51 protein-coding genes, 3 tRNA genes and 2 rRNA genes (1 of these 56 running past the window's edge) are annotated in these 57,503 nt (G+C 61.5%); 41 read left to right on the top strand and 15 right to left on the bottom strand.

All coding sequences use genetic code 11. The features are described 5' to 3' along the window. The 5 genes from ilvN to PW947_RS20110 form a co-directional block, all read left to right on the top strand. A protein-coding gene (gene ilvN, locus PW947_RS20130) for an acetolactate synthase small subunit (RefSeq protein ID WP_299634131.1) crosses the window boundary here: on the top strand, nt 1-18 show its 3' portion. 474 nt of this gene lie to the left of the window's left edge; 18 of the gene's 492 nt are visible here — the last part of the coding sequence; the start codon falls outside the window, past its left edge; it ends in the stop codon at nt 16-18. 56 nt (nt 19-74) lie between these two features. Continuing rightward, nucleotides 75-1,091: a ketol-acid reductoisomerase gene (gene ilvC, locus PW947_RS20125; protein WP_299634130.1), complete on the top strand. Its 1,017-nt coding sequence runs from the start codon at nt 75-77 to the stop codon at nt 1,089-1,091. A gap of 129 nt (nt 1,092-1,220) precedes the next feature. Continuing rightward, nucleotides 1,221-1,859, top strand: a complete 639-nt coding sequence (locus PW947_RS20120; protein WP_299634128.1) for a phosphatidylserine decarboxylase — start codon at nt 1,221-1,223, stop codon at nt 1,857-1,859. 20 nt (nt 1,860-1,879) lie between these two features. Beyond that, on the top strand, nt 1,880-2,752 hold the full coding sequence (gene pssA, locus PW947_RS20115; RefSeq protein ID WP_299634127.1) for a CDP-diacylglycerol--serine O-phosphatidyltransferase: 873 nt from the start codon (nt 1,880-1,882) through the stop codon (nt 2,750-2,752). A 343-nt stretch (nt 2,753-3,095) separates the two neighbouring features. Further along, nucleotides 3,096-4,646 carry a 2-isopropylmalate synthase gene (locus tag PW947_RS20110; protein ID WP_299634126.1) on the top strand — a complete coding sequence of 517 codons (1,551 nt, stop codon included), beginning with the start codon at nt 3,096-3,098 and terminating at the stop codon, nt 4,644-4,646. An 87-nt stretch (nt 4,647-4,733) separates the two neighbouring features. On the opposite strand, the gene PW947_RS20105 is transcribed toward PW947_RS20110, so the two are convergent. From PW947_RS20105 to PW947_RS20095, 3 genes are all read right to left on the bottom strand, one after another. Continuing rightward, nucleotides 4,734-6,293 carry a SulP family inorganic anion transporter gene (locus tag PW947_RS20105; protein WP_299634125.1) on the bottom strand — a complete coding sequence of 520 codons (1,560 nt, stop codon included), beginning with the start codon at nt 6,291-6,293 and terminating at the stop codon, nt 4,734-4,736. Nucleotides 6,294-6,395: 102 nt separating this feature from the next. Continuing rightward, nucleotides 6,396-7,070 (bottom strand): carbonic anhydrase, encoded by a 675-nt coding sequence (locus tag PW947_RS20100; RefSeq protein ID WP_299634124.1) that lies wholly within the window; start codon nt 7,068-7,070, stop codon nt 6,396-6,398. 297 nt (nt 7,071-7,367) lie between these two features. Beyond that, on the bottom strand, nt 7,368-7,871 hold the full coding sequence (locus PW947_RS20095) for a hypothetical protein (protein ID WP_299634123.1): 504 nt from the start codon (nt 7,869-7,871) through the stop codon (nt 7,368-7,370). A gap of 312 nt (nt 7,872-8,183) precedes the next feature. On the opposite strand from PW947_RS20095, the gene PW947_RS20090 reads away from it, so the two are divergent. The 28 genes from PW947_RS20090 (at nt 8,184) to PW947_RS19955 (ending at nt 35,206) form a co-directional block, all read left to right on the top strand. Next, nucleotides 8,184-9,419: a branched-chain amino acid ABC transporter substrate-binding protein gene (locus PW947_RS20090; protein WP_299634580.1), complete on the top strand. Its 1,236-nt coding sequence runs from the start codon at nt 8,184-8,186 to the stop codon at nt 9,417-9,419. A gap of 258 nt (nt 9,420-9,677) precedes the next feature. Beyond that, the gene (rpsO, locus tag PW947_RS20085; RefSeq protein ID WP_025496081.1) at nt 9,678-9,950 is read left to right on the top strand and encodes a 30S ribosomal protein S15; all 273 of its coding nucleotides are present in this window, start codon (nt 9,678-9,680) and stop codon (nt 9,948-9,950) included. Between the two features lie 324 nt (nt 9,951-10,274). Next, nucleotides 10,275-12,419 (top strand): polyribonucleotide nucleotidyltransferase, encoded by a 2,145-nt coding sequence (gene pnp, locus PW947_RS20080; RefSeq protein ID WP_299634122.1) that lies wholly within the window; start codon nt 10,275-10,277, stop codon nt 12,417-12,419. Nucleotides 12,420-12,552: 133 nt separating this feature from the next. Further along, on the top strand, nt 12,553-13,569 hold the full coding sequence (locus PW947_RS20075) for an NAD(P)H-quinone oxidoreductase (RefSeq protein WP_299634120.1): 1,017 nt from the start codon (nt 12,553-12,555) through the stop codon (nt 13,567-13,569). Between the two features lie 123 nt (nt 13,570-13,692). Beyond that, entirely contained in the window at nt 13,693-14,472 is a 780-nt protein-coding gene (gene tpiA / locus PW947_RS20070; RefSeq protein ID WP_299634119.1) for a triose-phosphate isomerase, read from the top strand. A 95-nt stretch (nt 14,473-14,567) separates the two neighbouring features. Further along, a complete protein-coding gene (gene secG, locus PW947_RS20065; protein WP_299634118.1) occupies nt 14,568-14,945 on the top strand; it encodes a preprotein translocase subunit SecG in 378 nt (125 codons plus the stop codon). A gap of 113 nt (nt 14,946-15,058) precedes the next feature. Continuing rightward, nucleotides 15,059-15,143, top strand: a tRNA-Leu gene (locus PW947_RS20060). 159 nt (nt 15,144-15,302) lie between these two features. Further along, nucleotides 15,303-15,662: an NADH-quinone oxidoreductase subunit A gene (locus PW947_RS20055; protein WP_299634117.1), complete on the top strand. Its 360-nt coding sequence runs from the start codon at nt 15,303-15,305 to the stop codon at nt 15,660-15,662. 62 nt (nt 15,663-15,724) lie between these two features. Beyond that, on the top strand, nt 15,725-16,204 hold the full coding sequence (locus PW947_RS20050; protein WP_006052903.1) for an NADH-quinone oxidoreductase subunit B: 480 nt from the start codon (nt 15,725-15,727) through the stop codon (nt 16,202-16,204). 20 nt (nt 16,205-16,224) lie between these two features. Further along, a complete protein-coding gene (locus PW947_RS20045; RefSeq protein ID WP_299634114.1) occupies nt 16,225-16,827 on the top strand; it encodes an NADH-quinone oxidoreductase subunit C in 603 nt (200 codons plus the stop codon). A gap of 9 nt (nt 16,828-16,836) precedes the next feature. Beyond that, the gene (locus PW947_RS20040; protein ID WP_299634113.1) at nt 16,837-18,090 is read left to right on the top strand and encodes an NADH-quinone oxidoreductase subunit D; all 1,254 of its coding nucleotides are present in this window, start codon (nt 16,837-16,839) and stop codon (nt 18,088-18,090) included. Nucleotides 18,091-18,233: 143 nt separating this feature from the next. Beyond that, the gene (gene nuoE, locus PW947_RS20035) at nt 18,234-18,719 is read left to right on the top strand and encodes an NADH-quinone oxidoreductase subunit NuoE (RefSeq protein ID WP_299634112.1); all 486 of its coding nucleotides are present in this window, start codon (nt 18,234-18,236) and stop codon (nt 18,717-18,719) included. Next, the gene (gene nuoF / locus PW947_RS20030; RefSeq protein WP_299634111.1) at nt 18,716-20,044 is read left to right on the top strand and encodes an NADH-quinone oxidoreductase subunit NuoF; all 1,329 of its coding nucleotides are present in this window, start codon (nt 18,716-18,718) and stop codon (nt 20,042-20,044) included. Before nuoE ends, nuoF begins: the two co-directional genes overlap by 4 nt. Nucleotides 20,045-20,249: 205 nt before the next feature. Further along, nucleotides 20,250-22,583 carry an NADH-quinone oxidoreductase subunit NuoG gene (gene nuoG / locus PW947_RS20025; RefSeq protein WP_299634110.1) on the top strand — a complete coding sequence of 778 codons (2,334 nt, stop codon included), beginning with the start codon at nt 20,250-20,252 and terminating at the stop codon, nt 22,581-22,583. Then, nucleotides 22,584-23,648 (top strand): NADH-quinone oxidoreductase subunit NuoH, encoded by a 1,065-nt coding sequence (gene nuoH, locus PW947_RS20020; protein WP_299634109.1) that lies wholly within the window; start codon nt 22,584-22,586, stop codon nt 23,646-23,648. A 15-nt stretch (nt 23,649-23,663) separates the two neighbouring features. Further along, nucleotides 23,664-24,152 (top strand): NADH-quinone oxidoreductase subunit NuoI, encoded by a 489-nt coding sequence (gene nuoI / locus PW947_RS20015; RefSeq protein WP_299634108.1) that lies wholly within the window; start codon nt 23,664-23,666, stop codon nt 24,150-24,152. Between the two features lie 123 nt (nt 24,153-24,275). After that, the gene (locus tag PW947_RS20010; RefSeq protein ID WP_299634107.1) at nt 24,276-24,977 is read left to right on the top strand and encodes an NADH-quinone oxidoreductase subunit J; all 702 of its coding nucleotides are present in this window, start codon (nt 24,276-24,278) and stop codon (nt 24,975-24,977) included. Between the two features lie 19 nt (nt 24,978-24,996). Beyond that, nucleotides 24,997-25,302: an NADH-quinone oxidoreductase subunit NuoK gene (gene nuoK, locus PW947_RS20005; protein WP_006052894.1), complete on the top strand. Its 306-nt coding sequence runs from the start codon at nt 24,997-24,999 to the stop codon at nt 25,300-25,302. Between the two features lie 15 nt (nt 25,303-25,317). Continuing rightward, a complete protein-coding gene (gene nuoL / locus PW947_RS20000) occupies nt 25,318-27,390 on the top strand; it encodes an NADH-quinone oxidoreductase subunit L (RefSeq protein ID WP_299634106.1) in 2,073 nt (690 codons plus the stop codon). Between the two features lie 14 nt (nt 27,391-27,404). Further along, nucleotides 27,405-28,895 carry an NADH-quinone oxidoreductase subunit M gene (locus PW947_RS19995; protein ID WP_299634105.1) on the top strand — a complete coding sequence of 497 codons (1,491 nt, stop codon included), beginning with the start codon at nt 27,405-27,407 and terminating at the stop codon, nt 28,893-28,895. Nucleotides 28,896-28,920: 25 nt separating this feature from the next. Continuing rightward, complete coding sequence (nuoN, locus tag PW947_RS19990; protein ID WP_299634104.1) at nt 28,921-30,393, top strand: NADH-quinone oxidoreductase subunit NuoN; 1,473 nt, start codon at nt 28,921-28,923, stop codon at nt 30,391-30,393. Further along, nucleotides 30,393-30,689: a DUF2818 family protein gene (locus PW947_RS19985; RefSeq protein ID WP_299634103.1), complete on the top strand. Its 297-nt coding sequence runs from the start codon at nt 30,393-30,395 to the stop codon at nt 30,687-30,689. The genes nuoN and PW947_RS19985 overlap by 1 nt, the downstream gene beginning before the upstream one ends. Before the next feature lie 41 nt (nt 30,690-30,730). Then, nucleotides 30,731-31,321, top strand: coding sequence for an NUDIX hydrolase (locus PW947_RS19980; protein WP_299634102.1), 591 nt, complete (start codon nt 30,731-30,733; stop codon nt 31,319-31,321). 91 nt (nt 31,322-31,412) lie between these two features. Further along, a complete protein-coding gene (locus PW947_RS19975) occupies nt 31,413-31,856 on the top strand; it encodes a DUF1178 family protein (protein ID WP_299634101.1) in 444 nt (147 codons plus the stop codon). A gap of 46 nt (nt 31,857-31,902) precedes the next feature. Beyond that, complete coding sequence (locus PW947_RS19970; RefSeq protein ID WP_299634100.1) at nt 31,903-33,099, top strand: acyl-CoA dehydrogenase family protein; 1,197 nt, start codon at nt 31,903-31,905, stop codon at nt 33,097-33,099. A 10-nt stretch (nt 33,100-33,109) separates the two neighbouring features. Then, nucleotides 33,110-34,237, top strand: a complete 1,128-nt coding sequence (locus PW947_RS19965) for an acyl-CoA dehydrogenase family protein (RefSeq protein ID WP_299634099.1) — start codon at nt 33,110-33,112, stop codon at nt 34,235-34,237. A 31-nt stretch (nt 34,238-34,268) separates the two neighbouring features. Continuing rightward, on the top strand, nt 34,269-34,727 hold the full coding sequence (locus PW947_RS19960; protein ID WP_299634098.1) for a MaoC family dehydratase: 459 nt from the start codon (nt 34,269-34,271) through the stop codon (nt 34,725-34,727). Beyond that, the gene (locus PW947_RS19955) at nt 34,724-35,206 is read left to right on the top strand and encodes a MaoC family dehydratase (RefSeq protein WP_299634097.1); all 483 of its coding nucleotides are present in this window, start codon (nt 34,724-34,726) and stop codon (nt 35,204-35,206) included. Before PW947_RS19960 ends, PW947_RS19955 begins: the two co-directional genes overlap by 4 nt. An 18-nt stretch (nt 35,207-35,224) precedes the next feature. On the opposite strand, the gene PW947_RS19950 is transcribed toward PW947_RS19955, so the two are convergent. The 6 genes from PW947_RS19950 to PW947_RS19925 form a co-directional block, all read right to left on the bottom strand. Then, nucleotides 35,225-35,926 carry a glutathione binding-like protein gene (locus PW947_RS19950; RefSeq protein ID WP_299634096.1) on the bottom strand — a complete coding sequence of 234 codons (702 nt, stop codon included), beginning with the start codon at nt 35,924-35,926 and terminating at the stop codon, nt 35,225-35,227. A 133-nt stretch (nt 35,927-36,059) separates the two neighbouring features. Continuing rightward, complete coding sequence (locus PW947_RS19945; protein ID WP_299634095.1) at nt 36,060-37,286, bottom strand: acyl-CoA dehydrogenase family protein; 1,227 nt, start codon at nt 37,284-37,286, stop codon at nt 36,060-36,062. A 76-nt stretch (nt 37,287-37,362) separates the two neighbouring features. Next, the gene (locus PW947_RS19940) at nt 37,363-38,478 is read right to left on the bottom strand and encodes a phosphotransferase (RefSeq protein ID WP_299634094.1); all 1,116 of its coding nucleotides are present in this window, start codon (nt 38,476-38,478) and stop codon (nt 37,363-37,365) included. A gap of 38 nt (nt 38,479-38,516) precedes the next feature. Next, the gene (locus PW947_RS19935) at nt 38,517-39,236 is read right to left on the bottom strand and encodes a histidine phosphatase family protein (protein ID WP_299634093.1); all 720 of its coding nucleotides are present in this window, start codon (nt 39,234-39,236) and stop codon (nt 38,517-38,519) included. Nucleotides 39,237-39,271: 35 nt separating this feature from the next. Then, nucleotides 39,272-40,060 (bottom strand): oxepin-CoA hydrolase, alternative type, encoded by a 789-nt coding sequence (locus tag PW947_RS19930; protein WP_299634092.1) that lies wholly within the window; start codon nt 40,058-40,060, stop codon nt 39,272-39,274. Next, nucleotides 40,057-41,619: a 3-hydroxyacyl-CoA dehydrogenase gene (locus PW947_RS19925; RefSeq protein ID WP_299634091.1), complete on the bottom strand. Its 1,563-nt coding sequence runs from the start codon at nt 41,617-41,619 to the stop codon at nt 40,057-40,059. Before PW947_RS19925 ends, PW947_RS19930 begins: the two co-directional genes overlap by 4 nt. A gap of 122 nt (nt 41,620-41,741) precedes the next feature. On the opposite strand from PW947_RS19925, the gene PW947_RS19920 reads away from it, so the two are divergent. Further along, nucleotides 41,742-42,392, top strand: a complete 651-nt coding sequence (locus PW947_RS19920) for a glutathione S-transferase (protein WP_299634090.1) — start codon at nt 41,742-41,744, stop codon at nt 42,390-42,392. A 32-nt stretch (nt 42,393-42,424) separates the two neighbouring features. On the opposite strand, the gene PW947_RS19915 is transcribed toward PW947_RS19920, so the two are convergent. Beyond that, nucleotides 42,425-43,597 (bottom strand): pyridoxal phosphate-dependent aminotransferase, encoded by a 1,173-nt coding sequence (locus tag PW947_RS19915; protein WP_299634089.1) that lies wholly within the window; start codon nt 43,595-43,597, stop codon nt 42,425-42,427. Nucleotides 43,598-43,756: 159 nt separating this feature from the next. Beyond that, complete coding sequence (locus PW947_RS19910) at nt 43,757-44,215, bottom strand: putative toxin-antitoxin system toxin component, PIN family (RefSeq protein ID WP_299634579.1); 459 nt, start codon at nt 44,213-44,215, stop codon at nt 43,757-43,759. Nucleotides 44,216-44,386: 171 nt separating this feature from the next. Here PW947_RS19910 and yaaA point away from each other — a divergent pair, with 171 nt between their 5' ends. Both yaaA and PW947_RS19900 read left to right on the top strand, forming a co-directional pair. Further along, nucleotides 44,387-45,169, top strand: coding sequence for a peroxide stress protein YaaA (gene yaaA, locus PW947_RS19905; RefSeq protein ID WP_299634088.1), 783 nt, complete (start codon nt 44,387-44,389; stop codon nt 45,167-45,169). Between the two features lie 48 nt (nt 45,170-45,217). Beyond that, on the top strand, nt 45,218-46,384 hold the full coding sequence (locus tag PW947_RS19900; protein ID WP_299634087.1) for a M14-type cytosolic carboxypeptidase: 1,167 nt from the start codon (nt 45,218-45,220) through the stop codon (nt 46,382-46,384). Between the two features lie 93 nt (nt 46,385-46,477). Here the strand turns inward: PW947_RS19900 and PW947_RS19895 are convergent, their stop codons facing one another. From PW947_RS19895 to PW947_RS19880, 4 genes are all read right to left on the bottom strand, one after another. Continuing rightward, a complete protein-coding gene (locus PW947_RS19895; RefSeq protein WP_299634086.1) occupies nt 46,478-47,089 on the bottom strand; it encodes a hypothetical protein in 612 nt (203 codons plus the stop codon). A 214-nt stretch (nt 47,090-47,303) separates the two neighbouring features. Then, complete coding sequence (locus PW947_RS19890) at nt 47,304-47,978, bottom strand: energy-coupling factor ABC transporter permease (protein ID WP_299634085.1); 675 nt, start codon at nt 47,976-47,978, stop codon at nt 47,304-47,306. 58 nt (nt 47,979-48,036) lie between these two features. Next, nucleotides 48,037-49,062, bottom strand: coding sequence for a response regulator transcription factor (locus tag PW947_RS19885; RefSeq protein ID WP_299634084.1), 1,026 nt, complete (start codon nt 49,060-49,062; stop codon nt 48,037-48,039). Between the two features lie 193 nt (nt 49,063-49,255). Beyond that, entirely contained in the window at nt 49,256-50,470 is a 1,215-nt protein-coding gene (locus PW947_RS19880; protein WP_299634083.1) for a DUF2863 family protein, read from the bottom strand. Between the two features lie 277 nt (nt 50,471-50,747). On the opposite strand from PW947_RS19880, the gene PW947_RS19875 reads away from it, so the two are divergent. The 5 genes from PW947_RS19875 to PW947_RS19855 all read left to right on the top strand — a co-directional run bounded on the left by PW947_RS19875 (nt 50,748) and on the right by PW947_RS19855 (nt 57,360). Beyond that, nucleotides 50,748-51,869, top strand: a complete 1,122-nt coding sequence (locus tag PW947_RS19875; protein WP_299634082.1) for an AI-2E family transporter — start codon at nt 50,748-50,750, stop codon at nt 51,867-51,869. 463 nt (nt 51,870-52,332) lie between these two features. After that, a 16S ribosomal RNA gene (locus tag PW947_RS19870) occupies nt 52,333-53,862 on the top strand. A gap of 66 nt (nt 53,863-53,928) precedes the next feature. Continuing rightward, a tRNA-Ile gene (locus tag PW947_RS19865) sits at nt 53,929-54,005 on the top strand. 55 nt (nt 54,006-54,060) lie between these two features. Then, nucleotides 54,061-54,136, top strand: a tRNA-Ala gene (locus PW947_RS19860). 340 nt (nt 54,137-54,476) lie between these two features. After that, nucleotides 54,477-57,360, top strand: a 23S ribosomal RNA gene (locus PW947_RS19855). Together the 16S and 23S rRNA genes with 2 tRNA genes alongside form the textbook arrangement of a ribosomal RNA operon. Nucleotides 57,361-57,503: the final 143 nt, after the last annotated feature.

The following is a 57,503-nucleotide window of genomic DNA, read 5'->3' as shown; positions in this document are numbered from 1 at the left end:
CGCATCCTGAAAGTTTGACGCCACGCACTCCATCTGAAGTATCCGAATTTACTGATTTTCGCCAAGGAACAGACATGAAAGTTTTCTACGACAAGGACGCCGACCTCTCCCTCATCAAGGGCAAGCAAGTCACCATCATCGGCTACGGCTCGCAAGGCCATGCACACGCACTGAACCTGAGCGAAAGCGGCGTGAAGGTGACGGTCGGTCTGCGTAAGGGTGGCGCATCGTGGAGCAAGGCCGAGAACGCCGGCCTGCAAGTCAAGGAAGTGGCAGAAGCCGTCAAGGGCGCGGACGTCGTGATGATGCTGCTGCCGGACGAGCAGATCGCCGAAGTCTATGCGAAGGAAGTGCACGCTAACGCCAAGCAAGGCGCAGCGCTGGCATTCGCGCACGGCTTCAACGTGCACTACGGTCAGGTGATTCCGCGTGCCGACCTCGACGTGATCATGATCGCGCCGAAGGCACCGGGCCACACGGTTCGCGGTACGTACTCGCAAGGTGGCGGCGTGCCGCACCTGATCGCTGTCGCGCAAGACAAGTCGGGCGCAGCACGTGACATCGCGCTGTCGTACGCAGCGGCAAACGGCGGCGGCCGTGCCGGCATCATCGAAACCAACTTCCGCGAAGAAACGGAAACCGACCTGTTCGGCGAACAGGCTGTTCTGTGCGGCGGTACGGTCGACCTGATCAAGGCTGGCTTCGAAACGCTGGTGGAAGCGGGCTACGCGCCGGAAATGGCGTACTTCGAATGCCTGCACGAACTGAAGCTGATCGTCGACCTGATCTACGAAGGCGGCATCGCGAACATGAACTACTCGATCTCGAACAACGCCGAATACGGCGAGTACGTGACGGGTCCGCGTATCGTGACGGCTGAAACGAAGAAGGCGATGAAGGCCGTGCTGACCGACATCCAGACCGGCGAGTACGCGAAGAGCTTCATTCTCGAAAACAAGGCCGGCGCACCGACGCTGCAATCGCGCCGCCGTCTGACGGCCGAGCACCAGATCGAACAGGTCGGTTCGAAGCTGCGCGCGATGATGCCCTGGATCGCGAAGAACAAGCTGGTCGATCAATCGAAGAACTAAGCGCTTCGTGACGATTGTTCGGTTGCGCTGCATTGCAGCGCACTGAACCCTTTCAAAAAGCCGCCCAGAGTGCTGAACTCTGGGCGGCTTTTGCTATGCTACGGTTTTACAAAAACACAGAAGCCCTCCATGAATTACCCTCATCCGATCATCGCGCGCGAAGGCTGGCCGTTCATTGGCATCGCCGCCGTCGTGGCGTTGTTGATCCACCTCTTCGCAGGGTTCGGTTTTGCATGGCCGTTCTGGCTGATCCTGATCTTCGTCGTGCAGTTCTTCCGCGATCCGCCGCGTCCCATCCCGACCCAGGCCAACGCGGTACTGTGCCCGGCTGACGGCCGTATCGTCGCCGTCGAAACCACCTTCGATTCCTATGCGAACCGCGAAGCGCTGAAGATCAGCGTGTTCATGAACGTGTTCAACGTTCACTCGCAGCGCTCGCCGGTCGACGGTGCGATTTCGAAAGTGGAATATTTTCCCGGTGCGTATCTGAATGCAGCGGTAGATAAAGCCTCCCTCGAAAACGAACGCAACGCGGTCGTGATCGAAATGGCCAGCGGTCATACGGTCACGTCGGTCCAGATCGCCGGGCTGATCGCGCGCCGCATCCTGTGCTACGTGCGTGCCGGCGAGCCGCTCACGCGCGGTCAGCGTTACGGCTTTATCCGGTTCGGTTCGCGGGTCGACGTGTATCTGCCGGTCGGCAGCCGTCCGCGCGTGTCGATCGGCGAGAAGGTCTCGGCGTCGTCCACGATTCTTGCTGACCTATAAGCGGCACACAGGAGGTTTCGATGGCCGCATTCAAACCGCGTCGACCCCGTAACAGCGGCGGACCGTTGCCGCGCCCGTTTCGCCGTAACAAGCCGGTGTTGCAGGATGGCCCGGTCTCCGAAAGCCGTCGCGCGCAGCGTCAGCAGTTTTTGCGCAAGCGCGGCATCTATCTGCTGCCTAACGCGTTCACCACGGCCGCGCTGTTCTGCGGTTTCTTCGCGGTCGTGCAGGCCATGAACGTGCGCTTCGAGATCGCGGCTATCGCGATTTTCGTGGCGATGGTGCTCGACGGCATGGACGGTCGCGTCGCGCGCATGACGCATACGCAAAGCGCGTTCGGCGAGCAGTTCGACAGCCTGTCGGACATGGTGTCGTTCGGCGTCGCGCCGGCGCTCGTGATGTATGAATGGGTGCTGAAAGACCTCGGCCGCTGGGGCTGGCTGGCCGCCTTCGTCTACTGTTCGGGTGCGGCGTTGCGGCTCGCGCGCTTCAATACGAACATCGGCTCGGTCGACAAGCGCTTCTTCCAGGGCATGCCGAGTCCGGCCGCTGCGGCGTTGATCGCCGGTTTCGTGTGGCTCGCCACCGATAACCGCGTGCCGCTGAAGCTGGTCTGGCTGCCGTGGGTCGCTTTCGTGCTGACCATCTACGCAGGCGTGACGATGGTGTCGAATGCGCCGTTCTACAGCGGCAAGGCGCTCGACGTCCGCCATCGCGTGCCGTTTGCGGGCGTGCTGCTGGTGGTGGTCGCGTTCGTGCTGGTGTCGTCGGATCCGCCGTTGATGCTGTTCGGCCTGTTCGTGCTGTACGGCCTGTCGGGTTACGTCTACTGGGGCTATCAGGCTCTGCGTGGGCGGGCGAATCCGGCGCGTTCGGTGGAGCGCGAGCGGTGACGTCGGCGGCGAGCCGGTTGCAAGGTTCGCACTGAAGTCCGCATCAATTTCCGCACCCGTTTCCGCGTCGATCACCACGCGGAAACGCTAGAAAGGCAGCCCTCGCGGCTGCCTTTTTTTATACGGAATCACCCGCGCCGGCGCGCGTTGCGTGCCGATTTGCGCCAATTGCGTGAGGCCGGGATTGTCGTTATAGTCGGCGCAATAACGGCATCAGCTTGCCTTTTCAACAGCGTCGAGCGGACGTCGATCCGCGCTGAGCGTCTTGCCCTCCGTCCGCCTCGTGAGTTGTGTGGCGTCGCCTGCGGTGGCGCAAACTTGACCGAATCCCCGAGGAGTCCCCATGACAGACAAACTCATCATTTTCGACACGACCTTGCGCGACGGCGAACAATCGCCCGGTGCTTCGATGACGAAGGAAGAAAAAATCCGTATCGCGAAGCAGCTCGAACGGATGAAGGTGGACGTGATCGAAGCGGGGTTCGCGGCCAGTTCGAACGGCGACTTCGATGCGATCCAGACCATCGCGTCGATGATCAAGGACAGCACGGTCTGCTCGCTCGCGCGTGCCAACGACAAAGACATCCAGCGCGCCGCCGATGCCCTCAAACCCGCCGATCATTTCCGCATTCACACGTTTATCGCCACGTCGCCGTTGCACATGGAAAAGAAGCTGCGGATGAGCGCCGACCAGGTGTTCGAGCAGGCGAAAATGGCGGTACGTTTCGCCCGCAAGTTCACGGACGACGTCGAGTTTTCGCCGGAAGACGGCAGCCGCTCCGACATGGATTTTCTGTGCCGCGTGCTCGAAGCGGTGATCGCCGAAGGCGCGACCACGATCAATATCGCCGACACGGTCGGTTACGGCGTGCCGGAACTGTACGGGCAACTCGTCAAAACGCTGCGCGAACGCATTCCGAATTCGCATAAGGCCGTGTTCTCGGTGCATTGCCACAACGACCTCGGCATGGCGGTGGCGAACTCGCTGGCGGGTGTGCAGATCGGCGGCGCGCGTCAGGTCGAATGCACGATCAACGGGCTCGGTGAGCGGGCGGGCAATACGTCGCTCGAAGAAATCGTGATGGCCGTGAAAACGCGCAAGGACTACTTCGGCCTCGATCTCGCTATCGATACCACGCAGATCGTCCCTGCATCGAAACTCGTGTCGCAGATCACCGGTTTCGTCGTGCAGCCGAACAAGGCAGTGGTCGGCGCGAACGCGTTTGCGCACGCGTCGGGCATTCACCAGGATGGCGTGCTGAAGGCGCGCGACACCTACGAAATCATGCGCGCCGAAGACGTGGGCTGGTCCGCCAACAAGATCGTGCTCGGCAAACTGTCCGGCCGAAACGCGTTCAAACAGCGTCTGCAGGAGCTGGGCGTCGCGCTCGACAGCGAAGGCGAACTGAACACCGCGTTCGCGCGTTTCAAGGAACTGGCCGACCGTAAATCGGAGATCTTCGACGAAGACATCATGTCGATCGTCACCGAGGAATCGGCGGAAGCGCAGCAGCGCGAGCACTACAAGTTCGTGTCGCTGTCGCAGCATTCGGAGACGGGCGAACAGCCGCACGCGAAGGTCGTGTTCGCCGTCGAGGGCCGCGAAGTCACCGGCGAGGCGCGCGGCAACGGTCCCGTCGACGCGACGCTGAATGCGATCGAAACCGAAGTGGGCAGCGGCTCCGAACTGTTGCTGTATTCGGTCAATGCGATCACCACCGGCACGCAGGCGCAGGGCGAAGTGACCGTGCGGCTGTCGAAGAGCGGGCGCATCGTCAACGGCGTCGGCACCGATCCGGATATCGTCGCGGCGTCGGCGAAGGCGTATATCTCGGCGTTGAACAAGCTGCATTCGAACGTGAAGCTGAACCCGCAGCAAGGCGAAGGCGTGTAGTCCGACGCGTCGTCAGCCAGCTCACATCAGAAGCCCTCGCCGCGATTCGCGGCGAGGGCTTTTTCGTATCGCGCAGTGTGGGGCGCGTCACTCCACTGCGGCGCGCCGCAAGCTCCAGCCGCTTTCCGCGCCGGCGCGCGCATGGCGTTTGACGTCGACGGAGATCGAGCGGCGCGGCGCATCGGCGACGAAACCATCGATCAGTTCACTGACGTCGTGATCGACGAAATCGGCGCGCGATGCATCGATCGTCACGGTCGAGCCGTCGGGAATCTGCCGCAGCGCATGCTTCACCGAGACCTTGCCCAGAAACGACACGTCCTTGCGAAACGACAGCAGGTAGTGGTCGTCGTGTTGCGCGAGCACGACCGGACGATGCAGATTTGCGTACAGCGTCAGCATCACGCTGCACAGCATGCCGAGCACGATGCCGATCAGCAGGTCGGTCGCGAGCACGCCGACCAGCGTCACGATAAACGGTGCGAACTGCGCGAAGCCGCGCTTCGCCACCGCCACGAACAGCGACGGTTTGGCCAGCTTCACGCCGGTGAAAATCAGGATCGCGGCGAGGCAGGCGAGCGGAATCAGGTTGATCACGCGGGTCAATGCAAACACGCTGATCAGCAGCAACGCGCCGTGGACGATCGCGGACATGCGGCTCTGCGCGCCCGCGTGGACGTTCGCCGAACTGCGCACGATTACCGAAGTAATCGGCAAACCGCCGATCACGCCTGCCAGCAGATTGCCCACCCCTTGCGCTTTCAGTTCGCGGTCCGGCGGCGCGGCACGGCGCTTCGGATCGATCTGCTCGACCGCTTCGAGACTCAGCAGCGTTTCGAGACTGGCGACGATCGCGAGCGTCACCGCCACGCGCCAGACGTCCGGGTTCATCAGCTGCGCGAAGTTCGGACCGAAGTCGGCGAATTCGAGCGCGGCTTGCAGCGACGTGAGCGACCCCAGCGCCGGCAGCGCGACGCGATGTTCGGCGGCAGGCGCGAGGCCCGGCACGAGCGCGCCGAGCAGCAAGGTCGCGCCGATGCCGAGCAACACCACGGCGAGCGGCGCAGGCAACGCCCGGACCAGCGCGAAGCGGCGCATCGCACGCGTTTCCCAACCGGCGAGGATCGCCAGCGACAGCAGCGTGATCGCGATCGCCGTGAGCGAGACGGCACCGAACGACGTGGTGAACGCGCTGCCGTGCGCGGCGGCCGGATTCGCCGGATCGACGAGACCGAGCGCGAGCGGAAACTGCTTGATGATCAGCAGCAGACCGATCGCGGCCAGCATGCCTTTGATGACCGGCGACGGGATATACGCCGCGAAACGCCCGGCCTTCAGCATCCCGAAGCCGAACTGGATCACGCCCGACAGCAGGACCGCGAGCAGGAACGCGGAAAAGCTGCCGAGTTGCGCGATGCCATCGACGACGATCACGACGAGTCCGGCGGCCGGACCGCTGACGCTCAGCCGCGAGCCGCTCAGCGCCGCGACCACCAGCCCGCCGACGATTCCCGACACGAGGCCGGCAAACGGCTCGACGCCGGACGCATTGGCGATGCCGAGACACAAGGGCAGCGCCACCAGAAAGACGACCGTGCCTGCAACGAGGTCACGCGGAAACGTGGCGAAGGATTCTCGTAGGTTCATGATGTCCGTTGATAGAGTGGGGTGAACGGGAAATTCAGCGCGAACGGATCCGCACGCGGGCATCGCTGCCCGCGTGACTGACACGGTGTTGGAAAACCGCGCTCAGGCGGTTCGGCTAACGGCTAAAGCGTCGGGTGCTGCTGCGGTCGAGGTGGATGTGGCGCCTGGCAGCGCGTTCGTGTCGTCCTGCGGATAGCCGGACGCGAGGACCTTGATGCGGCCGTCGTCGAGCGAAAAAATCCAGCCGTGTACCAGCGGCGCCGGCGACATGTCGCGCACGATCGGATCGGCGCGCAGTTGACGCACCTGTTCGAGCACGTTGAGTTCGGCGAGCCGGTTGATTTGCGTCGTTTCGTCGGGCTGTGCGTCGATATCGGCGCGATGCCGGTCGGCCAGCGCGCACAGCGGCGCGATACGCCGCTTCACGTGCGGCAGGTCGTCGGGCGGTGGCAGCAGCGCCGCGCGCACGCCGCCGCAGCCGTAATGGCCGCAGACGATCACGTGGCCCACTTTCAGCACCTTCACCGCGTATTCGAGGACGCTCGCGCCGTTGTCGTCGTCGGGTTGAAACAGGTTGGCAATGTTGCGATGGACGAACAGGTCGCCCGGCTGGCAATGCGTGATGGTTTCGGCGGGCACGCGGCTGTCCGAGCAGCCGAGCCACAGCACTTTCGGACTTTGGCCCTGCGTGAGTTGCTCGAACAGATGAGGGTCGCGCGCCATGGTTTCGGCGGCCCACGCCACGTTGGCGACCAGCATGTGCTTCGGAAGATTCATCGATCAGACTCCGCAAAAAAGGCAAGGTCGGCAGCGGTAGGGCCGGACAGCCGTTCCGGACGACGTGAAACGGATGCGAACGCGTTGGGGCCGATCAGATGACTGTAGGCCAACGCGCCGCGGCTTGGATGCCGAAACCTTACTAATTCCTTTCTAACAAGAAAAAATTGGAGCGTCAGGAAAATAAATCATTCCCCTTCGTGCAAAAAAAAATAATAAAAAAAGCCGCAGGGAAGCGGCTTGGGCGTCGAGGTCGGATCGAGCGTCATGCGTCGACAAACGCCGTCAGGATGCGGCTCAGAAGAAACTGCGGCGGTCCGGATCGTGCAGCGGATCGGGCGTTTTCTGGGTCAGGCGCAACACGCCGGAGTCGTCGAAATAGAAGCTGTACATCATGTACCAGACATTGTCTTCCAGATACCGGTAGGTCCAGACCTCGCGCTTCATCAGCGGAAAGTACGAGGTTTCGACCGGACGGCCAAAATTCACGAGCACGTCGTTACGGGTCCACGAGCCGATCTGCGCGCGATAGAACTCGTTCGGTTGCAAGACCTGACGCAGGCTCTGCACCTTGCCCGAGCCATCGACGTCGGCGGCGGTGGTGGTTTCGCCCATCGGTTGCGTGGGCCACATCAGACGCTTGCCGCCGTCGGGCAGATCGTAGACTTCGCGGGGCGGTCCGAACTTCGAGATCACGGCGGACTGGTCCGCGCCGGGCTGAAACTGTTGCCACGGTTGCGCGCAGCCGGCGAGCGCCACGGCGCCGAAGCAGACGAGCGCGGTGGAAAGGCGGGTGAACATGGATGCCTCCGATGGCAGGGTTGACGCGGTGCGGTCGCGGTTCTTGTTCTTCAGGTCCTTTATTTTGACACGCGAAGCGCCAAAAGATTTGCAGGACGGACGGCGAAGCGGCGGCGCGCGTCGAACCGGCGCACGCACGCGTGGACGCTTCAGCGTGTGCTGCGGCGAGCCGCGCGCGACACTTGCCCGGCGTGCGTCGCGCGGCCTATGATCCGCGCTTCGATCGATTGAAGCGGGAGCGGTATGAGGATTCGTATGATGCGCGCGGCGCGGGTGCTGACGGTGACGTCGGCGATCATCGCGGCGGTTTCGATGACGGCGGCCACCGCCGACGCAGCGTCCACGGCCGCAACGCCGACCGGCACGCCGATCCAGCTCGCGATGATCGAAGGCATGTCGGGGCCGTTCGCGAACGCGGGCGCGGCCGTCGAGCGCAATCTGCGGCTGGGTGTCGAGCAGGTCAATGCGCACGGCGGCGTGAAGCTGGCCGACGGCGCGCATCCGCTCGAACTGGTCGTGCTCGACAGCAAGGGCAGCACCGAGGAAGCGCTGACGCAACTGCGCGCCGCCGCCGACCGTCATATCGGCTACATCCTGCAAGGCAACAGCTCGGCGGTCGCGGCCGCGCTGATCGGCGCGATCGACCGGCAGAACGCGCGCGAGCCGGACAATCGCGCGCTGTTCCTCAACTACTCCGCCGACGATCCCGCATTGACCAACGCCGGTTGCAGCTTCTGGCATTTCCGCTTCGACGCGCACGCCGGAATGCGGATGGACGCGCTCGCGGATGTGATCCAGCGCGACCGCTCGGTGAAGAAGGTATTCCTGCTGAACCAGGATTACAGCTTCGGCCATGACGTCAGCAGCCTTGCGCGCTCGACGCTCGCGGCCAAGCGTCCGGACATCGCGGTGGTCGGCGACGAGTTTCATCCGATCGGTCGTGTGAAAGACTTTGCGCCGTATATCGCGAAGATTCGCGAGAGCGGCGCGGACGCGGTCGTCACGGGCAACTGGGGCAACGATCTGACCTTGCTCGTCAAGGCGGCGCGCGAGCAGGGCCTCGACACGAAGTTCTATACGTTCTACGGCAACAGCCTCGGCGCGCCGGCCGCGCTCGGTGATGCCGGCGTGAAGCGCGTGGTGGCCGTCGCCGACTGGCATCCGAACGTGGGCGGCGCGGGCTCGGACGCGTGGTACGCGGCGTTTCGCGCGCGTTTCCCGGCCGCGCAGGACGACTATCCGGTGCTGCGGATGGAGATGATGATCGAGATGCTGGCCGCCGCGATGACGAAGGCGGGCAGTGCGCAACCGGTCGCGGTCGCGAAGGCGCTGGAAGGCATGAGCTTCGATAACGGCTTCCATCCGGTCACGATGCGCGCGGACGATCATCAGTTGATCCAGCCGCTCTACGTGATGGAAATGGACAAGGCGGGCACGCCTGGCGTGCGCCTCGACAACGAGGGCTCCGGCTACGGTTTTCGCACGGTGCTGGCGCTCGCGCCCGCGCAAACCGTGCTGCCGACCGTCTGCCGGATGAAGCGGCCTTGAGGTTGGCGTAGAGATTGGCGCTGGCGCGCGGCGTGAGTGCTACCTGTAGGGGCCGGAACCGGGCAAGGGTAGAGCGGATCGCGCCCTTTCACCACGCGCGGCGCTGCGTTTCGACGCACGCTTATCTCACTGTTGGCGCTTGCCCCTGACAGCAGGGTTCGCCGGACGAACTCGCTGTGCTATAATTCCGCCTTCGTCGTAACCCCACGGCACGGCCTTTCTTCCGTGACCGCCTGTTTAGTTCCTAAGGAAATGAATATGTCCGCAGTTGAAACAAGCAAGAAATCCGACGTCGTAGCGCAATTCGCTCGCGCTGCTAACGACACGGGATCCCCCGAAGTTCAGGTCGCGCTGCTCACGACCCGCATCAACGAACTGACCGTTCACTTCAAGGCCCACACGAAGGATCACCACAGCCGCCGCGGTCTGCTGCGCATGGTCAGCCGTCGTCGTAAGCTGCTCGACTACCTGAAGGGTAAGGACGCGGACCGTTACCGCGCACTGATCGAGAAGCTGGGTCTGCGTAAGTAATTGGGCGCGCAGTAAGGCGCTCTCAGCAAGATGCCTGTGTCAGTTCCACTGATACAGGCATTTTGTTTTTGAACGGTACGCTTCGTGTGAACGCGTGCCGTCAGGATGTTCGCAGTGGTGTGCAGGAACATCCATCGTCGGACAGTCCGCAACACGGCCGGGCCGCAGGGCAGAGCTTTGTGTCATTCCAGCGCGTCACGCACGTCAACCGGCTGACGTGGCTCGCTGGAATGGCATAACACTCCTCTTCCATGTGGCGCCGGTCCTGGCGTTGCCGCGCCGCTTCTGGTCTGCGCGGCATAACGAAAAAGTGAAGGAGTCACAATGTCCATGTTCAATAAGATCGTCAAAGAATTCAAATGGGGACAACACAACGTTCGCCTCGAAACGGGTGAAATCGCCCGTCAGGCAAGCGGTGCGGTTCTCGTCGACGTTGAAGACACCGTCGTGCTGGCAACCGTGGTCGGTGCCAAGACCGCAAAGCCGGGTCAGGATTTCTTCCCGCTGACCGTCGATTACCTCGAAAAGACCTACGCAGCAGGCAAGATCCCCGGCGGTTTCTTCCGTCGCGAAGGCCGTCCGTCGGAAGGCGAAACGCTGACCTCGCGCCTGATCGACCGTCCGCTGCGCCCGCTGTTCCCGGAAGGCTTCTATAACGAAGTCCAGGTCGTGATCCACGTCCTGTCGCTGAACCCGGAAATCCCTGCTGATATTCCCGCGCTGATCGGCGCGTCGGCAGCGCTCGCCGTGTCCGGTCTGCCGTTCAACGGCCCTGTCGGCGCAGCACGCGTGGCCTACATCAACAACGAATACGTGTTGAACCCGACGCGTCCGCAGATGAAGGAATCGGCGCTCGACCTGATCGTCGCCGGTACGGAACGCGCGGTGCTGATGGTGGAATCGGAAGCGCAGCAACTGAGCGAAGAAATCATGCTCGGCGGCGTGGTGTTCGGTCACGAGCAGATGCAGATCGCGATCGACGCGATCCACGAACTGGTTCGCGAAGGCGGCAAGCCGGAATGGGACTGGAAGCCGGCAGCGAAGAACGAACCGCTGATCGCACGCGTGGCGGAACTGGCGCAAGCCGACCTGCTCGCCGCTTATCAGATCCGCGACAAGCAGGCCCGTTCGACCAAGCTGAAGGAAGTCTACGCAGCGACGTCGGCGAAGCTGGAAGAAGACGCAGCGGCAAGCGGCACGGCAGCGGCTGACAAGGCTACCGTCGGCAACGTGCTGTTCGACATCGAAGCGAAGATCGTCCGCACGCAGATCCTGAACGGCGAACCGCGTATCGACGGCCGCGACACGCGCACCGTCCGTCCGATCGAAATCCGTACCGGCGTGCTGCCGCGTACGCACGGTTCGGCACTGTTCACGCGTGGCGAAACACAAGCCATGGTGGTCGCGACGCTGGGCACGAAGGGCGACGAGCAGAACATCGACGCGCTCGAAGGCGAGTACCGCGAACGCTTCATGCTCCACTACAACATGCCTCCGTTCGCGACCGGCGAAACGGGCCGCGTCGGTTCGCCGAAGCGCCGTGAAATCGGTCACGGCCGTCTGGCCAAGCGCGCGCTGGCTGCGTGCCTGCCGAGCGCCGACGAATTCGGCTACTCGATTCGCGTCGTGTCGGAAATCACGGAATCGAACGGTTCGTCGTCGATGGCATCGGTGTGCGGCGGCTGCCTCGCACTGATGGACGCTGGCGTGCCGATGAAGGCGCACGTCGCCGGCATCGCGATGGGCCTGATCCTCGAGGACAACAAGTTTGCGGTGCTGACCGACATCCTCGGCGACGAAGATCACCTCGGCGACATGGACTTCAAGGTTGCAGGTACGGAAGCTGGCGTGACCGCGCTGCAGATGGACATCAAGATCCAGGGCATCACGAAGGAAATCATGCAGGTCGCGTTGGCGCAAGCCAAGGAAGGCCGTCTGCATATCCTGAGCAAGATGACCTCGGCCGTGTCGGGCGCGAACACCGAACTGTCGGAATTCGCACCGCGCATGATCACCATCAAGATCAACCCGGAAAAAATCCGTGACGTGATCGGCAAGGGCGGTTCGGTGATCCGCGCGCTGACGGAAGAAACCGGCACGACGATCGATATTTCCGACGACGGCGTCGTCACCATCGCAAGCACGAGCAGCGAAGGGATGGCCGAAGCGAAGAAGCGTATCGAAAACATCACGCTGGAAGTCGAAGTGGGCCAGGTCTACGAAGGCACCGTGCTGAAGCTGCTGGATTTCGGCGCGATCGTGAACATCCTGCCGGGCAAGGACGGTCTGCTGCACATCTCCGAAATCGCCAACGAGCGTATCAAGGACATCAACGACTACCTGAAGGACGGCCAGCAAGTGAAGGTCAAGGTCATCCAGACGGACGAAAAGGGTCGTGTGCGTCTGTCGGCAAAGGCGTTGCTGAACGACGCATCGGGCGCGCCGCAAGGCGAACCGACGCCGCAGTAATGCGTTGACTGAACGACGGCCGGCTGCGTGAATGCGCGCCGGCCGTTTTTCTTGCAGGTCGGTTTGCATTGCCCGTGTGTGCTGGTCTGACCGGACGCGCGGGCAATCCAATCCAACCTCGAAGGGGACGACGATGAAAGCGATCGAAATCACCGAGTTCGGTGCGCCGGACGTATTGAAACTCGCGGAACGGCCCACACCGGAACCGAAAGCGGGCGAAGTGCTGATCAAGGTCGCTGCGTCGGGCATCAATCGCCCGGACGTGTTCCAGCGCAAGGGCGGTTATGCGCCGCCGCCGGGCGCATCGGATTTGCCGGGCCTGGAGGTGGCAGGGGAAATTGTCGGTGGCACAATCGACGAGAAGCACAATCCGTTCGGCCTGAAAATCGGCGATCGCGTGTGTGCGCTGCTGGCCGGCGGCGGCTACGCGGAATACGCGGTGGCGCCGTTGCTGCAGTGTCTGCCGGTGCCGAAAGGTTTGACCGACATCGAAGCGGCTTCGCTGCCGGAAACGTTTTTCACGGTCTGGAGCAACGTGTTCGAGCGCGCGCATCTCGGCGCGGGCGAGGGCGGCGCGAACGAAGTGCTGCTGGTGCAGGGCGGTTCGAGCGGCATCGGCGTGACGGCGATCCAGATCGCGCGTGCGCTCGGGTATCGCGTGCTGGCGACGGCTGGATCCGAAGAGAAATGCCGTGCGTGCGAAGCGCTCGGCGCCGAACGGGCGATCAACTACAAGACGGAAGATTTCGTCGAAGTCGTGAAGTCGCTGACCAACGATCGCGGCGTCGACGTGATCCTGGATATGGTGGGCGGCAGCTACGTGGCGCGCGAACTGTCGGCATTGGCCGACGGCGGGCGGATCGTCGTGATCGCGATGCTCGGCGGCGCGAAGGCCGAGATCAACCTGAACGAGATTTTGCGTCGTCGCCTGACAATTACCGGTTCGACGCTGCGTCCGCGTCCCGTCGAGTTCAAGGCGAAGCTGGCTGCGCAACTGAAAGCGCGTGTGTGGCCGCATCTGGAAGACGGCACGATCAAGCCGGTCGTGCATCGCGTGTTCCCCGCGGCGCAAGCCGCCGACGCGCACACGCTGATGGAAAGCAGCACGCACGTCGGTAAGATCGTGCTGAATTGGGGCGCGGATGCTTGACACGGGCGGTTTGACCCGATCCATCCGCACACAGTAAAATTGCGCGTTTTGCGCGCGCCGCGTGGTTCGGGCTTGGGGCAGCGGAATTGCCCGGTTCGGGCCTCGCCATGACAAGACGAGACAATGCCTAAACAACGAGCAAAACTGGTAGTCGGGAACTGGAAGATGCACGGCCGCCTTGCTGAAAACGCCGTGTTGCTGGAAGCGGTGGCGCAGGGTGCCGGTGAATTGCCTGAGATCGTACGGGTTGGGGTGTGTGTGCCGTGTCCGTATCTGTCGCAGGCGGAGACGTTGCTGAGCGGCAGTCGGGTGGCGTGGGGCGTGCAGGACGTGTCCGCGAACAAGGTGGGCGCGTTCACGGGCGAAGTGGCTGCTGATATGGCGGCGGAATTCGGTTCGCTGTTCGCGATCGTCGGGCATTCGGAGCGTCGCGCGTATCACGCGGAGAGCGCCGGACTGGTCGCGGTCAAGACGCAACGGGCACTCGAAGCCGGCTTGACGCCGATCGTCTGTGTCGGTGAAACGCTGGAACAGCGCGAGTCGGGCGAGACCGAGCAGGTAGTCGGTTCGCAACTGGACGAAGTGCTGACCGCGTTGTCCGTCGAAGACGCTGCGCGCATCGTGGTGGCGTACGAGCCAGTTTGGGCGATCGGCACGGGCAAAAGCGCGACATCGCAGCAGGCGCAGGACGTTCACGCGTTTTTGCGCTCGCGGCTCGCCGCGAAACACGCGGATGTCGCCGATGTGCCGGTGTTGTACGGTGGCAGCGTGAAGCCCGACAATGCGGAAGAACTGTTCCGTCAGCAAGACATCGACGGCGGTCTGATTGGCGGCGCATCGCTGAAAGGCCAGGATTTTCTGGCGATCTGCAAGGCGGCCGGCGCGGTAAGCGTCGTGCAGTAAGCAGGTCGCGAAGCAGTAAAGCGGTAAGCGGGGAAGACCCATTACGTCCCGGTGCACTGTGTGCCGGACGGTTAATAAAGACTCAGGTGAGTGTGATGCTGTATTTGAAAACGTTGATTATCGTCGTTCAGTTGTTGTCCGCACTGGGTGTTATCGGTCTTGTGTTGTTGCAGCACGGAAAGGGTGCCGATATGGGCGCCGCTTTCGGCAGCGGTGCATCAGGTAGCCTGTTTGGCGCGACCGGTTCCGCCAACTTTTTGTCGCGTACCACGGCTGTCCTCGCGGCCGTGTTTTTCGTCACGACTTTGGCGCTGACTTACCTCGGCGCGTATCGCTCGAAACCGTCGGCAGGCTTGCTGGGCGCGGTTGCGACGGCACCGGTGGCGGCATCGGGGGCGTCCGCGCCTGCGGCTGTGTCGGGTGCGTTGCCGGCATCGGCAACCCCTGCCACCGGCAATGACGTACCTAAGTAAATTTTCCGAGAAAATAGCGTTTGTGCGTTGAACAATCTGTATAACCGGGTTACAATTCAAGTCTTGAAGCGATTCGCGGGTTTTACAAGTTGATTTCCCGGATTGCAGACAGTGCCGACGTGGTGAAATTGGTAGACACGCTATCTTGAGGGGGTAGTGGCGAAAGCTGTGCGAGTTCGAGTCTCGCCGTCGGCACCAATGTTATCGAATGCCAGCCGCTTGCTTCAGCTTCGGCTGGCATTTTCGCTTGTAGATTTTGTCTTGCGATACGCTTGCAATATCTAGCATGTCGAAGTGATTCGCGTTGGGAGTGCTCTTCTCCTGACGGCACTCAGAACCAACCCATTGAGGACAGCCTTGAACCTCGCAGCCTACTTCCCCGTCTTGATGTTCCTCCTCGTCGGAACCGGTTTAGGCGTAGCATTGGTCGGCATCGGCAAGATCCTCGGTCCCAACAGGCCCGACACTGAGAAGAACGCGCCCTACGAGTGCGGCTTCGAAGCATTCGAAGATGCGCGCATGAAGTTCGATGTGCGCTATTACCTCGTGGCCATTCTCTTCATCATTTTCGACCTTGAGACCGCGTTCCTGTTCCCGTGGGGCGTAGCGTTGCGCGATATCGGCTGGCCGGGTTTCATGGCGATGATGATTTTTCTGCTCGAATTCCTGCTGGGCTTTGCCTATATCTGGAAGAAAGGCGGCCTCGACTGGGAATGACGTGTTCAATGCCGGTTTGCATGGGCGGCCATGGCTAGTCGCCCGTCTGGAGTGGAAATCAAATGAGTATCGAAGGGGTCTTGAAGGAAGGGTTTGTCACCACCACGGCTGACAAGCTGATCAACTGGACACGCACCGGTTCCTTGTGGCCGATGACGTTCGGTCTGGCGTGTTGCGCGGTCGAGATGATGCATGCGGGTGCAGCCCGTTATGACCTCGACCGTTTTGGCGTTGTGTTTCGTCCCAGTCCGCGTCAGTCGGATGTGATGATCGTCGCCGGCACGCTGTGCAACAAGATGGCGCCGGCATTGCGCAAGGTCTACGACCAGATGGCCGAGCCGCGCTGGGTGATCTCGATGGGCTCCTGTGCGAACGGCGGCGGCTACTATCACTACTCGTATTCGGTAGTGCGCGGCTGCGATCGCATCGTCCCGGTCGACGTCTATGTCCCGGGTTGTCCGCCTACCGCGGAAGCGCTGGTCTACGGCGTGATTCAGCTCCAGGCCAAGATCCGCCGCACCAACACCATCGCCCGTCAATAAGGCACAGCCTCCCCCACAATATGGCAAGCAAACTCGAGACCCTGAAAGCGAACCTCGAGGCGGCCTTTGGCGGCCGCCTGATGAGTATCACCGAAGCAATCGGTGAGCTGACAATTGTCGTGAAGGCAAACGATTACATCGACGTCGCCACGCGCCTGCGTGACGACGCTTCGCTGGGTTTCGAGCAGCTGATCGACTTGTGCGGCGTCGACTATCAGACCTACGGCGACGGCGCCTACGACGGCCCGCGCTTCGCGGCCGTACTGCACCTGCTGTCGGTATCGAACAACTGGCGCCTGCGTCTGCGCGTGTTCGCACCGGACGACGACGTGCCGCTGGTCGCCTCCGTGGTCGATATCTGGACGTCGGCCAACTGGTACGAGCGCGAAGCGTTCGACCTGTTCGGCATCGTCTTCGAAGGCCATCCGGACCTGCGCCGCATTCTCACCGACTACGGTTTCATCGGTCACCCGTTCCGCAAGGATTTCCCTGTTTCCGGCTATGTCGAGATGCGTTACGACCCGGAAGAAAAGCGCGTCGTCTATCAGCCCGTGACGATCGAGCCGCGGGAAATCACGCCGCGCGTGATCCGCGAGGATCGCTATGGCGGTCTGAAACACTAAGGGAACGTCATGGCAGAGATCAAGAACTACACGCTCAACTTCGGCCCGCAACACCCGGCAGCGCACGGTGTGCTGCGCCTGGTGCTGGAGCTCGACGGGGAAGTGATCCAGCGCGCCGATCCGCATATCGGCCTTCTGCACCGCGCCACCGAAAAGCTCGCCGAAACCAAGACTTTCATCCAGTCGGTGCCGTATATGGACCGTCTCGACTACGTGTCGATGATGGTCAACGAGCACGGCTACGTGATGGCGATCGAAAAGCTGCTCGGCATCGAAGTGCCGATCCGCGCGCAATACATTCGCGTGATGTTCGACGAAGTCACGCGCGTGCTGAACCACCTGATGTGGATCGGCGCGCACGCGCTCGACGTCGGCGCGATGGCGGTGTTTCTTTACGCGTTCCGCGAACGCGAAGACCTGATGGACGTGTACGAAGCGGTGTCCGGCGCACGGATGCACGCGGCGTACTACCGTCCGGGCGGCGTCTATCGCGATCTGCCTGACGCAATGCCGCAATACAAAGCGTCGAAGATCCGCAATGCGAAGGCGCTGTCGAAGATGAACGAGAACCGTCAAGGCTCGTTGCTCGACTTCATCGACGACTTCTTCACGCGTTTTCCGAAGTGCGTCGACGAATACGAAACGCTGCTGACCGACAACCGCATCTGGAAGCAACGTCTGGTCGGCATTGGCGTGGTCAGCCCGGAACGTGCGTTGAACATGGGCATGACGGGCGCGATGCTGCGCGGTTCGGGCATTGCGTGGGATCTGCGCAAGAAGCAGCCGTACGAGGTGTACGACAAGCTCGACTTCGATATCCCGATCGGCGTGAACGGCGACTGCTACGACCGTTATCTGGTGCGCGTCGAAGAAATGCGCCAGTCAACACGTATCGTGAAACAGTGCATTGAGTGGTTGCGTAACAATCCCGGCCCTGTGATGACGGAAAATCATAAGGTTGCGCCGCCGTCGCGTGTTGGCATGAAGAGCAACATGGAAGACCTGATTCACCACTTCAAGCTCTTCACCGAAGGTTTCCACGTACCGGAAGGCGAGTCGTACGCGGCAGTCGAGCATCCGAAGGGCGAATTCGGTATCTACCTGATTTCCGACGGCGCGAATAAGCCGTATCGTCTGAAGATCCGCGCGCCGGGCTATGCGCATCTGTCCACGCTCGACGAAATGGCGCGTGGTCACATGATCGCCGACGCCGTGACGATCATCGGCACGCAGGACATCGTGTTCGGCGAGGTCGACCGTTAAACGGTCCGTTCGCGCCGTATTCATCGTGACGCGTCGCTCGGGCATCCAGAGCGCGCGTCCAGCAAAGGAACGCCGGGTCTGTCGCAGTGAGCATCGCGCGACGGGTTTTCGTTCGGTAGGAATTGAAAGAGTCGTGTCTGAAAATGATCTCAGCTGAAGGCCTGAAAGAAATCGATCGCGCGATCGCGAAGTATCCCGCCGATCAGAAACAGTCCGCCGTGATGGCGGCATTGGCCGTTGCTCAAGAAGAGCATCGCTGGCTGTCGCCCGACCTCATGCAGTTCGTCGCAGATTATCTCGGCATGCCGGCTGTCGCCGTGCAGGAGATCGCGACGTTCTACACGATGTACGAGACATCGCCGGTCGGCAAACACAAGATCACGCTCTGTACCAACCTGCCGTGCCAGCTCGGTCCGGACGGTGGTGCTGACAAAGCCGCCGAATATCTGAAGCAGAAGCTTGGAATCGATTTCGGCGAAACGACCGCTGACGGCAAATTCACGCTGAAAGAGGGCGAGTGCATGGGTTCGTGCGGCGATGCGCCGGTACTGCTGGTGAACAACCATCGCATGTGCAGCTTCATGAGCCGCGAGAAGATCGACCAGCTCCTCGAGGAACTTTCGAAATGACGTCTCTCCACGATCGTCACATCAAACCGCTGATTCTCGCCGGCCTGAACGGCGACAACTGGCATCTCGAAGATTACGTCGCGCGCGGCGGTTACAAGCAGCTGCGTAAAATTCTGGACGAGAAAATTCCGCCCGAGCAGGTGATCGCCGACGTCAAGGCGTCGGGTCTGCGCGGCCGTGGCGGTGCGGGTTTCCCGACCGGCCTGAAGTGGAGCTTCATGCCGCGTCAGTTCCCCGGCCAGAAGTACCTCGTCTGCAATTCGGACGAAGGTGAACCGGGCACGTTCAAAGACCGCGACATCCTGCGCTGGAATCCGCACGCGTTGATCGAAGGCATGGCCATCGGCGCTTACGCGATGGGCATTACGGCCGGGTACAACTACATCCACGGCGAAATCTGGGAAGTCTTCCGGCGTTTCGAAGCTGCGCTCGAAGAAGCCCGCGCCGCAGGTTTCCTCGGTCAGAACATCATGGGTTCGGCGTTTTCGTTCGAACTCCACGCGCACCACGGTTACGGCGCCTACATCTGTGGCGAAGAAACCGCGTTGCTCGAATCGCTGGAAGGCAAGAAAGGCCAGCCGCGCTTCAAGCCGCCGTTCCCGGCGAGCTTCGGCGTGTACGGCAAGCCCACCACGATCAACAACACCGAGACGTTCGCAGCGGTGCCGTTCCTGCTCGCAGTCGGCCCGCAGAATTATCTCGAGATGGGCAAGCCGAACAACGGCGGCACGAAGATCTTCTCGATCTCCGGTGACGTCGAGCGTCCGGGCAATTACGAAATCCCGCTCGGCACGCCGTTCGCGACGCTGCTCGATCTGGCCGGCGGCATGCGCGGCGGCAAGAAGATCAAGGCGGTGATTCCTGGCGGATCGTCGGCACCGGTGATCCCGGGCAACATCATGATGAACACGGATCTCGATTACGATTCGCTCGCGAAGGCCGGCTCGATGCTCGGTTCCGGCGCGGTGATCGTGATGGACGAAACGCGTTGCATGGTGCGCTCGCTGCTGCGTCTGTCGTACTTCTATTACGAAGAATCCTGCGGTCAGTGCACGCCGTGCCGCGAAGGTACCGGCTGGCTGTATCGCGTGGTGCATCGTATCGAGCACGGCCAGGGCCGCAAGGAAGATCTGGACCTGCTGAACTCGGTCGCTGAAAACATCATGGGCCGCACGATTTGCGCGCTCGGCGATGCAGCGGCCATGCCAGTGCGCGGCATGCTCAAGCACTACTGGGACGAATTCGAATATCACGTCGCTCACAAGCACTGCCTGACCGATGGTCACGCGCATGCCGGAGCAGCGTCGGAGACAGTAGCGGCCTGAAGTTGAGCGTGATAGGGCGGGTCATTGCGCGTTGAAAGAGGCGCGACCATCGGCCGCAGTGACAGTTTTTTAAAAAAAACGAACACACGCGGCAAGTCACGAACAGCATCGATAACCGCGAGCATCATGCGGCATACCGGATAAACCGGCAGCGCATGAACGGGCGAACGAATGAGCGGTAACAGGTTAAGGAAGATTAACCACCATGGTTGAACTTGAAATAGACGGCAAGAAGGTTGAGGTCCCTGAAGGCAGCATGGTGATCCAGGCTGCGCATAAGGTGGACACGTACATTCCTCACTTTTGCTATCACAAGAAGCTGTCCATCGCGGCGAACTGCCGGATGTGTCTGGTCGACGTCGAAAAGATGCCGAAGGCCGTGCCCGCATGTGCGACGCCGGTGTCGGCAGGCATGATCGTGCGCACGAAGTCGGAGAAGGCGGTCAAGGGGCAGCAGTCCGTGATGGAATTCCTGCTGATCAACCACCCGCTGGATTGCCCGATCTGCGATCAGGGCGGCGAGTGTCAGTTGCAGGATCTGGCGGTGGGCTACGGCAAGTCGTCGTCGCGTTACAGCGAAGAAAAGCGCGTCGTGTTCCACAAGAACGTCGGCCCGCTGATCTCGATGGAAGAAATGTCGCGCTGCATTCACTGCACGCGCTGCGTCCGTTTCGGCCAGGAAATTGCCGGCGTCAAGGAACTCGGCATGCTCGGCCGTGGCGAGCACTCGGAAATTACGTCGTTCGTCGGCAATACGGTCGATTCCGAACTGTCGGGCAACATGATTGACCTGTGCCCGGTCGGCGCGCTGACCAGCAAGCCGTTCCGTTACAGCGCCCGTACGTGGGAACTGTCGCGCCGCAAGTCGGTGAGCCCGCACGATTCCGTCGGCGCGAACCTCGTCGTGCAAGTGAAGAACAACCGCGTGATGCGCGTGCTGCCGTTCGAAAACGAAGCCATCAACGAATGCTGGCTGTCGGATAAAGACCGCTTCTCGTACGAAGGCCTGAACAGCCCGGAACGCCTGACCAGGCCGATGCTGAAGCAGGACGGCAAGTGGATCGAAACCGACTGGCCGACCGCGCTCGACTACGTCGTGAAGGGCCTGAAGGGCATCACCGACGACCACGGCGCCGACGCGATCGCCGCACTGTCGAGCCCGCACAGCACGGTCGAAGAACTGTTCCTGCTGAAGCAACTCGCGCAAGCCGTCGGCACGCCGAACGTCGACTTCCGTCTGCGTCAGTCCGACTTCTCTGCACCGGTCGAAGGCGCGCCGTGGCTCGGCACGCAGATCGCGAACCTGTCGATGATCGACTCCGCGCTGGTGATCGGCTCGAACCTGCGTCGCGATCATCCGCTGTTCGCGGCGCGTTTGCGCCAGGCCGTGAAGGCCGGTGCAAGCCTCACGCTGCTGCAAGCCACCGACGACAACGCGTTGATCCCGCTGGCCAAGCGCATCGTCGCGGCACCGTCGGCATGGCTGAACGAACTCGCCGGTATCGCGGCAGCCGCAGCGGAAGCGCGCGGCGAAGCGTTGCCGGACGCGCTGGCCGGCGTCGAGGCGACGGAAGCGCAGAAGCGCGCTGCGTCGTCGCTGGCAGTCGGCGACACGCGCTTGCTGCTGATCGGCAACAGCGTCGTGCGTCATCCGGACTTCGCTCGCATTCACGCCATTGCGCAATGGATCGCCGAAGCCACCGGCGCGACGCTCGGTTTCCTGACCGAAGGCGCGAACACGGTGGGCGCGCATCTGGTCGGCGCATTGCCGGGCAACGACGGTCTGAACGCACGTGAAGTGTTCGAGCAACCGCGCAAGGGTTACGTGTTGCTGAATCTCGAACCGGAATTCGACGCGGCCAACCCGGCGCAAGCGCTGTCCGCGCTGAATCAGGCGGAAATGGTGGTCGTGATGTCGCCGTTCCAGACCGGTGCCGAGTACGCAGACGTGTTGCTGCCGATCGCGCCGTACACGGAAACGGCCGGCACTTTCGTCAACGCGGAAGGCACGGTGCAAACCTTCAACGGCGTCGTGCGTCCGCTGGGCGACGCGCGTCCGGCATGGAAGGTGTTGCGCGTGCTGGGCAGCCTGCTCGGCTTGCCGGGTTTCGAGTTCGACACGGCCGAAGAAGTACGTGATGCCGCGCTCGGCAACGCCGATCTCGCGTCGCGTCTGTCGAACAAGGCCGGCGTCGCGATCGGTCGCGGCACCGCGGCTACGACCGCCGAAGGCGCGTTCGAACGTATCGCCGACGTGCCCATTTACCACGCCGACGCGCTCGTGCGTCGTGCGCCGTCGCTGCATCTGACGGCTGCTGCCCGTACCGCGAATTCGGCGGGTCTGCCGGCGGCGCTGTTCGACAAGCTGGGTTTGAAAGACGGCGACGCAGTGCGTGTGCGCCAGGGCGAGCTGTCGGTGGAACTGCCGGCTGTGCGCGATGCGAATCTTGCGGAGACGGTCGTGCGGGTATCGGCGGCTACGGCGGCCGGTGCAGCGTTGGGCAGCCTTTTCGGTGAACTGCTGGTGGAGAAGGCGTAAATGAGCTTGTTCGATACGATCAACTCGGGCGGTAGCCAACTGCTTGGCGTCGCATGGCCCACGGTGTGGGCGCTGGTGCGCATTCTGGTGGTGGCCGTCGTGATCCTGCTGTGCGTGGCGTACCTGATTCTCTGGGAGCGCAAGCTGATCGGCTGGATGCACGTGCGGATCGGGCCGAACCGGGTCGGTCCGGCCGGTTTGCTGCAACCTATCGCCGACGTGCTGAAGCTGCTGCTGAAAGAAGTGATCCAGCCGAGCCAGGCAAGCCGCTGGATCTACCTGATCGCGCCGATCATGGTGGTGGTTCCCGCATTCGCGGTCTGGGCGGTGATTCCGTTCCAGGCGGGCGCGGTGCTGGGCGACATCAACGCCGGTCTGCTGTACGCGATGGCGATCTCGTCGATCGGCGTGTACGGCGTGATCCTCGCCGGCTGGGCGTCGAACTCGAAGTACGCGTTCCTCGGCGCGATGCGTGCGGCGGCGCAGATGGTGTCGTACGAAATCTCGATGGGCTTCGCGCTGGTCGTCGTGCTGATGGTGTCGGGCAGCCTGAACCTGTCGGACATCGTCACGTCGCAAGAGCGCGGCATTTTCGCGAGCTACGGCGTGACGTTCCTGTCGTGGAACTGGCTGCCGCTGCTGCCGATGTTCGTCGTCTACTTCATCTCGGGCATCGCGGAAACCAACCGTCACCCGTTCGACGTGGTCGAAGGCGAGTCGGAAATCGTCGCGGGTCACATGATCGATTACTCGGGGATGGCGTTCGCGCTGTTCTTCCTCGCCGAGTACATCAACATGATCGTGATCTCGGCGCTCGCGTCCACGCTGTTTCTCGGTGGCTGGAGCGCACCGTTCGGTTTCCTGACGTGGATCCCGGGCGTGTTCTGGCTGGTGCTGAAGACATTCATGCTGTTGTCGGTATTCATCTGGGCGCGTGCTACGTTCCCGCGCTATCGCTACGACCAGATCATGCGTCTGGGCTGGAAGGTGTTTATTCCGGTGTGCGTGGTGTGGCTGGTGGTGGTCGGTTTCTGGATCATGTCGCCGTTGAATATCTGGAAATAAAGGGCGGATGACCCCATGACCGCAATCCAAAACTTCTTCAAGACATTCTTTCTGGTCGAATTGCTTAAAGGTCTCGCGCTGACCGGACGTTATACGTTCCAGCGCAAGGTCACGGTGCAGTTCCCGGAAGAGAAGACCCCGATGTCGCCGCGTTTTCGCGGCCTGCATGCGCTGCGCCGCTATGAGAATGGCGAAGAGCGCTGCATCGCATGCAAGCTGTGCGAAGCGGTGTGCCCGGCGCTGGCGATCACGATCGAATCCGAGACGCGCGCGGACAACACCCGTCGCACGACGCGTTACGACATCGATCTGACCAAGTGCATCTTCTGCGGCTTCTGCGAAGAAAGCTGCCCGGTCGATTCGATCGTCGAGACGCACATTCTCGAATATCACGGCGAAAAACGCGGTGATCTGTATTTCACCAAAGACATGCTGCTGGCAGTCGGCGACCGCTACGAAGCGGAAATCGCCGCCAACAAGGCAGCCGACGCCCCGTATCGCTAAACCGCTGGTGCTGGATGCTGTACCGGCCTGAAGTCAGGCCGACCGCCGTGGTGGTGTCGCTGCGGCAGGGCGCACCTGTGCCAACACAATGCCTGACGATGGCCTAACGATGAACCGGTAATCATGGAATTCACGACCGTACTGTTCTACATCTTCTCTCTGCTCCTGGTAGTTTCGGGGCTGAAGGTGATCACCTCGCGTAACCCGGTGTCGTCCGCACTGTTTCTCGTGCTGGCGTTCTTCAACGCAGCCGCGATCTGGATGCTGCTGCAAGCCGAGTTCCTCGCGATCCTGCTGGTGCTGGTGTATGTCGGCGCGGTCATGGTGCTGTTCCTGTTCGTCGTGATGATGCTGGACATCAACATCGACGTGCTGCGCAAGGACTTCCGGCGCTTCGTGCCGATGGCCACGCTGGTCGGCGCGATCATCGTGATCGAAACCGCGCTGATCCTGTGGCGCGGCTTCGGCGCGACGGTCACGCCGCTGCGCGATACGACCGCCGCCGTCAACGGCGCGGCCGACTGGTCGAACACGCGTCTGATCGGCAAGATCATTTATACCGATTACATCTTCGCGTTCGAAGTGGCCGGTCTGGTGCTGCTGGTCGCGATCATCGCGGCTATCGCGCTGACCACGCGTCACGCGAAAGACAGCAAGCGTCAGAACGTGAGCGATCAGGTGAAGGTGCGCGCGAAAGATCGCGTGCGTATTGTCAAGATGGCGTCGGAAAAAACAGCGGCAACGCTGGCGGCCGAAGAAGCCGCTGCTGCCGCCGAAGCGGCCGCAGCTGCAGCGGCCGAGTCGACCCCGGCCAAGAACGGCTGAGCGGACAGAGGAGATAACTATGTTGACCCTTGCTCACTACCTCGTGCTCGGTGCGATCCTGTTCGCGATCAGCATCGTCGGTATTTTTCTTAACCGCCGCAACGTCATCATCATCCTGATGGCAATTGAATTGATGCTGCTGGCGGTCAATACCAACTTCGTCGCGTTTTCGCATTATCTAGGCGACGTGCACGGCCAGATTTTTGTGTTCTTCGTGCTGACCGTTGCGGCCGCTGAAGCCGCGATCGGCCTTGCAATTCTGGTGACCCTGTTCCGGAGCCTCGACACGATCAACGTCGAAGATCTGGATCAGCTCAAAGGTTAATTTCAGGGCAACGCTATGTCCACGACACTCAATGAAAATCTCTTGCTTGCGGTTCCGCTTGCACCTCTGGCCGGCTCTCTGATTGCAGGGCTGTTTGGTAAAGCCGTCGGGCGCGCTGGCGCGCACACGGTCACGATCCTCGGCGTCCTGATCTCGTTCATCCTGTCGGCCGTCGTGTTCTTCGACGTGCTGAACGGCGCGAGTTTCAACGCGACCATCTACGAATGGATGACGGTCGGCAAGCTGAAGTTCGAAATCGGCTTCCTGGTCGACTCGCTCACCGCGATGATGATGTGCGTCGTGACCTTCGTGTCGCTGATGGTGCACATCTACACGATCGGCTACATGGCCGAAGAAACCGGTTACCAGCGTTTCTTCTCGTACATCTCGCTGTTCACGTTCTCGATGCTGATGCTCGTGATGAGCAACAACTTCCTGCAGCTGTTCTTCGGCTGGGAAGCGGTGGGCCTCGTGTCGTACCTGCTGATCGGCTTCTACTTCACGCGTCAGAGCGCGATTTACGCCAACATGAAGGCGTTTATCGTGAACCGCGTCGGTGACTTCGGTTTCCTGCTGGGCATCGGTCTGCTGCTCGCGTTCGCCGGTTCGATGAACTACGGCGAAGTGTTCGCGAAGCGCAACGAACTGGCGGCGCTGAGCTTCCCCGGCACCGATTGGGGTCTGCTGACGGTCGCGTGTATCTGCCTGTTCATCGGCGCGATGGGTAAGTCGGCGCAATTCCCGCTGCACGTGTGGCTGCCCGATTCGATGGAAGGCCCGACGCCGATCTCCGCACTGATCCACGCGGCAACCATGGTCACGGCCGGTATCTTCATGGTCACGCGGATGTCGCCGCTGTTCGAACTGTCGGACGCCGCGCTGTCGTTCGTGACGGTGATCGGCGCGATTACCGCGCTGTTCATGGGCTTCCTCGGCATCGTCCAGAACGACATCAAGCGTGTGGTCGCGTACTCCACGCTGTCGCAGCTCGGCTACATGACGGTCGCGCTTGGCGTGTCCGCGTATCCGGTTGCCGTGTTCCACCTGATGACGCACGCGTTCTTCAAGGCGCTGCTGTTCCTCGGCGCGGGTTCGGTGATCATCGGCATGCACCACGATCAGGACATGCGCAACATGGGCGGTCTGCGCAAGTACATGCCCATCACGTGGATCACGTCGCTGGTCGGCTCGCTGGCGCTGATCGGCACGCCGTTCTTCTCGGGCTTCTACTCGAAAGACTCGATCATCGACGCGGTGAAGCTGTCGCATCTGCCGGGTTCGGGTTTCGCGTACTTCGCGGTCGTCGCGAGCGTGTTCGTCACGGCGCTGTATTCGTTCCGCATGTATTTCATGGTGTTCCACGGCAAGGAGCGTTTCCGCGGTCCGAAGCATCCGGAATCGCCGATGGCGATCGAAGCCGCCGCTCACGCGCACGATGCGCACGGTCACGATGCGCACGGTCATGACGATCACGGTCACGACCACGCACACGTGCCGCACGAAACGCCGTGGGTCGTGTGGATGCCGCTGGTGCTGCTGGCCATTCCGTCGGTGATCATCGGCGCGATCGGTATCGGCCCGATGCTGTTCGGCGACTTCTTCCAGCACGGCGTCGCGTTCGACAAGGTCATCTTCATCGGCGAGAACCATCCGGCGCTGCATGAAATGGCCGAAGAGTTCCAGGGCTGGGCGTCGATGGGCTTGCACTCGGTTGCAGGGCTGCCGGTGTGGCTCGCGCTCGCAGGCGTGCTGGTCGCATGGTTCCTGTATCTGGTGCGTCCGGAACTGCCGGCCGTCATCAAGCGTGGCTTCGGTCCCATCTACACGCTGCTCGAGAACAAGTACTACCTGGACAAGTTCAACGAGGTCGTGTTCGCACGCGGCGCGGTGGCGCTGGGTCGCGGCCTGTGGAAAGAGGGCGACGTCGTGGTCATCGACGGTATCGTCAACGGCAGTGCCCGCTTCATCGGATGGTTTGCGACCGTGATCCGCTTCCTCCAGTCCGGGTACATCTATCACTACGCATTTGCCATGATCATCGGCATGCTCGGGCTCCTGACTTTGTTTGTCACACTCGGCGGCAAATAAGGCGAGGGACACTAATGCACGCATATCCGATACTCAGTACCGCAATCTGGTTACCGATCCTGTTCGGCCTGGTGGTTCTTGTGATCGGTTCCGACAAGAACCCGGGGCCGGCGCGTTGGCTTGCACTGATCGGCTCGCTGATCAGCTTCATCGTCACGCTGCCGCTGATTTCCGGGTTCGATTCGAGCACGGCTGATTTGCAGTTCGTCGAAAAGGCGAACTGGATTGAACGTTTCAACATTTCGTATCACCTCGGCGTCGACGGCATCTCGATGTGGTTCGTCGTGTTGACCGCGTTGATCACCGTGATCGTCGTCATTGCTGCATGGGAAGTGATTACGAAGAACGTCGCGCAGTACCTGGCGTCGTTCCTGATTCTGTCGGGCATCATGGTCGGCGTGTTCAGCGCAGCCGACGGCATGCTGTTCTATGTGTTCTTCGAAGCGACGCTGATCCCGATGTACATCATCATCGGTGTGTGGGGCGGGGCGAACCGCGTCTACGCGGCGTTCAAGTTCTTCCTGTACACGCTGATGGGCTCGCTGCTGATGCTGGTCGCGCTGCTGTATCTTTACACGCAAACCGGCACCTTCGACCTCGCCACATGGCAGGAGGCGAAGATCGGGATGACGCCGCAGATACTGCTATTCATCGCGTTCTTCATGGCGTTCGCGGTGAAAGTGCCGATGTTCCCGGTCCACACGTGGTTGCCCGATGCGCACGTCGAAGCGCCGACGGGCGGCTCGGTCGTGCTGGCCGCGATCATGCTGAAGCTCGGCGCATACGGTTTCCTGCGCTTCTCGCTGCCGGTCACGCCCGACGCCAGCCATTTCCTCGCGCCGGTCGTGATCACGTTGTCGCTGATCGCGGTGATCTACATCGGTTTCGTGGCAATGGTCCAAACCGACATGAAGAAGCTGGTCGCGTATTCGTCGATCGCTCACATGGGCTTCGTCACGCTCGGCTTCGTCATCTTCAACCAGCTCGGCATGGAAGGCGCGATCATTCAGATGATTTCGCACGGTTTCGTGTCGGGCGCGATGTTCCTGTGTATCGGGGTGCTGTACGACCGGATGCACTCGCGTCAGATCGCCGATTACGGCGGTGTCGTCAATACGATGCCGAAGTTCGCGGCGCTCGTGATGCTGTTTTCGATGGCCAACTGCGGCTTGCCGGGCACGTCCGGTTTCGTCGGTGAATTCATGGTGGTGCTGGCTGCGGTGCAGTTCAATTTCTGGATTGCGTTCGGCGCGGCATTCACGCTGATTCTCGGCGCGGCGTACACGCTGTGGATGTACAAGCGCGTGTACTTCGGCGCGATCGCCAACGAGCACGTCAAGACGCTGAAGGACATTAATCGCCGCGAGCTTTCCATGCTGGTGGTTCTGGCGGTGCTGACGCTCTATATGGGCGTCTATCCGAAGCCTTTCACCAACGTGATGCACGTATCCGTGGAAAACCTCCTCTCCCACGTAGCGCAGTCGAAGCTGCCGTTGTCACAGTAATACCGAGCGGAGGACTTTAAAGATCATGCAAAACGCCCCTATGAGTGCTCTGCTACCCGACGCGCTGCTGATGATTGCAGTGGTCGTCGCGTGGCTGAACGACACGTTTTTCGGCCAGGCTGGCCGTCGTACCACCTATTTCATCGCGCTGTTCTCGACGCTGATCGCCGGCATCTGGTTCGGCGTGAATTCGCTCGATCCGCAGGTGCATTACTTCTTCTCGCGGATGTACGTCGTCGATCCGTTCGCCAGCCTGATGAAGGCCGTGGTGGCGCTCGGGTACGCGGTGTCGATCGTCTATTCGCGCAAGTACCTCGAAGACCGCGACCTGTATCGCGGCGACTTCTTCCTGCTCGGCATGTTCTCGCTGCTCGGCCAGCTGGTGATGATTTCGGGCAACAACTTCCTGACGCTGTATCTCGGTCTGGAACTGATGTCGCTGTCGCTGTACGCGATCATCGCGCTGCGCCGTGAAGTCGCGCAGTCGAACGAATCGGCGATGAAGTACTACGTGCTCGGCGCGCTCGCATCCGGTTTCCTGCTGTACGGCATCTCGATGCTGTACGGCGCAACCGGTTCGCTCGAACTGAACGAAGTGCTGAAGGCGGTCGCGTCGGGTCGCATCAACGACGTCGTGCTGCTGTTCGGCGTGATCTTCGTGGTCGCGGGCATCGCGTTCAAGATGGGCGCCGTGCCGTTCCATATGTGGGTGCCCGACGTGTATCAGGGCGCACCGACCGCGATGTCGCTGATCGTCGGCGGCGGTCCGAAGGTGGCGGCATTCGCGTGGGGCTTGCGCTTCCTCGTGATGGGTCTGCTGCCGCTGGCCGTCGACTGGCAGGAAATGCTGATCATTCTGGCCGCGCTGTCGCTGATCGTCGGCAATATCACGGGTATCGTGCAGCGCAACGTCAAGCGGATGCTCGCTTACTCGGCCATCTCGAACATGGGCTTCGTGCTGCTCGGTCTGCTGTCCGGCGTGGTGGACGGCAAGGCCAACGGCGCGGCGAGCGCGTACGGTTCGGCGATGTTCTACAGCATCGTCTATCTGGTCACGACGCTCGGCACCTTCGGCATCATCATGCTGCTGTCGCGCCGCGACTTCGAAGCCGACACGCTCGAAGACTTCAAGGGCTTGAACCAGCGTAGCCCGGTGTTCGCGTTCGTGATGATGGTGATGATGTTCTCGCTCGCGGGCATTCCGCCCGCCGTGGGCTTCTACGCGAAACTCGCGGTGCTGCAGGCCACGATGAACGCCGGTCTGACCTGGCTGACCGTGCTGGCTGTGATCACGTCGCTGTTCGGCGCGTTCTATTACCTGCGGGTCGTCAAGCTGATGTATTTCGACGAACCGGTCGACAAATCGCCGATCGAAGCCGATACCTGCGCGCGCACGCTGCTCGCGCTGAACGGTGTCGCCGTGCTGGTCCTCGGTCTCGTGCCGGACCCGTTGTTGAAGGCTTGCTTGCAGGCAATCACGCATACCTTGCCGCTCTGATGTCCGCAGCAGGCTGGTTTATCGTGTTGTTGGCGCTGGTCGGCGCCAACCTGCCATTCCTGAACCAACGCCTCTTCGCCGCCGTGCCGCTCAAGGCGGTGAAGAAGAGCGGGTGGCTGCGGATCGCTGAACTGATCGTGCTGTATTTCATCGTCGGTGCGCTCGGCTTTATGCTCGAAGCGCGCGCCGGAAATCGCTTCGATCAAGGCTGGCAGTTCTACGCGATCACGTTCTGTCTGTTCGTGGTGTTCGCGTTCCCCGGATTCACATTCCAATATCTCTTCAAACGTCGCTGACGGCTCCGGCCGTCGCGCTTCCCGCTTTCCAGAGGACGCCCATGGCTGAACTACCGAACCACGACGCCGCGCTCACCGAGACCTGTCTGGACAGCCAGACGGTCCATCAAGGTTCGTTCCTCACGCTCAAGCGCGACACCGTCCGCCTGCCGGACGGCAAGCAGGCGACCCGCGAATACGTCAAGCATCCGGGCGCGGTGATGGTGATCCCGATGTTCGACGACGGTCGCGTGTTGCTGGAAAGCCAGTACCGCTATCCGATGGGCAAGGTGATGGCCGAATATCCGGCCGGCAAGCTCGATGCGGGCGAACCCGCGCTGGCCTGCGCGAAGCGTGAACTGCTCGAAGAAACCGGCTATACCGCCAGCGAGTACGTGTACCTGACCCGCATCCATCCGATCATCTCGTACTCGACCGAATTCATCGACATCTACCTGGCGCGCGGACTGACCGCGGGCGAGCGCAAGCTCGACGAAGGCGAATTCCTCGAACTGTTCACCGCCACCGTCGACGACGTGTCGGAGTGGGTGCGCACCGGTCAGATCACCGACGTCAAAACCATCATCGGCACGTTCTGGCTGGAGAAACTGCTTTCCGGCGCATGGCCGACAGGCAAGCCCGAGCAGGACTAAACTGGCCACTTCGTCACGACTTCAAATTATACGAACGACCGTTCACAAATTTGGATTTTACGATACACTCATCAGCAAGCCCCGATTCCACATGAAGGTCCTCGATTTACAGTGTTCGCACGGTCATCGGTTCGAAGGCTGGTTCGCTTCCACCGACGATTTCGAATCGCAGCAGTCCCGCAAGCTGGTCGAATGTCCGCTTTGCGGCGCGAACGAAGTCAGCCGTTTGCCGTCCGCGCCCCGGCTGAATCTGTCGGGCGCATCGGCGCGTCAGGCGCCGTCGCAGGCGTCGGGCGGAGCGGGCGTGGCTGACATGCAGGCGCGCGTGATGCGCGCGTTGCGCGAGGTACTGGAGAAGACCGAGAACGTGGGCGACCGCTTCGCCGAGGAAGCGCGGCGCATTCACTACAACGAAGCGCCCGTGCGCAACATTCGCGGTGTCACCACACCGGACGATGCGCGCGCCTTGGTCGAGGAAGGCATCGAAGTGATGCCGTTGCCGATCCCGGCAGCCCTGAAGGAACCGCTGCAATAACGCAGGGTTTCCTGGCGCGGGACGCGACGGCCAGGAGACACTGCGCATGAATCTTGACTATTCCCCCGCCGACGACGCGTTTCGCGCCGACATCCGCGCGTGGCTCGAAGCGAATCTGCCTTCGGCGCTGAGCGCAAAAGTTCTCGATCACAAACGGCTCAACCGCGACGACCTCGCGAGCTGGCACGCGCTGCTCGGCACGCGCGGCTGGTCGGTGTCCGCGTGGCCGAAGGAATATGGCGGCCCCGGCTGGAATGCCACCCAGCGTCATATCTGGGACGACGAATGCGCACGCGTCGGCGCGCCGACGGTGCTGCCGTTCGGTGTATCGATGGTGGCGCCGGTGCTGATGAAGTACGGCAACGAAGCGCAAAAACGGCACTATCTGCCGCGCATCCTCGACGGCACCGACTGGTGGTGCCAGGGCTATTCGGAACCCGGCTCCGGCTCCGATCTCGCATCGCTGCGAACCCGCGCCGAACGCGTCGGCGACCACTACCTCGTCAACGGCCAGAAAACCTGGACCACGCTCGGCCAGCACGCCGACATGATGTTTTGCCTCGTGCGTACCGACAGCGGCGTGAAGAAGCAGGAGGGCATCTCGTTCCTGCTGATCGACATGAAGACGCCGGGCATCACCGTGCGCCCGATCATCACGCTCGACGAAGATCACGAAGTCAACGAAGTGTTTTTCGAAGACGTGAAAGTGCCGCTCGACAATCTGGTCGGTGAAGAGAACCGTGGCTGGACCTACGCGAAGTATCTGCTCGGCCACGAGCGCACCGGCATCGCGCGGGTCGGGCAATCGAAGCGCGAACTGGTGTTCCTGAAACGCATCGCGCTCGATCAGCAGAAAAACGGCAAGCCGCTGCTGCACGATCCGGTGTTCGCGGCGAAAGTCGCGAGTCTCGAAATCGAACTGATGGCGCTCGAAGTCACGGTCCAGCGCGTCGTCGCGAATGAAACCGACGGACGCGGACCGGGACCGGAAGCGTCGATGCTGAAGATCAAAGGCACGGAAGTGCAGCAGGCGCTGACCGAACTGATGTTCGACGCAGTGGGTCCGCTTGCCGCGCCGTTCGACGTGCCGTTCCTCGAAGGCGAGCGCGCGCACAGCGTCGCCGGTGACGACGACGCCGCGCCGCTGGCCGCGTACTACTTCAACTACCGCAAAACGTCGATTTACGGCGGTTCGAACGAAATTCAAAAGAACATCATCGCGCAGATGATTCTGGGACTTTGAGGAGCGGCGCATGGACTTCACTTTTACCGACGAACAACAGCAATTCGCCGACGCGCTGCGCCGCTATCTCGACAAGCATTACGGCTTCGAAGCGCGTCAATCCATCGTGCACACCGAAGCAGGCGTATCGGATACCCATTGGGCCGCGATTGCCGAATTGGGTTTGACGGCGTTGCCGGTGCCGGAAGCGCAGGGCGGTTTCGACGGCAGCGCGGTCGATATGCTGGTGGTGATGCAGGAACTCGGACGGGCGCTCGTGATCGAGCCGTATTGGGCGACCGCGGTTGGCATCGAAGCGCTGCGTCTCGCCGGAACCCGGCACGGCGATGACGCCGCGTTGCTCGAACGCGCAGCGCAGGGCGAGATCAAACTGGCGGTTGCGTTTCACGAACCGCGCGCCCGCTACGACCTGTTTTCAGTAGAGACCGCCGCGTCGGAGCACGCGGGCGAGGTCACGCTGACCGGCACGAAATCGGTGGTGTTGCATGGCGCGCAGGCGGACTACTGGATCGTCCCCGCACGCGTGAACGGCGAGATCGCGTTGTACGTGGTGGCGCGCGACGCCGCCAACGTGCAGATCACCGACTACCGCACGATCGACGGGCAACGCGCCGCGACGCTCGGCTTCGACGGCACGCCCGCGCGGCGTCTCGCCGGCAGTCATGCGGGCGCGGCCGCGCTCGAACATATCGCGGATTACGGCACGGTGTTGCTGTGCGCCGAAGCGGTCGGCGCGCTCGACGCGTTGAATCATGCTACCGTCGAATACACCAAAACGCGCCAGCAGTTCGGCATGCCGATCGCCCGTTTTCAGGCGCTTCAGCATCGCATGGTCGAGATGCTGATTCACGCGGAACAGGCTCGCTCGGTCACGTATCTCGCGGCGGTCCGGTATGCGTCGGAAGACGCGGACGACCGGCGTCGCGCGGTGTCGGCGGCGAAAGTGCGGGTCGGTCAGGCCGCGCGTTTCGTCGGTCAGCAGGCCGTACAGCTGCACGGCGGCATGGGCGTCACGAACGAAGTCGCGGCCGCGCATCTGTTCAAGCGTCTCGCGATCATCGAAACCACGCTCGGCGACGTCGATCATCATCTCGCGCGTTTTGCCGCGTTGCCCGCGTTTGCCACAGCCGACGTCTGATCGTCGGTCACATGAGGAAAGAGGTCACTCCATGCGTATGAGTTTCGAAGATCTGGAAGTGGGATCGACGACGGTGATCGGCGAACATACGTTCACGCGTGACGAGATCGTCGCGTTCGCCGAACAGTTCGATCCGCAGCCGTTCCATCTCGACGAGGAAGCAGGCGCGAAATCGCCGTTTGGTGGGCTGGTGGCGAGCGGCTGGCACACGTGCTCGGTGATGATGGGCTTGCTGGTGCGCAACGCGATCGGCAATTCCACGTCGATGGGCTCGCCGGGTATCGACGAGATTCGCTGGCTGAAGCCGGTGCGTGTCGACGACACGATCACGATGAAAAACACCATCGTGGACAAGCGCGTCTCGGCCAGCAAGCCGGATCGCGGGATCGTCGAAACGCGTTGGGACGGCGTGAACCAGCACGGCGAAACCGTGGTCACGGTGAAGTCGAAAGCGCTGTTCGGCTTGCGCGATCCGGGCGCGGCCGTATGAGTGCGGTTCACGCGCGTATCACGGTGGCGAACGCGGACGCGCTGCGGGCGTTGATCGCCGACGGCGGCAGTGCGCCGCTGGTCAGCGACTGGCTGACGATCGATCAGCCCAGCGTCGATCGCTTCGCCGACGCCACCGGCGATCATCAATGGATTCACACCGACCCGGAACGGGCGCGCCGCGAATCGCCGTTCGGCGGACCGATCGCGCATGGCTTCATGACCTTGTCGCTGATTCCCGCGCTGCTCGAAAAGACGCTGAAGATCGAGCAGCGAATGGGCGTCAACTACGGTCTGAACCGCGTGCGGTTCACGTCGCCGGTGCCGGTCGGCTCGAACGTGCGGGCGAGCTTCGCGGTCGCGAGCGTCACCGATGTCGAAAACCACGGCGTCCAGGTGGAATGGAACGTGACGCTGGAGCGGCAGGGCAGCGAGCGCCCGGTGTGTATCGCCGCGTTCGTCACGCGCCACTACTTCTAGCGCGCAATGCGCGGCGGTTCAGCGCTTCGTATACTGCGTCGCGCCGAACAGCATCTCTTTGGCCTTGTCGTCCATCAAGGGCTTGCGCGCGTTGGCGAGCACGGCCACGCCGCGCTGTACGGCCGGACGCGCGGCGATCTCTTCGTGCCAGCGCTTCACATTCGGAAACGCATCGAGCTCGACGCCCTGGTTTTGCCACGAACGCGTCCACGGAAACGTCGCGATATCCGCGATCGTGTACGCGTCGCCGGCGAGAAAACGGTGCTTGTCCAACTGCGCGTCCATCACGCCGTATAGCCGGCGCGTTTCGTTCGTATAGCGATTGATCGCGTATTCGATCGGCTGCGGCGCGTAGACGCGGAAATGGTGCGTCTGACCGAGCATCGGCCCGACGCCGCCCATCTGGAACATCAACCATTGCAGCGTCGCGTAACGTCCGGCGGGATCGGTCGGCATGAACTGACCGGTTTTTTCCGCGAGGTATTGCAGAATCGCGCCGGATTCGAATAGCGAGAACGGCGTGCCGTCGGCGCTGCGCGGACCGTCCGGATCGACGACGGCCGGAATCTTGTTATTCGGACTGATGGCGAGGAAGGCCGGCGTGAACTGGTCGCCCGCGCCGATATCGACCGGATGCACGGTGTACGCGAGGCCGGTTTCCTCCAGCATGATGTGCACCTTGTGGCCGTTCGGCGTCGGCCAGCTGTAAACGTCGATCATCGTCACTCCTCGATTGCTATGGAAGCGTCGCCGCGGCTGAACACACGGCGTCGTTGCTGGCAAAAATTAGAGCACAGATCGAAAAACGCTGCCGACGACGGATCGCGCGGCAGCGCCTTGCACGACGCTACATTCAGCTCGCCGGTTCCGCGTAACGCGCGAGTTCGAGCTTCGCGATTGCGTTGCGATGCACTTCGTCGGGACCGTCCGCGAAACGCAACGTGCGCGCGAGCGTGTACGCATACGCGAGCGGGAAATCGTCGCTGAGGCCGCCCGCGCCGTGCGCCTGAATCGCCCAGTCGATTACCTGACACGCCATGCCCGGCGCGACCACCTTGATCATCGCGATCTCGCCGCGCGCGCCCTTGTTGCCGACCGTGTCCATCATGTACGCGGTTTTCAGCGTCAGCAGACGGGCCTGCTCGATCATGCAGCGCGCTTCGGCGAGACGTTCCTGCGTGACGCCTTGCGCGGCGATCGGCTTGCCGAACGCGACGCGCTTCAACGTGCGTTTCGCCATCAGTTCGAGCGCGCGTTCGGCGAGACCGATCAGGCGCATGCAGTGGTGAATCCGGCCCGGCCCGAGCCGGCCTTGCGCGATTTCGAAACCGCGTCCTTCGCCGAGCAAAAGATTGCCGGCCGGGACCCGCACGTTATCGAGCGACACTTCCATGTGACCGTGCGGCGCGTCGTCGTAGCCGAACATCGTCAACGGACGAAGCACGGTGATGCCAGTCGCGTCGGCGGGCACGAGGATCATCGACTGTTGCTGGTGACGCGGTGCATCGGCGTCGGTTTTGCCCATCACGATATAGACCGCGCAGCGCGGATCGCCCGCACCCGACGACCACCACTTGCGGCCGTTGATCACGTAATCGTCGCCGTCGCGCACGATGCTGGTCTGGATATTGGTCGCATCCGACGATGCGACGTCCGGCTCCGTCATCAGGAACGCCGACCGGATCTGCCCTTGCAGCAGCGGTTCGAGCCACGTGCGGCGGTTGTCGTCGCTGCCGTAGCGTTCGATGGTTTCCATATTGCCGGTGTCCGGCGCGCCGCAGTTGAACACTTCAGGCGCCCACGGCACGCGGCCCATGATCTCGCAGAGCGGCGCATATTCGAGATTGGTCAGTCCCGCGCCGCGTTCGGAGTCGGGCAGGAACAGGTTCCACAGACCGGCTTCGCGCGCGGCCTGTTTGAGCGTTTCGATCAGCTGCGTCGGCACCCAAGCGTTGCCCGCCTGACGATTGCTGGCGATCTCGGCGTAGAACGCCGTCTCGTTCGGATAGATATGCGTGTCGAAGAATGCCAGCAACTTTTCCCGGAGTGCCTGGACCTTCGGCGTGTAATCGAAATTCATGTGATGCCCTCGCGAAATGACGGAGTGACGCTGACTGAAATGTTTCGATGAGACAACGGATTCGGCGCGGGTGGCTTCAACGCACTTTTTGCGCGTATTGCCACGCGAGTTCGGCCATCGGACGCGCGCGCCGTCCGGCGTCGAGCGCCTGCGCGCTGGCTGCGGTGCCGTCCACCACGCGCTTCATGATCCCTTGCAGGATCGCGGCGATCCGGAACATGTTGTAGGCCAGATAGAAATTCCAGTCGCCACGGATTTCGAAGCCGGTGCGCGCGCAATAGCGCTCGACGTAATGGGCTTCGTCGGGAATGCCGAGCGCCGCCCAGTCGAGACCGGCGATGCCGCGAAACTGCGTGGGATCGACGTGCCATGCCATGCAGTGATACGCGAAATCGGCGAGCGGATCGCCGAGCGTCGACAGTTCCCAGTCGAGCACGGCGAGCACGCGCGGCTCGGTCGGATGGAAGATCAGGTTGTCGAGCCGGAAATCGCCGTGAACGATCGACACGCGGTCGGTCGAGTCGGCCGGCATGTGCTGCGGCAACCAGTCGATCAGCCGGTTCATCGCGTCGATCGGTTCGGTTTCGGACGCCTGATATTGCCGGCTCCATCGACCGATCTGCCGCGCGAAGTAATTGCCGGGCTTGCCGTAATCGGCGAGACCGAGCGCCGCGACATCGACGCGATGCAACGCCGCGATCACGCGATTCATCTCGTCGTAGATCGCGCTGCGCTGGTCGGGCGTCATGTCCGGCAACGATTGATCCCACAACACGCGACCTTCGACGAAGGCCATCACGTAAAACGCGCGACCGATCACGCTTTCGTCGTCGCACAGCGCAAGCATCTCCGCGACCGGCACGTCGGTGCCATTGAGTGCGTGCATCACGCGATATTCGCGTTCCACCGCATGCGCCGACGGCAGCAGTTTCGCGGCGGGGCCGGGCTTCGCACGCATCACGTACGCACGCGACGGCGTGATCAGCTTGAAGGTGGGATTGGATTGGCCGCCGGCGAACTGCTCGACGCTCAACGGTCCGGCAAAGCCGTCGACGTGTTGCGCGAGCCAGCCGGCGAGCGCGTCGGTGTCGAAGCGTTGCCGGTCGTTGACGGGGCGTGTGCCTTCGAACGCGGTGTAATCGGGGCGTTCGGTCTGATGCGCGGGTTCGCCAGTCTGTGCGGCGTCAACCATATGTCTCCTCCGTAATCGGCGCGGTATGCGCCGTGGTACTAGTCAGGACGTTGGTACTTCACGAACTGCGCGTACAGCATCTCCATCGTGGTGTTGCGAACGTCGCGATGCAACGGCGACGGCGGCGCGTAGTTGAGCATCCGCACGACCCAGTCGCGCGGCGATGCGCCGATGTCGAGTGCGTTGATACAGCCGGTGGCTTGCGACAGATGGCCGAAAAACGTGCGGCCGCCGGCCGTGATCGCATGCGACAGGATTGCGCGATTGACGCCGCCATGCAGCACCAGCAGCACGCAATCCCACGACGGATCGTCGCGCAACGCGGCAATGGCGGGCAGCACGCGATCGAACAGCTCGCCGATGGTCTCGCCGTCGAGAAAGCGCATGGTTTCCGGCACGATGCCGTCGAACACGCCGAGAAACGCGGCTTCGAGATCCTGCGCGGGAATCGCGCCGAGACGGCCGCCGCGAATTTCCTGCAACGCGGGCTGCTGTTCCAGTTCGATCGGCTGACCGGTTTGCGCGAGCACGCGATTCGCGGTTTCGATCGTGCGCGGCAAGCCGCTGACGATCACGCGGTCGAAGCGGATCTGCTGCTCCGAAAACACGCGGCCCGCCGCCGTGGCTTGTGCCCGGCCGTTTTCGTTGAGCGGCACGCTATCGGGATCGATGGCGCGGCCGCTCGCGTCGAAGTAGGTCACGTCGCCGTGGCGCATCAGGTAGATCCGGCGGCGTTTCGGCAACTGATAGTCGGGCATGGCGTTCCGGTGGGCTGTGAGCAGGGCGGCGTGGCTTATTTATAGACCGGCGCGCGTTTTTCGAGGAACGCGGTAATGCCTTCGAGGCCGTCGCGATGATGCAGCGACGCGACGAAGCTGTCGCGCTCCGCGCCGAGATGATCGGCCAGCGATTGCGCGCCTGCCGCCGCGACTAGCCCTTTGATGCGCGCGACCGCGTGCGGCGAGATCTTGCCGAGATCGTCGGCCCATGCGAGCGCGGTTCCGCGCACCGCACCCGCTTTCGCGACACGATTGACGACGCCGAGTTCGGCGAGCCGGGTCGCGACGATCGGCTTGCCTTCGATCAGCACTTCGGTGGCAAGCTGGCGCGGCAATGCGCGCGCGAGAAACCACGAGCCGCCGCCGTCCGGCGTCAGACCGACGCGTGCATACGACATCACGAATTTCGCGTCATCGGCGGCGACGATCAGGTCGCACGCCAGCGCAAGCGAGAAGCCCGCACCCGCCGCCGCGCCTTCGACCGCGGCGATGACCGGCTTCGACGATGCGCGCAATGCAGCGATCCATTCGCCGAGCAGATCGATGCTTTCGGCCTGCACCGACGGATCTTTCGCGCGATTTTCAAGCAGCCGGTTCAGGTTGCCGCCCGCGCAGAAGAACTGATCGGCGCCGGTCAGCACGATGGCCCGCACCGACGGATCGCGTTCGGCGGAATCGAGCGCTTCGATGCCGGCTGCATACATGTCCGGATGCAGCGCGTTGCGAGCGCCCGGATTCGACAGCGTGAGCACGAGCGTGGAGTCGCTTTCCAGCGGACGTGACGTAAGAAGTTCGGCGCTCATTGTGTGTGCTCCGTGGCGGTGTCCGCGCTTGCCGCGTCGTCTTGCGTCAACGACATGCCGAGTAGCGCGCGACGTGCGAGCCACGGCGACGGACGGTAACGCGGATCGCCGAGCACGCTGCCGATATTGCGCAGAATGTCGAGGATCGTGCGTGCGCCGAGCGCGTCGCCGAGCGCGAGCGGTCCGCGCGGATAGCCGAGACCGAGCGTGACGGCGAGATCGATATCTTGCGGTGTCGCGATCTGCTGTTGGGCGATATCGCAACCGATATTCACGATGGTGGCGACCACGCGCTGCGCGACGAAGCCGGTCGAATCGCGGATCACCGTGACCGGCACGCCGTCGTGCGCGAACAGTGCGTGCGCGGCGTCGCGCGACGCGCGGCTCGTGGCGGGTGTCGTCATCAGCGAGCGGCGCGATGCGCCGACCAGCGGAAACAGCGCATCGACCGCGACCACGCGCGATGCGTCCAGCGCTTCGTCGATCGCCGCCGTGGTTGCGTCGTGGCCGAACGGCGTGACGATCAGCAGGGAATCGGCGGACGGCGCGTCGTTGTCGTCGAGGCTGACGCCGGCTTGTTCGATGAGTTGCAGCACCGCGTTACGCGCGTCCGGATAACGCTTGCTGACCCACACGCGCGACGGCAGCGCCGTGGGCGCGGGCGCTTCTTGCGGCACCTGCTGCTTGCCGTCGACATACCGGTAAAAGCCCTCGCCGGTCTTGCGGCCGAGCAGGCCGCCTGCGAAGCGCGTGCCGGTGATCGGCGACGGCGTGAAGCGCGGCTCTTCGTAGAACTGGTGGTAGATCGATTCCATCACCGGATGCGACACGTCGAGCGCGGTCAGGTCGAGCAATTCGAACGGACCGAGGCGGAAACCGGCCTGCTCGCGCATGATCCGGTCGATATCGACGAAGCTCGCGACGCCTTCTCCGGCAATCCGCAAGCCTTCGGTGTTCATGCCGCGACCCGCGTGATTGACGATGAAGCCGGGCATGTCTTTCGCGCGAACCGGCGTGTGTCCCATGCGTCGCGCGAGATCCATCAGCGCGTCGCCGGCGGCGGGATCGGTGCGCAGACCGTCGATGATTTCGACGACCTTCATCAACGGTACGGGATTGAAGAAGTGATACCCGACGACGCGCGACGGGTCCGCGCATTCGGCGGCAATCGCGGTAATCGACAGCGACGACGTATTCGATGCGAGCACGCACTGACCACCGACCACGCTTTCCAGCTCGCGGAACAACGCGCGCTTCACATCGAGCTTCTCGACGATCGCTTCGATCACGAGATCGCAACCGGCGAGTTCGGCCACCGTGTGCGCGGCGCTCACATTGGCGAGCGCGGCCAGCGAGCGCGCCTGTTCGAGCTTGCCCTTGGTGACGAGTTTGGCGAAAGTGTCTGCGAGGTAGTCGCGCGCGGCGCCGATCGCGGCGGGATTGGTGTCGTACAGACGGACGCTCAGACCGGCCAGTGCGGCGATCTGTGCGATGCCACGGCCCATTGCGCCTGTACCAACAATGCCGATAGTCTCGATGCTGTAGTTGCGAGAGGTCATTGGGTTGCTCGACTCCATGATTATTTTAGAATAGCACGATCGTGCGGTTTGACGGACACTGATACGAAAGTCGCCCGCAGCAGACATCGGCGACACCAACATCACGATAACGGAGACGCTGAATGCTCAAGCTTTGCGGTTTTTCGCTGTCCAACTACTACAACAAGGTGAAGCTGGTGCTGCTCGAACACGACATCGCGTTCGAGGAAGTGCTGGTGATTCCGGGTCAGGACGAAGCGATGCTCGCGCATTCGCCGCTCGGCAAGGTGCCGTATCTGCAAACCGCGGACGGCGATCTGTGCGAGTCGCAACCGATCGTCGAATACCTCGCCGCGCGCTTTCCCGACAAAGCCATTTTCGCCCCCGACGCGTGGGACGCCGCGAAAGAGCGCGAGCTGATCTTCTTTATCGACGTGCATCTCGAACTCACCGCGCGCATGCTGTACGGCCAGGCGTTCTTCGGCGGCACGGTCAGCGACGGCACGAAGACGCGCGTCGAGAAGCTGCTTACGCATCATATCGCCGGATTCAAACGCCTCGTCAAATTCGACCCGTATCTGCGCGGCGACCGCTTCAGCGTCGCCGATGCCGCTGCCTTCGTCAGCTTGCCGCTGGTCGGCCTGGCCACGAACGCCGTCTACGGGCGCGACTTTCTGCTCGAAGCGGGAATCGACTGGAAAAGCTATGCGAAGACCATCAACGCGCGGCCGGCGGCGCAGCGCGTGATGGCGGACAAGAAGGCATATATCGCGGCGACGTCGAAGCCGCAGTGAACGGCGCGCGTCGCGCATCGATCGAACGGCGCCTAGAGACGCGCGAGGCGCTCGAGCGCGGACGCGAGCGTCGCCTCGCGCTTTGCAAAGCAGAAGCGCACGACGCCCGATTCATGCGGCAGGTGATAGAACGCGGACACCGGAATCGCCGCCACGCCGATCTCGCTCGTCAGCCACTGCGCGAATTCGGCTTCCGGCAGATCGCTGATCGCCGAATAGTCGACGCACTGGAAGTACGTGCCGGTACACGGCAGCAACTTGAAGCGTGTGTCGGCGAGACCGGCGCGGAAGAAATCGCGCTTCTTCTGATAGAACGCGGGTAGTTCGAGGTAGGGCGCCGGATCGCGCATGTAGTCGGCAAGGCCGACCTGCATCGGCGTGTTCACGGTGAACACGTTGAACTGATGCACCTTGCGGAATTCCGCCGTCAGTGCGGCGGGCGCGGCCACATAGCCGACCTTCCAGCCGGTCACGTGATAAGTCTTGCCGAAGCTCGACACGACGAAGCTGCGCTGCGCCAGGTCCGGATAGCGCGCGACGCTTTCGTGCGGCGCGCCGTCGTACACCATGTGTTCGTACACCTCGTCCGACAGGATCAGGACGTTGGTGCCGCGCACGATGTCTTCGAGCTTGCGCATGTCTTCCGTGCGCCACACGGTGCCGGTCGGATTGTGCGGCGTGTTGATCAGCAGCAGACGCGTTTTCGGCGTGATCGCGGCGGCGAGCTTGTCGAACGGAATCGCGTAGTCGGGCGCGTCGAGCGTGACGAATACGGGCGTGCCGCCTGCCAGTTCGATCGACGGCAGATAGCTGTCGTAAGTCGGCTCGACCACGATCACTTCGTCGCCCGGATGCACGCTGCACAGAATGGCGGTCAGCAATGCCTGCGTCGCGCCGGCCGTCACGGTGATCTCGGACGCGGCGTCGTAGCGCCGGCCGTAGAGGTTCGCGATCTTGTCGGAGATGGCTTCGCGCAGCGCCGGTACGCCTGGCATCGGCGGGTACTGGTTGTGGCCGTCGCGCATCGCGGTGCTGACCGCATCGACGATACGCGGATCGCATTCGAAATCGGGGAAACCCTGGCCGAGATTCACCGCGCCTTTTTCCGCGGCGAGCGCGCTCATGACCGAGAAGATCGTGGTGCCGACGGTCGGCAGGCGGGACGGAAACGTCGGGGCGGTAGGCGTGTCGTGCAAGGCGTTCATGGCGCGGTCCAAAGCGTGTAAGCGTCAGGCTCGATCGGGCGTGAGCCGGTGAAAAAAAGCGGTGTCATACCGTCGACGCGGCGCCGGTCTTAAAGATTGGCGCCGCGCCGACGTTGCGGCAAATGTCCAATTGTAGGGAATCGCGCGCGGCTTCGTGCATCACGCGGGCGCGGTTTGGCCCGACGCCAGCGCGCATGCGGTCACGAACGGCGCGGGTTGCGCGATCTGAAAACCGAAGTCGCGGGCAATCCGCTTCGCCATTTTCAGCACCGCGCGATCTTTCGATACGAGCCAGTGCGCGCCCGCGGCATGCGCGAGTTCGAGGAATTTCTGGTCGTCGCGGTCTTTGCATTTGGGCAGCGGCCGCGCATCGTCCGCGAGCGGCGGCGGCACGACCCGTTGGGTCAGACGCGCGACGATTTCGAGTGCGGCGGTTTTATCGATCTCGCGGCGCGCGAACTGCGGATAGTCGAGCACGTAGGTGAGTTCGGCGAGACAGCGCGCGTCGATCAGCGCGGCCAGCGCGCCGGTTTCGAGCGCGTGGCGGATCGGCCGCGTGTGCGGGTCGTCGAACACGAGAATATCGATCCACACGTTCGAGTCGAGCACCACGCGCAGCGTGTCGGGCGTGGCTGCCGGGGAATCCGCCGGTGAATCGACGGTTGACGCGACCGGCGAGGCAACTGCCGAAGCATCGGTAAATTGGTCTGGGGAGGCAGGGGATACGGGCATTCGTTACAATCTGGCTTTCGTCTTTGACCGCCAGGCACGGCGTGCCTGCTAGCCTCTATGATAATCGTTCTGTCGCCGGCGAAATCGCTCGACTACGACACCCCACCGCACATCAAGAAACACACGATCCCCGATTTCGTCGATGATGCCGCCGAGCTGATCGGCGGCTTGCGCCGTTTGTCGCCGCAGCAGATCGGCACGTTGATGAGCATTTCCGATCCGCTCGCGCAACTGAACTTCCAGCGTTATCACGACTGGTCGACCCGCTTCGACACCGACAACGCGAAGCAGGCCGTGCTCGCGTTCAACGGCGACGTCTACGAAGGGTTCAGCGCCAAAACGCTGTCCGCGGCCGATCTCGACTACGCGCAAAACCACGTGCGGGTGTTGTCCGGCCTGTATGGCCTGCTGCGTCCGCTGGATCTGCTGCAACCGTATCGCCTCGAAATGGGCACGCGCTTTGCAAATGCGCGCGGCAAGGATCTGTACGCCTTCTGGGGCGAGCGGATCACGCAGGCGCTCAATACGCAGTTGAAAAAGAATACGAAGGCCACGCGCGTGCTGGTGAACTGCGCGTCGGAAGAGTATTTCAAGTCGGTCAAGCCGAAACTGCTCGACGCGCCGGTCATCACGCCGGTGTTCCAGGACTGGAAGGGCGGTCGCTACAAGATCATCAGTTTTCACGCGAAGCGCGCGCGCGGGTTGATGGCGCGGTTTGCAGTCGAGAACCGTGTGAACGAGCCGGAACAACTGAAGGCGTTCGACGCCGAAGGCTATGGGTTCGATGCCGATGCGTCGAACGATTCCACCTACATATTCCGTCGCCGGATCGCGGACTGACCGCCGGTCGGTCTTGCCGCGACACGACGACAACCAGCGGGAAACATCATGACGCTATCTATCACGAGTCACTTCGAAGCCGGTGCGATCGAGGTGCTGGACTGCGAAGCGCCCGGCAATATCCGCCTGCGCATTCGTCCCGACAGCCACGCCGATTTCGCGCAGTGGTTCTATTTCCGCGTGTCGGGCGCGCGCGGCGAACGCTGTGTGATGAACTTCGAAAACGCGTCCGAATGCGCGTTCGCCGACGGCTGGCGCGATTACCAGGCGGCGGCCAGCTATGACCGCGTCAACTGGTTCCGCGTGCCGACGTCGTACGACGGCCGCGTGATGACGATCGATCACACGCCGGATTTCGACCGAATTTACTACGCGTATTTCGAGCCGTACAGCGAGGAGCGTCATTCGGAATTTCTCGGCGCCGTGCAACAGATGCCGCACGCGGCGTTGACGGAAATCGGCCAGACCGTCGAAGGCCGGCCGATGTCGCTGCTGACGCTCGGCACGCCCCAAAACCCGGACGACGCCGACGCCAAGCCGAAGAAAGTGGTGTGGATCATCGCGCGCCAGCATCCGGGCGAGACGATGGCGGAATGGTTCGTCGAAGGGCTGGTCAAGCGGCTCGCCGGCTGGGGCGATTGGGCGGGCGATCCGGTCGCGCGCAAGCTGTTCGACAGCGTGGTGTTCCATATCGTGCCGAACATGAATCCGGATGGCAGCATGCGCGGCAATCTGCGCACCAACGCGGCCGGCGCGAACCTGAATCGCGAATGGCTCGAACCGGATGCGGCGCGCAGCCCGGAAGTGTTGTGCGTGCGCGATGCGATTCATCAGACCGGCGTCGATCTGTTCTTCGACATTCACGGCGACGAAGCGCTGCCCTATGTATTCGTGGCCGGCTCGGAAATGCTGCCGAGCTTCACCGAGCGACAGGGCGTCGAGCAGAAGGCATTTATCGAAGGATTCAAACGGGCCAGCCCTGACTTCCAGGACAAGTACGGCTATGCAGCGAGCAAGTATCGCGAGGACGCGTTGAAGCTGGCGTCGAAGTACATCGGCCATACGTTCGGCTGTTTGTCGTTGACGCTCGAAATGCCGTTCAAGGACAACGCGAATCTGCCCGATGAACGGGTGGGCTGGAACGGCGAGCGCAGCGCCGCGCTCGGCGCCGCGATGTTGCAGGCGATTCTCTGGCACGTCGAGTCGTTCGACTGATCGCACTGGAGCGTCTGTAACGGATGCGCCCAATAAAAAAGCGAGGCACGCGTGCCTCGCTTTTTTTATGTCTTCACGATGTCTCGACCGCGCTCAATGCTTCTTGGTGGTCGATTTTTTCGTGCTGGAAGACTTGCCTGACGCGCTGCTCTTCGAGCTCTTGCCCGATGCTTTCTTCGTCGTGGATTTGCCGCCCGAGTGCTTGCCCTTCGCGGCCTTGTGCGTGCCCGACGACGAGCTTGCGCGCGCGGGCGGGACCGGATCGTTCCAGCTAAACGCGAGCATCTGGCTACCGACGTAGCCGCAGCGGAACTTCAGTTGCGCGGGGTCGTTGTTGTCGCTGGCTTGACGTACGCCAAGACCTTCGACGGTAACGATGCTGTCGACCTTCACGCGCTGCTTGCCCTGGTCGAACGAGTCGTTCCACGGCGTGACGGCGGCGTGCGCACTATCGAATGAGCTGGGAGGGAATTCGACGTGGTCGAAGGCGGTGGACGTGCTGGCGACAAAGTTGCCGTGAGCGGCACAATCCGCGACGAGCGGATCGGCGTGCATGTCGTTGACGAATCTGGTGACGAGTTCGTTGTGCTGTTCGAGTTGGTCGGCGAACGCGGGGGCGGCACATACGAGCGATACGCTCGCAGCACATGCTGCCAACCGGCCGACCAACCGCAGCAATCGGCGCGGTGCGTTGGTGCGATCCATCAAGTTCTTTAAGCGCTATAGAGACATCAGGCACGTAAGATGCCTGACGACCGGGAGGAGTTCAATCATTGCACGAATTATTTATACCCATGCAGTGCAATGACTCGAAAGCTGACGCGGACATCGATGCATGAAGCATCAGGTGCAATCATAACTGCACCTGGGTCTCGATGACATTTGAGCTTGCTACGTGATCGTGCTCATGCACGAATCTTCAGATGCGCGGACCGCCAAGCCGGTAACGCCGCACGTCGTAAGTCGTGACCCACGCCGGTCGATACACGGCGATCAGCGCCGTGGCCATGCCGGTAAACCAGGCTTCGCCGCTTGCCAGCAGAAACACGTTGAACAAGTAACCGGCAGGAACGACAGTGAGCGAGCGGTCGGCCAGCAGCAGGTGAGTGCCGAGCGCGGCACCCGCTGTCAGCGCGACGGTGATAGCGGGCGACACGAAGCCTTGCCCGAAGATAAACATGAAGAGATTGCGCGGCAACCATGCACTGGCGGCGCGTTGCAGCAACGTGGAGATACCGGCGGGGAATACGCCGAACACGAGGAACGTGAGCGCGACACCTTGCCAGGGCGCATCGAATACGACTGCCGCCATGCCGGTGATCACGGCCATTGCGATCAGCGCGAGCGCCCAGTCGAACAGCGTGACCACGAGCGTCGCGCCTAACAGATGCATGACAGTGCCGTCGTCCAGCCATGCATTGCTCGCCCAAAGCACAGCTATTGCAACGATGATGGCAAGCCATACGTGTTGCAACGTTGCGTCTTGCAGTCGCTTGAACGGGCTTTTCCACAGCGCGAGCGCAAGCACTATCGCAGTGGCGATCCAGCCACCGACAGCGACCCAAAACGGAAGCGGTGTGTAGAGGAAACCCATGGCTTTATATTACTCGTTGGATGCGCAAACGTGTGAGCGGATTCCATGCCAGCCAAGCTTAAGGCTTTATCGGGTCGTCCGTAAACTCGGTTGATTCCGCGGTTGGCATTTCGCCGAACGGCGTGGTGGCTTCGGCGGCGATCGGCAACGGCGCTGCACCGTCGTTCGACGGCAACGGATACCGAAACCGCACGGGTGCGCGGCGACGCAACGGTACCGGACCGGGCTGCCCGAGAACGGGTCGCTCCGAACCGAGTTGCTCGCTTCGCAACACTTCGAGTTGTTCAGACAACCAGCCGTTGTAAAGCGCAACCGCGGCGGCGCGATTCGACGCGCCGAGTTGCTGGAAGATACTACCCAGATGAATCTTGACCGTGCCTTCGCTGATGCCGAGCGTGCGCGCGATCATCTTGTTGGTGCTGCCCATGTGCACGCAGCGCATGATCTGCTGCTGACGCGGCGACAACGACGCTGCGAAACGGGTTTTGCTGAGCGGATGGCGAGGGATCTGAAGCGGGTTCTGGATGACTTGAGCGGGCACCGTGGCCGGTTCGGCGGTCTTGCACCGTGGCGCTGGATGGGCGACTGTGCGCCCGGTGCCAGCGTCGCCAACAGCGCCACCGGCGCCGTTGGCACCCGCGGCCCGATCGCGGCGCGCGGTTGCCGCGCTTTGCTGCGCGGGAAGGGTCGGCGTCACCAGCGTGAACGCGCGCGCGGGCACGTAATGACCGCCGAGCACCACGATCTCGAAGGCGCGGAGCATCACGCGCGGATCGGTGTCGCGTGGCACGACGCCCAGCACACCTTCGTCCATCAACGCGCGTACGTGAGCCGGCGTGCTCAGGTCGGTCAGCACGGCAATGCGAAGCGTCGGGTGATGCTGAAGCAGACGCCGCACATCCGCCACCGACATGCCGTTCTGCCAGTCGATCACGACCAGGTCGGGATGATGGCGGCGCAATGCGCGCTCCATCTGACGCCAGTCTTGTGCTTCGCTGAAACGCGTCTGCCGGTCGATCTGCCGAAGCAGCGCCTTGAGCCCTTCGCGTCGCTCCGCGTCAGAATTGAGAACGTAAAAACGCATGCCGTGCCTCCAGATGGTTCGATTTGCGTGACGCGATGCGCGGCGAGGAAGTGGTATTCCGTCACCGTGCGATGCGTCACGGGATTGATCATGACAAAGAACGCGTCGGCGGTCGCCCTGACCGAATGGCATAGGACGGCGGGCGCGAAAAAAAGCCCCGCATGAGCGGGGCTTTTTCCGGGAGCGAGAGCTGTCAGTGGAAATGCGGTTGCGCGGGTTCGGCGTCTTCCGGCATTTCGGCATGGACGATTTCGCCCAGCGGATCGGCGTAGAGCGGCACGCCGCAGTCGTCGCAATATTCCGGCTCGAAACGGCCGGCGTGACGGCGGATGTCGGTGATGCCGGTCTCCTTCAGCAGCGCGACGATTTCTTCGAGCGGGCCGTCGGTTGCGGCGGCTTCCTGCGGCTCTTCGTCGATGCCCGAATCGCCGTTTTCACGGCCGTAAAGCGGCCAGACGACGCCGTAGATCACGTCGTTGCTGCCGCGCCGCGTGAAGCCGACGCGATATTCGTCGATGCGACGCTCGCCGAATCCGCCTACCACCGCGCGGAGGTCTTGCGGAGCCGCGCCGATTGTGTCGAACAGATAACGGACGGCGGTGCGCACCGTGTGCGGACGAACGTGTTCGTCGGCGTCGCGGCAGGCCGAGTAATAGGCATCGGGCAACAGGCACTCGAATTCGCAGCCCGGCAGCACCAGCGACAGATTCGCGCCGCCTTGCGTGGCCCATTGTTCGAGGCATTGGCCGCGTTCGATCCGCGTGCCGTTCTCTTCTTCCTGCCAGCGGAACACCGGCGCGCCGACCGGGGCCGTTACCACGGCCAGCAAAAAGCGCGGGTCGGCGAGGATCGGCGAGGTTTCCGGCAGTTCGCCGAAATTCAGTTTGGCCGTCCCGCCGCCGATCGCCGCTTGCGCCAGTTGCTGCGCGAGCCGCCAGGTTTCGACGTGATGGCGGGGCAGCTGATCGATGCTGTACAGGAACGGCGCCATGGCGACGCGCGTGCCGCCTGCGAGCACGTGTGCCTGCAGATGCGCGCGCAGCGCGTCGGCGGCGTCGCCTTTCAGCGGGCCGGACGGAATCGCGTAGCGCGTCCACGCGAGCACCGGCGCGGCGACCAGCAGTGCCTCGTAGGGCACGCCGTCGTGCTCGACGATGAACGACTCGCTGTGGGTTTCGGCCATGTCGGCCAGCGCGCCGTAAGCATCCGGATGATTTTGCTGAAGATGGTCGAGTGCCGCGTCGAGCGTCGTCTGATTGGAGTTGCGCACGATCCGGGTCAGCAGCGCGTCGAGTTTCGCTTCCCAGAAGCGGTCTTCGGTGCGGCTGCCCGACGCAAAAAGCGCGAGCGAGAGGCCGACGAGTTTGTCGGCATCGGGAGGGAGACGTTTGGCGATTCGCGAGCGCATAAATCCGGAATTTGGGTGCACAGAACCGTATATTCTAGTCGTTTCTGCGTCGTCACATCATTTGCTCGTCATGACTCAGGGCATAGGACGCAATGATCGGTGAGTGAGCTCTTCCTACCGTGACGCGCCTTTTTTCCGACCTTGGTGTATTGGTGATCTGTCGGGACCATTCGTGTGTCATTAGGGTCAGGACGCACGGGTTCAAGTTGAGAGAAGCGCGGGGTGTTTTTCGTGGCCGCTGCGTGTCGCCGCGCGCGATACAACCGGAGATCCTCAAGTGAAAGCAGATCAACTGATCGAGCGGCTGGCGGCGGTGTTCGCGCTGATCGTGCTGGTGGGCGGGTCATTGCTGGTGCTGGCGCCGTTCACGACCGCGTTGTTGTGGGGCGCGATCCTCAGCTACAGCTCGTGGGGCATGTATGGGCGCTTGACCAGAATGCTCGGCGGGCGGCGCAAGTGGGCGGCGACGCTGATCGTGCTGATTATTCTGCTGGTCGTGCTCGGGCCGTTTGTCTACGCGGGTTTCGCGCTTGGCGCGCATGTGCACGATATCGCGGCGCTGGTCGAGCGTGTTTTCGACGCGGGTTTGCCCGATTTGCCGCCGTGGGTTTCGGGCTTGCCGCTGGTGGGCTCCTATATAGAGTCGTTCTGGACCAATCTGACCAGCAGCAATTCCGAGTTGATCGGCCAGTTGCGCACCCTCGCTGCGCCCGCCGGCAAATGGATCCTGGCGGCCGGGCTGGCCGTGACCCACGGTTTGGGACTGCTGGCGCTGAGTATCATCCTCGCGTTTTTCTTTTATACGGGCGGCGAGGGCGCGGCGGCGTGGTTGAACGCGGGCATGCGGCGAGTCGCGGGCGAACGCGCCGATTACTTGCTGGCGCTGGCGGGCAGCACGGTGAAGGGCGTCGTCTACGGGATCCTCGGCACGGCGCTCGTGCAGGCGATTCTGGCCGGATTCGGATGCTGGATCGCGGGCGTGCCCGCGCCTGCGTTACTCGGACTCGCGACGTTCTTTCTGTCTGTCGTGCCCGGCGGCCCGGTGGTGGTGTGGTTGCCGGCGGCAATCTGGCTGTATCACGGCGGCTCGACGGGTTGGGCGATCTTCCTCGTGATATGGGGCGTGCTGGTGGTTGGCATGTCCGATAACGTGATCAAACCTATCCTGATCGGCAAGAGCAGCGATATGCCGTTGATTCTTGTCATGCTCGGCATTCTCGGCGGCGCGTTTGCTTTTGGTTTTCTGGGCGTATTTATCGGCCCGACGTTATTGGCGGTTGCCTATACGGTATTGCACGACTGGACGATCGGTTCGGCCGAAGCGCGTGCATTAACTTCCGACGTTATTTCGCCCACGCATGGCACGTCCCCGAGCGCAGAAAAGCTGCCGGGGAAATAAATAGCGGATATCACTTGCTTCGGCCGGGATGCATCGCTAGAATCCCGGTCTTTCGCGCTTTCGGTAGGAAGCGCGGGAAGCGGGAGAGCCTTTAGGGGCGAGGGTTTCCGGCGGTGTCAGCGGGTAGCGAAGTTAAAAAACCTGTTGACGCTGTAGCGAAAGTTCTTCATAATCTCGTTTCTCTGCTGCAGATGCAGCGACGCAGAACGAAGCGGTGCCGGGTAGTTTGAAGTGCGGCGACTGCGAGTGACGCGAATTGATCTTTAAAAATTAACAGTCGATAAGTGTGGGCGCTTGATGGCGACGCTGGCCGGGTTCTTCGGAATCTGGCGTAAAAGCGAAAGTATCAAGTCTCACACAGTAATGAAAGGAAGGTTTGGCCGTCGCAAGATGGCTGGATCATTCGTCAGTACGTTGAGTGAGCGACCGGTTCTTAACGGAACCGAAAAACAGTAACAGGTTTGAACTGAAGAGTTTGATCCTGGCTCAGATTGAACGCTGGCGGCATGCCTTACACATGCAAGTCGAACGGCAGCACGGGAGTAATCCTGGTGGCGAGTGGCGAACGGGTGAGTAATACATCGGAACGTGTCCTGGAGTGGGGGATAGCCCGGCGAAAGCCGGATTAATACCGCATACGCTCTACGGAGGAAAGGGGGGGATCTTAGGACCTCTCGCTCAAGGGGCGGCCGATGGCAGATTAGCTAGTTGGTGGGGTAAAGGCCTACCAAGGCGACGATCTGTAGCTGGTCTGAGAGGACGACCAGCCACACTGGGACTGAGACACGGCCCAGACTCCTACGGGAGGCAGCAGTGGGGAATTTTGGACAATGGGCGCAAGCCTGATCCAGCAATGCCGCGTGTGTGAAGAAGGCCTTCGGGTTGTAAAGCACTTTTGTCCGGAAAGAAAACCATTCGGTTAATACCTGGGTGGGATGACGGTACCGGAAGAATAAGCACCGGCTAACTACGTGCCAGCAGCCGCGGTAATACGTAGGGTGCAAGCGTTAATCGGAATTACTGGGCGTAAAGCGTGCGCAGGCGGTCCGCTAAGACAGATGTGAAATCCCCGGGCTTAACCTGGGAACTGCATTTGTGACTGGCGGGCTAGAGTATGGCAGAGGGGGGTAGAATTCCACGTGTAGCAGTGAAATGCGTAGAGATGTGGAGGAATACCGATGGCGAAGGCAGCCCCCTGGGCCAATACTGACGCTCATGCACGAAAGCGTGGGGAGCAAACAGGATTAGATACCCTGGTAGTCCACGCCCTAAACGATGTCAACTAGTTGTTGGGGATTCATTTCCTTAGTAACGTAGCTAACGCGTGAAGTTGACCGCCTGGGGAGTACGGTCGCAAGATTAAAACTCAAAGGAATTGACGGGGACCCGCACAAGCGGTGGATGATGTGGATTAATTCGATGCAACGCGAAAAACCTTACCTACCCTTGACATGTACGGAACCTGGCTGAGAGGTCGGGGTGCCCGAAGGGAGCCGTAACACAGGTGCTGCATGGCTGTCGTCAGCTCGTGTCGTGAGATGTTGGGTTAAGTCCCGCAACGAGCGCAACCCTTGTCCCTAGTTGCTACGCAAGAGCACTCTAGGGAGACTGCCGGTGACAAACCGGAGGAAGGTGGGGATGACGTCAAGTCCTCATGGCCCTTATGGGTAGGGCTTCACACGTCATACAATGGTCGGAACAGAGGGTCGCCAACCCGCGAGGGGGAGCCAATCCCAGAAAACCGATCGTAGTCCGGATCGCACTCTGCAACTCGAGTGCGTGAAGCTGGAATCGCTAGTAATCGCGGATCAGCATGCCGCGGTGAATACGTTCCCGGGTCTTGTACACACCGCCCGTCACACCATGGGAGTGGGTTTCACCAGAAGTAGGTAGCCTAACCGCAAGGAGGGCGCTTACCACGGTGGGATTCATGACTGGGGTGAAGTCGTAACAAGGTAGCCGTATCGGAAGGTGCGGCTGGATCACCTCCTTTCCAGAGCTTCAGCATCAAAGTTGAGCGCTCACGCTTATCGGCTGTGAATTTGAAAGACAGACTCAGGGGTCTGTAGCTCAGTCGGTTAGAGCACCGTCTTGATAAGGCGGGGGTCGATGGTTCGAATCCATCCAGACCCACCAATGTCTTGTCTGGTGTGGCTGATCGGCGAAGTTGCCCTGGGTGATGTATGTGACTGGGGGATTAGCTCAGCTGGGAGAGCACCTGCTTTGCAAGCAGGGGGTCGTCGGTTCGATCCCGTCATCCTCCACCAATCTTCAATGCTGGTTTATCTGGCGCAGGCATTTAAACGTGCTGGCGGTTCAGTGAAACAAGCATTGGCGATTGAGCCAGTCAGTAGAGATAGGCGGTTATAGCAACCGCATTATCGGCTGTCGTTCTTTAACAATCAGGAAGAAGTAGTAAAGAGATTCACGAAAGGACATCTAGAGATGGGTGGCCGAGTAGGTGAATCAGGGTTGTGATTGTATCAATGTATGAAAAGGTGATCGAAAGATTGCCTTGGAATACGGCGCAACACGAATACTCAACCTGTAACGATGTGGCTCGCGCGGTCTTCCCAGTGAAGACGGCCAGAGACACACCCGTTATAGGGTCAAGCGAACAAGTGCATGTGGTGGATGCCTTGGCGATCACAGGCGATGAAGGACGCGGTAGCCTGCGAAAAGCTACGGGGAGCTGGCAAACGAGCTTTGATCCGTAGATGTCCGAATGGGGAAACCCACTCCGAATGGAGTATCCATGACTGAATACATAGGTCATGCGAAGCGAACGCGGTGAACTGAAACATCTAAGTAACCGCAGGAAAAGAAATCAACCGAGATTCCCAGAGTAGTGGCGAGCGAAATGGGACCAGCCTGTACTCTTTATCTTCATTGTTAGTTGAACGCTCTGGAAAGTGCGGCCATAGCAGGTGATAGCCCTGTAGACGAAAACAGCGAGGAAGAACTAGGTGTACGACAAGTAGGGCGGGACACGTGAAATCCTGTCTGAAGATGGGGGGACCATCCTCCAAGGCTAAATACTCGTGATCGACCGATAGTGAACCAGTACCGTGAGGGAAAGGCGAAAAGAACCCCGGGAGGGGAGTGAAATAGATCCTGAAACCGCATGCATACAAACAGTAGGAGCCTCCTTGTGGGGTGACTGCGTACCTTTTGTATAATGGGTCAGCGACTTACATTCAGTGGCAAGCTTAACCGATTAGGGCAGGCGTAGCGAAAGCGAGTCCGAACAGGGCGATTCAGTCGCTGGGTGTAGACCCGAAACCGGGTGATCTATCCATGGCCAGGATGAAGGTGCGGTAACACGTACTGGAGGTCCGAACCCACTAACGTTGAAAAGTTAGGGGATGAGCTGTGGATAGGGGTGAAAGGCTAAACAAACCTGGAAATAGCTGGTTCTCTCCGAAAACTATTTAGGTAGTGCCTCGTGTATCACCTTCGGGGGTAGAGCACTGTCATGGTTGAAGGGTCCATTGCGGATTACTTCGCCATAGCAAACTCCGAATACCGAAGAGTGCAATCACGGGAGACAGACATCGGGTGCTAACGTCCGGTGTCAAGAGGGAAACAACCCAGACCGCCAGCTAAGGTCCCCAAATATTGCTAAGTGGGAAACGAAGTGGGAAGGCTAAAACAGTCAGGAGGTTGGCTTAGAAGCAGCCATCCTTTAAAGAAAGCGTAATAGCTCACTGATCGAGTCGTCCTGCGCGGAAGATGTAACGGGGCTAAGCAATATACCGAAGCTGCGGATGCACATTTATGTGCATGGTAGGAGAGCGTTCCGTAAGCCTGCGAAGGTGCATTGAAAAGTGCGCTGGAGGTATCGGAAGTGCGAATGCTGACATGAGTAGCGATAAAGGGGGTGAAAGGCCCCCTCGCCGTAAGCCCAAGGTTTCCTACGCAACGTTCATCGGCGTAGGGTGAGTCGGCCCCTAAGGCGAGGCAGAAATGCGTAGCTGATGGGAAGCAGGTTAATATTCCTGCACCATTGTTAAATGCGATGGGGGGACGGATCGCGGAAGGTTGTCCGGGTGTTGGAAGTCCCGGTCCTTGCATTGGAGAAGGCGCTTAGGCAAATCCGGGCGCGGAATTCAAGGGTGTGAGGCCATTCACCTAGGTGAAGAAGCAACTGGAAGTGGTTCCAAGAAAAGCCTCTAAGCTTCAGTTTAACAAGACCGTACCGCAAACCGACACAGGTGGGCGAGATGAGTATTCTAAGGCGCTTGAGAGAACTCGGGAGAAGGAACTCGGCAAATTGGTACCGTAACTTCGGGATAAGGTACGCCCCTGTAGCTTGACTGGCCTGCGCGAGGAGGGTGAAGGGGTTGCAATAAACTGGTGGCTGCGACTGTTTAATAAAAACACAGCACTCTGCAAACACGAAAGTGGACGTATAGGGTGTGACGCCTGCCCGGTGCCGGAAGATTAAATGATGGGGTGCAAGCTCTTGATTGAAGTCCCGGTAAAACGGCGGCCGTAACTATAACGGTCCTAAGGTAGCGAAATTCCTTGTCGGGTAAGTTCCGACCTGCACGAATGGCGTAACGATGGCCACACTGTCTCCTCCCGAGACTCAGCGAAGTTGAAGTGTTTGTGATGATGCAATCTCCCCGCGGCTAGACGGAAAGACCCCATGAACCTTTACTGTAGCTTTGCATTGGACTTTGAACCGATCTGTGTAGGATAGGTGGGAGGCTATGAAGCGTGGACGCCAGTCTGCGTGGAGCCGTCCTTGAAATACCACCCTGGTTTGTTTGAGGTTCTAACCTTTGGTCCGTAATCCGGATCGGGGACAGTGCATGGTAGGCAGTTTGACTGGGGCGGTCTCCTCCCAAAGTGTAACGGAGGAGTACGAAGGTACGCTAGGTACGGTCGGAAATCGTGCTGATAGTGCAATGGCATAAGCGTGCTTAACTGCGAGACCGACAAGTCGAGCAGGTGCGAAAGCAGGTCATAGTGATCCGGTGGTTCTGTATGGAAGGGCCATCGCTCAACGGATAAAAGGTACTCTGGGGATAACAGGCTGATACCGCCCAAGAGTTCATATCGACGGCGGTGTTTGGCACCTCGATGTCGGCTCATCTCATCCTGGGGCTGTAGCCGGTCCCAAGGGTATGGCTGTTCGCCATTTAAAGAGGTACGTGAGCTGGGTTTAAAACGTCGTGAGACAGTTTGGATCCCTATCTGCCGTGGGCGCTGGATATTTGAAGGGGGCTGCTCCTAGTACGAGAGGACCGGAGTGGACGAACCTCTGGTGTACCGGTTGTCACGCCAGTGGCATCGCCGGGTAGCTATGTTCGGAAGAGATAACCGCTGAAAGCATCTAAGCGGGAAACTCGCCTTAAGATGAGATATCCCCGGGGCTTCGAGCCCCTTGAAGGGTCGTTCAAGACCAGGACGTTGATAGGTCAGGTGTGGAAGCGCAGTAATGCGTTAAGCTAACTGATACTAATTGCCCGTAAGGCTTGATCCTATAACAGGTGTGTCTCGACCCGCGTTGGCGCTTTAGCGCTTACGCGGGTCCGATCCCCGCAGGGGATGCGTGTGAACTCCACAGGGGTTTGCAGACACACAGGTTGAGATCAGTGTTGTGCACTACAAGCACAGCCCAAAGTA

Source organism: Paraburkholderia sp. (assembly GCF_028283785.1).
GTDB lineage: Bacteria > Pseudomonadota > Gammaproteobacteria > Burkholderiales > Burkholderiaceae > Paraburkholderia.
This window is presented reverse-complemented; position numbering and strand designations above follow the sequence as displayed.

Coding starts and splice junctions, on each gene's coding strand:
- ilvC (WP_299634130.1), top strand. CDS start 75: ATGAAAGTTTTCTACGACAAGGACGCCGACCTCTCCCTCATCAAGGGC.
- PW947_RS20120 (WP_299634128.1), top strand. CDS start 1,221: ATGAATTACCCTCATCCGATCATCGCGCGCGAAGGCTGGCCGTTCATT.
- pssA (WP_299634127.1), top strand. CDS start 1,880: ATGGCCGCATTCAAACCGCGTCGACCCCGTAACAGCGGCGGACCGTTG.
- PW947_RS20110 (WP_299634126.1), top strand. CDS start 3,096: ATGACAGACAAACTCATCATTTTCGACACGACCTTGCGCGACGGCGAA.
- PW947_RS20105 (WP_299634125.1), bottom strand. CDS start 6,293: ATGAACCTACGAGAATCCTTCGCCACGTTTCCGCGTGACCTCGTTGCA.
- PW947_RS20100 (WP_299634124.1), bottom strand. CDS start 7,070: ATGAATCTTCCGAAGCACATGCTGGTCGCCAACGTGGCGTGGGCCGCC.
- PW947_RS20095 (WP_299634123.1), bottom strand. CDS start 7,871: ATGTTCACCCGCCTTTCCACCGCGCTCGTCTGCTTCGGCGCCGTGGCG.
- PW947_RS20090 (WP_299634580.1), top strand. CDS start 8,184: ATGACGGCGGCCACCGCCGACGCAGCGTCCACGGCCGCAACGCCGACC.
- rpsO (WP_025496081.1), top strand. CDS start 9,678: ATGTCCGCAGTTGAAACAAGCAAGAAATCCGACGTCGTAGCGCAATTC.
- pnp (WP_299634122.1), top strand. CDS start 10,275: ATGTCCATGTTCAATAAGATCGTCAAAGAATTCAAATGGGGACAACAC.
- PW947_RS20075 (WP_299634120.1), top strand. CDS start 12,553: ATGAAAGCGATCGAAATCACCGAGTTCGGTGCGCCGGACGTATTGAAA.
- tpiA (WP_299634119.1), top strand. CDS start 13,693: ATGCCTAAACAACGAGCAAAACTGGTAGTCGGGAACTGGAAGATGCAC.
- secG (WP_299634118.1), top strand. CDS start 14,568: ATGCTGTATTTGAAAACGTTGATTATCGTCGTTCAGTTGTTGTCCGCA.
- PW947_RS20050 (WP_006052903.1), top strand. CDS start 15,725: ATGAGTATCGAAGGGGTCTTGAAGGAAGGGTTTGTCACCACCACGGCT.
- PW947_RS20045 (WP_299634114.1), top strand. CDS start 16,225: ATGGCAAGCAAACTCGAGACCCTGAAAGCGAACCTCGAGGCGGCCTTT.
- PW947_RS20040 (WP_299634113.1), top strand. CDS start 16,837: ATGGCAGAGATCAAGAACTACACGCTCAACTTCGGCCCGCAACACCCG.
- nuoE (WP_299634112.1), top strand. CDS start 18,234: ATGATCTCAGCTGAAGGCCTGAAAGAAATCGATCGCGCGATCGCGAAG.
- nuoF (WP_299634111.1), top strand. CDS start 18,716: ATGACGTCTCTCCACGATCGTCACATCAAACCGCTGATTCTCGCCGGC.
- nuoG (WP_299634110.1), top strand. CDS start 20,250: ATGGTTGAACTTGAAATAGACGGCAAGAAGGTTGAGGTCCCTGAAGGC.
- nuoH (WP_299634109.1), top strand. CDS start 22,584: ATGAGCTTGTTCGATACGATCAACTCGGGCGGTAGCCAACTGCTTGGC.
- nuoI (WP_299634108.1), top strand. CDS start 23,664: ATGACCGCAATCCAAAACTTCTTCAAGACATTCTTTCTGGTCGAATTG.
- PW947_RS20010 (WP_299634107.1), top strand. CDS start 24,276: ATGGAATTCACGACCGTACTGTTCTACATCTTCTCTCTGCTCCTGGTA.
- nuoK (WP_006052894.1), top strand. CDS start 24,997: ATGTTGACCCTTGCTCACTACCTCGTGCTCGGTGCGATCCTGTTCGCG.
- nuoL (WP_299634106.1), top strand. CDS start 25,318: ATGTCCACGACACTCAATGAAAATCTCTTGCTTGCGGTTCCGCTTGCA.
- PW947_RS19995 (WP_299634105.1), top strand. CDS start 27,405: ATGCACGCATATCCGATACTCAGTACCGCAATCTGGTTACCGATCCTG.
- nuoN (WP_299634104.1), top strand. CDS start 28,921: ATGCAAAACGCCCCTATGAGTGCTCTGCTACCCGACGCGCTGCTGATG.
- PW947_RS19985 (WP_299634103.1), top strand. CDS start 30,393: ATGTCCGCAGCAGGCTGGTTTATCGTGTTGTTGGCGCTGGTCGGCGCC.
- PW947_RS19980 (WP_299634102.1), top strand. CDS start 30,731: ATGGCTGAACTACCGAACCACGACGCCGCGCTCACCGAGACCTGTCTG.
- PW947_RS19975 (WP_299634101.1), top strand. CDS start 31,413: ATGAAGGTCCTCGATTTACAGTGTTCGCACGGTCATCGGTTCGAAGGC.
- PW947_RS19970 (WP_299634100.1), top strand. CDS start 31,903: ATGAATCTTGACTATTCCCCCGCCGACGACGCGTTTCGCGCCGACATC.
- PW947_RS19965 (WP_299634099.1), top strand. CDS start 33,110: ATGGACTTCACTTTTACCGACGAACAACAGCAATTCGCCGACGCGCTG.
- PW947_RS19960 (WP_299634098.1), top strand. CDS start 34,269: ATGCGTATGAGTTTCGAAGATCTGGAAGTGGGATCGACGACGGTGATC.
- PW947_RS19955 (WP_299634097.1), top strand. CDS start 34,724: ATGAGTGCGGTTCACGCGCGTATCACGGTGGCGAACGCGGACGCGCTG.
- PW947_RS19950 (WP_299634096.1), bottom strand. CDS start 35,926: ATGATCGACGTTTACAGCTGGCCGACGCCGAACGGCCACAAGGTGCAC.
- PW947_RS19945 (WP_299634095.1), bottom strand. CDS start 37,286: ATGAATTTCGATTACACGCCGAAGGTCCAGGCACTCCGGGAAAAGTTG.
- PW947_RS19940 (WP_299634094.1), bottom strand. CDS start 38,478: ATGGTTGACGCCGCACAGACTGGCGAACCCGCGCATCAGACCGAACGC.
- PW947_RS19935 (WP_299634093.1), bottom strand. CDS start 39,236: ATGCCCGACTATCAGTTGCCGAAACGCCGCCGGATCTACCTGATGCGC.
- PW947_RS19930 (WP_299634092.1), bottom strand. CDS start 40,060: ATGAGCGCCGAACTTCTTACGTCACGTCCGCTGGAAAGCGACTCCACG.
- PW947_RS19925 (WP_299634091.1), bottom strand. CDS start 41,619: ATGACCTCTCGCAACTACAGCATCGAGACTATCGGCATTGTTGGTACA.
- PW947_RS19920 (WP_299634090.1), top strand. CDS start 41,742: ATGCTCAAGCTTTGCGGTTTTTCGCTGTCCAACTACTACAACAAGGTG.
- PW947_RS19915 (WP_299634089.1), bottom strand. CDS start 43,597: ATGAACGCCTTGCACGACACGCCTACCGCCCCGACGTTTCCGTCCCGC.
- yaaA (WP_299634088.1), top strand. CDS start 44,387: ATGATAATCGTTCTGTCGCCGGCGAAATCGCTCGACTACGACACCCCA.
- PW947_RS19900 (WP_299634087.1), top strand. CDS start 45,218: ATGACGCTATCTATCACGAGTCACTTCGAAGCCGGTGCGATCGAGGTG.
- PW947_RS19895 (WP_299634086.1), bottom strand. CDS start 47,089: ATGGATCGCACCAACGCACCGCGCCGATTGCTGCGGTTGGTCGGCCGG.
- PW947_RS19890 (WP_299634085.1), bottom strand. CDS start 47,978: ATGGGTTTCCTCTACACACCGCTTCCGTTTTGGGTCGCTGTCGGTGGC.
- PW947_RS19885 (WP_299634084.1), bottom strand. CDS start 49,062: ATGCGTTTTTACGTTCTCAATTCTGACGCGGAGCGACGCGAAGGGCTC.
- PW947_RS19880 (WP_299634083.1), bottom strand. CDS start 50,470: ATGCGCTCGCGAATCGCCAAACGTCTCCCTCCCGATGCCGACAAACTC.